The sequence below is a fragment of the Winogradskyella sp. ECml5-4 genome, assembly GCF_036903175.1.
GTDB classification, from domain to species: Bacteria; Bacteroidota; Bacteroidia; order Flavobacteriales; family Flavobacteriaceae; genus Winogradskyella; species Winogradskyella damuponensis.
Genome location: NZ_JAYJLF010000002.1, coordinates 173,014 through 230,684, shown reverse-complemented (window position 1 = coordinate 230,684; position 57,671 = coordinate 173,014). Strand labels below are relative to the sequence as shown.

Below are 57,671 nucleotides of genomic sequence, written 5' to 3'. Positions count from 1 at the left end.
TAAAACTTTTTTTGAGGCTTTTACAAGTGCTAATTTATCGTAAGTTTCAATAATTTGTAAAGCGATTTTATCGGCTTCGGCTAGACCTACATAATGTAAAGAAGATTCTTTATGTTTACTAGCCTTAAGTGCATGGCTAGCTTCAAAACCACTGAATAATACCCAATCTAAGTCCACAGAGGATTTTAGGATATTCTTGTCCTGCAAGTTGGCGGCTTCCTGTAATGGAATATCTTCAGGAAAAGGCGAATTAAAAGGCAGACCTATAGCATCTTTAATAATAAGTTTTTGAGTTTCTATTAATAACGCTTTGGTGTCATCGTCAAAAGTAATGTCGTCATTTAAACGCGTATAGCTTCCGCTAAAGGTGATTCTAGGTAAGAAAACAGATTTTGCCATTTGTTGATCTACTTTGGCTTGTTCTGATTCAATACGATTACTTTTTATAGTGTGATTTTTTTGAAGTCCTTTGTGGATTAAATCATTTAAAATTGGGTCTAACTCTTGTGCCGAAATGACCGTTGGAGATATGCCAATAAGTGTAATGATGATACTATTTAGTATGACTTTTTTTAGGTTCATTTTGCATAGCTTTTAATTACTATACAAAGATATTAATGTATTCGGAATTTATTTTTGACTTATATCAAAAAGTGAGTGTATATGAGGTTTTAATGGCTAGCATCGTGGTTTCTAATACGACTTAAGGTTTCCTGTGCCATGCCTAAATAAGATGCTATATGACCTAGTGAAACTTGGTAGGCAATATCAGGAAATTCAGCCAGCATATAATCGTAGCGTTCTCTTGCAGTTTGAAACTGAATGGCATTGAGTTTATGAACAACATTGCTTAACATTTCGGTAATGACGAGTCGGCCCAATTTTTCCATTTTGGGATATTTTGAAAATAAGATTTCTAAGTTGTCTTTAGAGATGAAATATAAAACAGAATCTTCAAGGACTTCTAAGTAATATAAGCTAGGTTTTTTTTGAAAAAAACTATCAGCACTAGACATAAATTTACCATTTGAAAAAAACCATTGCGTAATGTCTTTTTGATTTTCGTTAAGGTAATAACTCCGGCACATACCTTGTTCTATAAAGTATAAGTATTTGCATACCTCACCTTCATGAACTAGAATTTCATTTTTAGAGACAGCTTTCGTTTTAAAATGATTTAGGATATCATTTAATTCATCTTCTGAAAATGGTACTAAAGCGGTAATAGCGTCGGTAAAACCCATAAATAGTATTTGCTTGTAATTTAAGAAAAGCTAAGCTAATTGAAATTTAGGCTACAAACAAATGAAATGAAACGGAGTGCTTTTAGCTTATATTCTTTTATTCGAATGAGATTTAATTGCCATAAAAGAGAAAGGTCATCCATAATGAGATGAGCTTCTTTATTCGATGATAATTGTATTTCTAAAACCGATGTCAGTCTGTTTGTTAAACAAAAACGTGTAATAACCAGCATCACCTTCTTGTCCTTGTATTGTCGTTTTTGCTCTACCGATTTCCAATTCAGATTTGTTATAAGCTTTAGCGATAACTTCCTTGTTAAAATCTGTATCAAACATGATATATAAGGTGAGTTTATTTTTATTGCTGCTAGATTGACTATCAATAACGTAAGCACCAGTTTTTATGCCGTTTTTTTGTAAGTCATTTGAAAGTATAATTTTACATTCCAATGTTTTGTCAACTCCTTCAGAAACACCTTCAAAAACTCCGTGGCACTTTCTCCAACAACTTCACCACCTCTGTTTATTCCTTCTTTTGTTTTGTTGGCTATTCTGTCACAAGAGAAAAAGCTTAATAGAAGGATTAGAGTTGTTAATTGGTGAATTTTCATTTTGCTAACCATTTTTATAATTATAAAAATAAATAAACTAAAGGAATCTAACGTGTATATTTCTTAATTTTATCAATAATTTTCTGCAAATTAGAATAGACAAATTCATTAGTCTTAGCGTAATAAAACGAGATAAAACAAACTACAGAAAGAAATAGTTCGGCACCAATAACAGCTTGCCAAGGTTCTAAAGTTTTGCCAATAAGTTGATGCAGTCCAAGACCTGTAAAACTACCATAAATGATGATAAAATGAATAACATAAATAGATAGCGTTTTTTGACCAATTTTTAGAATTAATGGTTGTTTGATGTAGTTTTCTGCTAAATAGAATAAAGAGAACAGAATTAGTACATTGCCTAGGCGAGTAAACAAATAATTATAATAAGCAACCTCTTTTAAAATTGAAATGTCTAAAGCGTAATATAGTCTCATTAATACTTCAGAAGACCCAAAAATGAGTGCAATTCCAAAGACGAAAAAACCAGAGACAATAGCTGTTTTAAATTTTGGGCGTTCGACGTAACGATAAAATAATGTGGCTATAAAAGCACCAAAGGCTACATAACCAAACCAAGGTATTATGGTAAAAATAGAACCGTTAGCCTTAGATAAATAGTTTGATATTAATATAGGAACTTCTGGTAATTCTAAATAACGATACAAAGGTTCTGTTATAAAAATGGCCAAACCTAAAAGTAACATTACGATTGAAAATAACAACGTTTTTTTTAAGGTGAGCTTATAGATGCATACAATGAGTATAAGTGATAGGCCAATGCATTGCAGTACGTCAATAACTAAAAAATAATTAGAGAATTTACCCATTAGCCATTCAAAAATAGGTGCACGCAACAAATAACCAATACTAATTAGCATTAAGCCTCGTATTATACCTTTGTGCATACGTTTTTTTATTGTTCCGTTTTGTTTAGCTCGTATCAATAAATATGAAAAAATAAGTCCCGAAATTGTAAAAAAGGTAGGTGCGGTAATTCCTCTAAAGTATTCCCAAACTTTAAACGCAGTATAATTATGGCTTCTGTATGAAGTTTCTAGCAGTGTATCTATAAAGTGCCCTTGTAGCATCATTAAGATAGCGAATGCCCTTACGGCATCTATAAAATATAAACGGTTTGCGCTCAAGTTAAAATTGGTTGGTATGCAAATGTACTATTTTAGAGTTGGAATAAAATACTGTGATACTTTTTTGGACTTGTGTTTAGCATTAAGATATTGTTTTATTTTAAAGGGCTATAGCCACTGATAAGTAAAGTTGGTGTTTTACTATTTTAAAATCAGTAACTTACATTTCTGTTGTTAAATTAATTGTAAACATTATACCATAAATTCAAACCGTTTACTACATTTATCATCTATGGAATTTTTAAATCAACTACTCAGTGACTTTTCATCATTAGCTTGGGGTTTGCCTTTGCTTATTTTATTAATTGGTGGAGGTTTATATTTATTAATACGGTCTCACTTTTTACCTTTTCGGTATTTAGGTCACGCTTTGAATGTGCTTCGCGGAAAATATGATGATCCAAATGACCCTGGTGAAATTTCACATTTTCAGGCTTTAACAACAGCATTGTCGGCAACTGTTGGTATGGGAAATATTGCAGGTGTTGCTGTAGCCATATCTGTAGGCGGACCTGGTGCTGTGTTTTGGATGTGGATTAGCGCAGTGGTTGGTATGTCTACCAAATTTTTTACATCAACCTTAGCGATTATGTATAGAGGTAAGGATAGTGCTGGAGAAATTCAAGGTGGTCCAATGTATTTTATTATGGAAGGTTTAGGTAAATCTTGGAAACCTTTAGCTATATTTTTTAGTTTTTGTGGTCTTATAGGTGCTTTGCCTGTTTTTAATGTGAACCAATTGACGCAAGCCTTAAATGATATTTTATTAATTCCAAATGGAGTAGAAGTAGGGTTGAAATCGAACCTAATTATAGGTGCTGTTTTAATAAGTATTACATCTTTAGTTATTTTAGGTGGTATTAAGCGTATTGGAAACGTAGCGTCGCGTTTAGTGCCTAGTATGGTGGCTTTGTATTTTGTGTTGGTTATTGTTATTCTTGTGGCACATAGCGATGTGCTATTGTATTATTTAAAACTGATATTTACAGATGCTTTTGCCGCTAATTATTATCCAAAAGATGATACTTTTTTAGGAGGTGTTTTAGGCGCTTTAATTCTTCATGGTATTAAACGTGGAGCGTTCTCTAATGAAGCCGGAATTGGTACTGCGCCAATGGCACATGGAGCAGCAAAAACGGACGAGCCTATACGTGAAGGTTTGGTGGCAATGCTAGGACCTGCCATAGATACAATAATTGTATGTACACTAACGGCTTTGGCTATTTTGGTGACTGGAGTTTGGGAAACTACTTCTGATAATGGTGTTAGTCTTACGGCTTCTGCTTTTGCAGATGTAATGCCAAACTACGGTAAATACTTATTACTAATTTGTATTGCCGTTTTTAGTATGAGTTCATTATTCTCATATTCTTATTATGGAACTAAATGTATGTCCTTTCTTTTTGGAGCCGATAAAAAACATTATTATAATTACTTTTATATTTTAAGTATTCTTATTGGAGCGACTACAAGTTTAAGTATGATGATTAATCTCATTGATGGTGTGTTTGCTTTAATGGCAATTCCAACAATGGTTGCAACAATTCTTTTAGCACCAAGAGTAATTAAAGAATTGAAACGTTATATCAGTCAACTAAAACAAGATAAAAATTGAGTTAAAAAAAACAACCTCTTATAATTGGAGATAAATTATAAGAGGTCGTTTAAATTGTTTCTAAAAAATTACTTTTTCTTCAGTAATATTTTTTCATTAGTAAACTGATTTGCTTCGTCTAAAAATGCTATCATTTTGCTCCAATTAGTGTTAGGTTCAAAATTGTGCTTGTATTGTTTAGAAGTGCTAATAATAAGTTGATTTCCTTCAACTTTAGCGCTACTTATAAAAGCTCCAGTTTCATTATCAATAGTTTTATTTAATTTATCTAAACCATTAACAGTATAGCCTTCTGGAATGTTTAATGTAATGTTATAATTAAAACTTCTTGCATTAGTCGTATATATGTTTGAAGTACGTTGGCGTTCTTTTTCTTCAAGATCTATTTGACCTCCGATAAGTTTTCCTATTTCAAGAATATAGTTTGGACCTGCTTTTTTGATTAATGCATTTTTGATTTTAAAACTTTCGGTAAACTTTAGGTATGAATCTAAAGCGTAACGTCCTGTCTCATTAATCTCGTATGTGTAATCTTCAATGTCTTCAACTTGAAACTCTGCCTTGGCACTTTTTTCAAAGCGTTCCACTTGTTTTGCCTTAATTTTTTCGGCTACAGCATCTAACTCTTTTTTATATCTAATTTTATCTTTTTTACGTTTAATAAGCTCTATAAATGATGCGGTTTCGTATTTCGCGTAATCTTCGGTAACGTAATCCGTAAACATTAAACGCTCATATTGTTCGTCTTTTTTAGAATGCCCTTTGTAACTGTTTACAGATGTAAGGTTCATTCCTGAGAAATCATCATTTAAACTAACGGTGATATCTTTTTTTGTTTCATTATCTAAATGTCTTGATACAGGAAGCTTTCCTTTTTCAATGACATCAATTCTATTTCTAGTTGGAGAAAGTAGGTAAACATCAGTACCTTCTATTAAAGGTGAAAACTCATTAATATTAGTGTGTATACTAAATAGCTCAGCATAAAGAGGAGTAGCGGTTTTTACTTTAATAAGTACGTTGACATTTTTTTCAATTAATAAATCGTCAATACTACCATCATAGCGTTTTTTAGCAACGACAATTTCATATTTAATTTTTTCACGTTTTAAGAATTCTGTGAAATGGCGTACAAATTGTTTCTGATTTTGAATAAACACAGGATTACCATAGTTCATAAACGGATAGCTCATGATTTCTGCATCCTTTACAATCATAGCTTCCACAAAACGTGTTAAGTAATAATGACGCATAAAATAATAAGCTTCAGTTACTTTTTCGGCATCATTTGCAAAGGTTTTCTTTTTAAAGAAGCGCTTAACATCTCCAACATCTCCGTCTGGTTTAAAGCGGTTGTCATAAAGTTCTAAAACTTCGTCTTTTGAAACAGATGTTTTAATAATATCTTCTTTTTCTGGTAAAAAGGCTAAGGCTCTATCTTCAAACTTCCCAGATCTTGCAAAATAGACCTGAAATTTATAAGATGGTAATTCTAAAAGTGGATAAGACCAACGAGTAGATTGAATTTTTTCAATATCTGAGGCGACAAGTTCATAACGTCTTATACTGCGTTTTTCTGTTGGAATTTCAGTTAACTTTGGCGCTCCATTAAAAGAGTTGAAATTGATAAAAAAATCATTTTCAGTTTCAAAAAACAGCTTAAAATCTACGACAGGATATTCCTCACCTAAATAAGTTTCAACGGGATTAAATCCAAAAGCATAAGTTGTTTTAAAGGGTTCTAATCGGTAAAAATAGTAATCAATAATATCTCCTATTTCTAAATTAGCAATAGCAACTTTGGTTTCACCATCAACTTCAACAGATTCTTCTTCAACATCAATCTCTATTTCAGTACCATTTGGTTTTACAATTTTTACACCAATATAATTGTTCCCTTTTTCTTTCCATGAAAAACGACCTTTATCTGATCTAAAACGTTTTTTAAATGCAAATTCTGAAAACTCTTCTACGGCAGCTTTGTCTAATAATTTTATACGTTGTCTTATGGAGCTTGTGTAGGTTACGTTTTTTCCAAATTTATGGAAATCGTAATTTTCGTTTTTGTATAGTATTACAGCAGATTCGTTAGTCCATTTTTTTGGTACTTCTGTAACATTTTTATATGTGTCGTTTGTTCCCCAAAAAAAGTCTTTTGCTGCTAATTCTTCTTTAGTTTGTGAAAAAATAGAAATAGAAAAAAATAATAGGAAAGCGGTTAGTCCTTTAATTTTCATGTGTTTTAATTTATTTAATTTTTAATATTACATGCCGTTGGTGTAAACATGTGCTTTTGGTGTCCTTAATTTTTAGTAAGGATTATTTGTTCTTGGTAAAGGGTGTTGAGATCTTTTATAAATGTATTCCACTCTTCAAAATCCTTAGTTTCGATTTTTGCATTCTTAATTTGGAATAGCTTTTTGTATGTCAACGTATTGTTTTCATTTTTAAAGCTTACGGATAAGTCGTAATTATTACTTGACACCTCAATGTCATTTGGAAGGTGAGTAACGCTATAGCCATTTGGAATTTTTAATTCTGTTGTAGATTCCAAATATTTTTTTGAACTGAATATAAAGTCCACATCACGTTCCTTTAATTCGTAATTACTAAATTCCTTATCCAAATCGAGATCTATGTATATAGAGTTGTCAAAGGTTGAAACGGCATTTTTTACCGTAAGATCATGGGAAATAGTAACGTTAAGTTCTCTGTTAGTTAAATCTGATGTGGTAATGTTGCTCACTTTTCTGTTGCTGTCAGCGCTACTTAAATAAGCTTCTAAGAATTCATCTTTTTTATCTGTTTTTAACTGATCAAAGTAGTATAAGAGACTAGATCTGCTTTCTCCATTAAATTCCTTTTTTACTTTACCAGTTAGTGTTTCGTTATCTAAAGTGAGTTGATAATTGTAGAATTCTTTATTAAAAGCAACATCGCTTGTTGGTACGTGTTTCAAAATAAAGGCATCGTTGTCTTCAATTAAAACTTGCTTGCCTTGTATACGGTCGGCGTATTCGCCAAGAGCATTAAATTTTTCTGTTCCATCTAAAAATAGGATGTCATCATCTTTAAACAAAGTACAAATCATGTGATTATCTACTGATAAATTTGGGGTAGAATAATCATAAGCAATATGTTTGGTGCCAATCCAAGTTAGTCGAGCATCAAAGCCTGCTTCAATTAGCATTTGCTTGGTTAAATTTGCCATGCCTTTACAGTCACCATATCTTTTGTTGAACACATTAGCTGCTTCGTCTGGTTTAAATCCAGCGATACCATCTTCAAAGGCGATATACCTAATGTTGTCTTGTACCCAATAATAAATATTTTTTATTTTTTCTTCGTCGGTTTTAGCATCTTTGGTTAGTTCTGTAACTTTAGATTTTAGATCTGTATTGTCGTTTTCTAAACTGTTTACCAGAGATTTATACCAATTATAAAGGTCTTGAGTAGAGTTAAATATTGGTTGAGTTTCACCTTTTTTAGTGTACGATTTTGCTAAGATTAATAAATGAGGATATACATAAGTTGGTCCTGGAGCATTTGAAACTTTATGCATTGCAGGTACATCTTTAAAAGTGTAAGTGTAAATTTTAGATTTGTTTTTTGAGTTGGGTGTTATGGTTTTTTCAATAGTATAACCTTCAAAGTTTAATTCTTTTAATTCAAGGTTTAACCAATCGGGAATTTCAACAGAAATCACCTTTTTTTCAATCGGATAAGAATCATTAAAATAGAGTTTGGTAAAATATTTAATGTCTTTGTAAGTCTTTAAAATATGAGTGCCGTAACGGTATCCTTGCAACGGAAAATCTACATTTGTAAATTTTACTCTAGAATCTACATGAAATAAATCGCTACTTATAGAGGCTTCATCTTTAATATAAAAACCAGCACTTTTGTTATTTTTATATAAGATTTCGAATTCTTCTATTGTAGATTGGTCATTATAAAAAGAATACTTCTGAATATCAGCACGAGAAATCATGTTTATCATTTTTTCTTTTAAATCATGATTAACCGTTACTTTTTTGTTTCTGCTATCAAAATCAAAGGTGACATAATCAGTACTTTCTTCGAGTGCTATCTCGTCGTCTTTGTGGTCAAATTTTTCTTTAAGAGCTTTGGCTTTAGCAATATCGGAAGCGTCTGGTTCTATTTTTCGTTGGCTATGGGATATGGAAATAAACAAGAGGATAGAAGCGCAGGCAAGTAGTTTTTTGATCATGTAAAAGGGGTGTCTAGAATGCTAATATAATTAACCATGCTAGAAATAAAAAGATAATTGCCTTAATATGTGATAATGTTTGCTAAAATTAAAATAGATGATCTATTTACTTATAGATGCTTTAAACTGATGAGGTGTCATCATTTCCATTTTTTTAAATTGTCGGTTAAAGTAACTGGTGTTGTTAAATCCCGATTTAAATGCAATTTCAGACATTCTTAAATTCTGAGATGTTTTGATGAGTTTTTTAGAAAATTTAATTTTTTCTGAATTGATATAATCAATGGGAGAGATGCCTAAAGTATTTTTAAACTGTTTGTGAAAATGAGAGGTGCTCATATAAGCTTTCTCTGCTAATTGGTCTACTGAGATATCCTTATTGGTTAAATTTTCTTTAATGAATTTAATGACAGTCCCGATTCTAGTATCTGTAAAAATATGAGTGTCATTAGTAATTAGAGATTTGGCTTTGGTTTGAAGTAATCTTATAATTAATTCTTGAATCATTAAATCTAATAAGACATCTTTGGATTTATTAGTGTTTGTAAATGTGTAAGTTAGTCGTTCTATTAAATGGTTGACATCAACATTATTTATAAGGTGTGATGCAGATTCGTCTAAATCCCAATTATTGTTTTCATTTTCAATAGCCACATTGTGATTAAATTTTCCTACAACTTCTTCTATTTTAAAGGCATCAATTCCTAGAGCTAAGCATTGGGTTGGTTTGTTTTTAGTTGCGATAGGGAAATCAATGATCATTTCCTTATTAGTTGGCATTACAACAGATTCTCCAGGGAAAAAATCAAAAGCATCAAAACCTTCTAGGTGCATTACTTTTTTTCCGGTGAGCATACTTGCAATAATAGGGAAGTCAAATTTTAATGATACTTTTTCTGCTATAGCATGTGTTTCATAAATATTAAGCTCTGCATATTCAGCATTATAAGTCGTTCTATTCTCTACTAAAGTAGTTAGTTTTCTATGGCTTTTATGTTGAGATAATAAGTTGCTCATATTCAATATTACAAAAAAATAGTCTTAAAAATTGTTAATAATAGATATGTTCAAAAATATAATAAATATGTTCAAGTTATTTGGAATATGATAAAATAACTTTATCAAAATTATTAAATAGTCAGTTTTTTGGCTATTAAAATTATAAACTAATAAATAAACACGTTAAGGTATGAGTTATTCTAAACCACAATTTAAAGAAAAGTATTTCAATTTTATTAATGGAAAATTTGTGCCACCCGTAGGTGGAGAATATTTTGAAAACACCTCTCCTGTAGATGGCACATTAATTGCAAAATATCCTAGATCGCAAAAAGAAGATATAGAAAATGCTGTTGATGCAGCAAATGCAGCTAAAGAGGCTTGGGGAAATACCTCAGCAACAGAACGTGCTACGCTTTTAAATAAAGTAGCAGATATTATTGAAGCTAATTTAGAAGAATTCGCTGTTGTTGAAACTTGTGATAATGGTAAGCCAATTCGTGAAACCTTAAATGCCGATATCCCTTTGTCTGTAGATCATTGGCGTTATTTTGCAGCATGTATTAGGTCAGAAGAAGGCAGTGCTACAGAATTAGATCAGAACACCTTGTCTATGAATATTAAAGAGCCCTTAGGTGTGGTTGGTCAAATTATTCCATGGAACTTTCCTTTATTAATGTTATCGTGGAAATTACCTCCTGCTTTAGCAACTGGTAACTGTGTGGTTTTAAAACCTGCAGAACAAACTCCATCATCTGCAACATTGTTAATGGAGAAAATTGCAGATGTGTTTCCTCCAGGTGTATTAAATATTGTTCATGGTTTTGGACCAGAAGCCGGAAAGCCTTTAGCGTCGAGTTCTAAAGTGGATAAAGTGGCTTTTACAGGAGAAACTACAACTGGACAGTTAATTATGCAATATGCTTCTAAAAACTTAAATCCAGTGACCATGGAATTAGGTGGAAAGTCCCCAAATGTATTCTTTAATAGTGTAATGGATGAAGATGATGCCTTTTTAGATAAAGCTATTGAAGGAGCTGTTTTGTTTGCCTTTAATCAGGGTGAAGTTTGTACGTGTCCTTCTAGAATTTTAGTGCAAGAAGATATTTATGATGCGTTTATGGAGCGTGTTGTAGCAAGAACAGAGGCTATTGTGCAAACAAGTCCTTATGATGTGAATTCTATGGTTGGAGCACAAGCGTCTAATGATCAATATGAAAAAATACAATCTTATTTTGAAATTGGAAGAGAAGAAGGGGCTAAAGTTTTAACAGGTGGAGAAGCTAATAAATTAGAAGGTGATTTGGCTAACGGTTATTATATTAAGCCTACAATTTTAGAAGGTCACAATAAAATGCGTGTATTTCAAGAAGAAATTTTTGGTCCAGTGGTGTGTGTGACAAAGTTTAAAGATGAAGCTGAAGCTATAGAAATTGCAAATGATACGCTTTATGGCTTAGGAGCTGGAGTTTGGACACGTGATGCTCACCAATTATACCAAATACCAAGAGCGATTAAAGCAGGTCGTGTTTGGGTAAACTGTTATCATGCTTATCCTGCTCATGCACCATTTGGAGGCTATAAGAAATCTGGGTTTGGTAGAGAGAATCATTTAATGATGATGAGTCATTACAGACAAACCAAGAACATGTTAATTTCTTACGATAAGAACAAATTAGGCTTCTTTTAGAAGTTAATTAATAGCTGATTAAGGCTGGATTAATAGATGTAATTCAGCCTTTTTTTTATACCATAAATTATGAAACGAGTAGAAATAACAGATAAAGCTGCAGAGGTTGTAAGACAATTAAAAGCGAAACATGGTGAATTAATCTTTCATCAAAGTGGAGGTTGTTGTGATGGCTCTGCGCCAATGATTTTTGAAAAAGGAGACATGTATCTAGATGAAAGTGATATACGTTTAGGTGAAGTTGAAGGGGTTAGTTTTTATATGAATCAAGATCAGTTTGAATATTGGAAACATACCCACTTAACTGTAGACGTTACGGAAGGTAGAGGAGCGAGTTTTTCGTTAGAGATTCCTTTGGGACTCAGGTTTTTAATTCATTCGCGATTACTAACCGAAGAAGAGAACGCTTACTTTAATATGAAAGACGAATAACTTCAAGAATATATATCTAAAGAGTCCATATACTATGTATGTGGGCTTTTTGTGTTTTCATAATTTTATTTCAAATTACAGCTAATATGATAAGTTTTAGGGTTTATTTTTAATAAAAATGAAATATTTTAACTATTCCTAATTATTTTTATTGCTAATTTGATATATTTATGCTAAATAAATATATATGACTATAGATTTATGTCCAAATTGTAGTAGCGATCAGTACGTTAAAAGCGGGATTGTCAATAAAAGACAGCGGTATAGATGTAAAAAATGCAACTATTATTTTACGGTTAATAAAATAGGTAAGAAGATAGACGACTATTACGTTAATAAGTCATTGCAGCTTTACTTAGAAGGTCTTACTTATAGAGAAATTGAAAGGATTCTTGGGGTTTCGCATGTAAGTGTGATGAATTGGGTGAAAAAATACAATATTAAGCGCCCATATAATACAAACTATCATCCAACATATAAGATTTTAAATGCTAATGAACTTGGTAAGTATTTTTTAGAAACTGAAAATATAAAAGGTGCAGGTGTTGTTGTGACTGAGTTGGGAGATAAATTTATGCTCATTAAATGGGAGCGTTTTAAGGATTAATATATCAAATTAGCAAATAAGTATATAAATTATTAATTAAACAGATGTTTTTAAGAGCTTAGTAGGGCACACAGAATTAATTTAAGTACTAACTAATCTTTTTTAAACCATGAAGAAATCAACTTTTTTGTTGATAGGACTGTTTATAATGTTCTTTCAATTTATGATTGCCCAAGGTTCACCTGATTATTCGGGTGGCCTTAAATTTAAATTCAACGAAGATGGCTCAAAATATCTCCGATTAATTTCTTGGGCGCAAGTTCAAGCCAATTACAATACCGATAAAACTTTTGATGGTAATGGTAATGAAAACAGTAAGTTAAACTTCAATTTACGTCGCGCTAGGGTTTTAATGTTTGCTCAAATCAACAAAGACTTTTTAATTCTTACACATTTTGGATTAAACAGTTTAACGAGCACTACCTTAAGTCCAACCGGTGAAGGTGACGGATCTCAGCTTTTCTTTCACGATGTTTGGGCACAATACAGTTTAGGTGAAAATCATACTGTAGGTGGTGGTTTACATTATTTTAATGGAATTTCAAGACTAAACAATCAGAGTACGCTAAATATCATGACGCTAGATAACAATCGTCAGTCATGGGCAACTCTTGGTTTATCAGACCAATTTGCGAGACATTTAGGAGTCTTTATGAAAGGAAGTTTCAATAAGCTGCAATATCGAGTAGCTATTAATGATGCTTCTGTGGCTTCATTAGATACTCAAACAGCTGTTGTTGATGGTGCTGCGGTTTACAATGGACGTTCTAGTCTTGGATCTAAAGCAGCAGGAAAAACTTATGCTGGTTATTTTGATTACCATTTTTTAGATCAAGAGTCTAACTTTTTACCTTACAAAGTTGGAACTTATTTAGGTGAGAAAAAAGTATTCAATATTGGTGCTGGTTTCTTTCTACATCCTAAAGGTGCTGTGATAAATACAGGTACAGTTATTGTTGGAGAAGATGTATCCATATTTGCAGTAGATGCTTTTTACGATGCACCAATTGGTGAAAACGGAAGTGCTATTACAGCTTATGCGGTTTATCAGAATAACAACTACGGAAAAAATTATTTATACAAAGTTTACGGAACAGGAAGTATGCTCTATGGTCATGTTGGTTATGTTTTAAATGGAGACAAACTAAAGACAAGATTTCAACCTTACCTCAGTTACGGAACTCATAGTTATAATGCTATTGATGATGACAGGTCTACCTTAGGTGTAGGAATCAATGCGTATATGAGTGGGCACAATTCAAAATTAACATTAGAATACATGAATCAGAGTTTTGGTGAAATGGATGCAAATACGATTTCACTTCAAGCTATGATTTATCTATAAAACGAAAAAAACTATGAGTGATAAGCAGAAACACGCAACAGCGTACTGGAAAGAAAATGTGAAGTATTTATTTATACTTCTAACCATATGGTTTGTGGTGTCCTTTGGATGTGGCATTCTTTTAAGAGAAGAGTTAAACCAGTTTAAACTTGGAGGTTTCAAACTCGGGTTTTGGTTTGCTCAACAAGGCTCTATATATGTATTCGTGGTATTAATATTCGTATACGTAAGACTAATGAACAAACTAGATAAAAAATACGGTTTCGACGAGTAAGCCATAACAAACAACATTAAATAAAAATATTATGAGTGTACAAACATGGACATGGTTATTGGTCGGCATTACTTTTGCGCTGTATTTCGGAATCGCAATATGGGCAAGAGCAGGCTCAACAAAAGAATTTTATGTTGCAGGTGGAGGAGTATCTCCATTGGCAAATGGTATGGCAACTGCTGCAGATTGGATGAGTGCGGCCTCTTTTATAAGTATGGCGGGTATTATTTCATTCGCAGGTTATGATGGATCTGTTTATCTTATGGGATGGACAGGAGGTTATGTGTTGTTAGCATTGCTTTTGGCGCCTTACCTTCGAAAATTTGGAAAGTTTACTGTGCCTGATTTCATTGGAGATAGGTATTATTCTAACACGGCAAGGACTGTTGCCGTAATTTGTGCTTTAATTGTATCATTTACTTATGTAGCAGGTCAAATGCGTGGAGTTGGAATTGTATTTTCTCAATTTTTACAAGTAGATATTACCTTAGGTGTTCTTATTGGGATGACAGTCGTTTTGATATTCGCTTTATTGGGAGGTATGAAAGGTATTACATATACACAAGTAGCTCAATATTGCGTATTGATTTTTGCTTTTATGGTACCAGCATTCTTCATTTCATTTCAAATGACAGGAAATATTATTCCTCAAATAGGAATGGGAGGTAAAGTAGAAGGTGGCGCCTTTCTATTAGATAAACTAGATACATTACATACCGAATTAGGGTTTCATGAATATACAAGTGGCACTAAAAGTACATGGGATGTTTTTGCAATTACCTTAGCATTAATGGCTGGTACTGCAGGTTTACCACACGTTATTGTTCGCTTTTTCACAGTGCCTAAAGTAAAAGATGCTCGTAAATCTGCTGGATATGCTTTATTCTTAATTGCAATTCTTTATACCACAGCTCCTGCTGTAGCAGTTTTTTCAAGAACCAATTTAATTGAAACGGTGAGTAATAAGCGTTATGCAGATATTCCTGTATGGTTTAAAAACTGGGAAAATACAGGTTTAATTGCTTGGTCTGATAAAAACGGAGATGGTAAAATTCAATATGTTGCCGGAAATTCATTGTCGAGTAGTAAACCAGAATATGCAGAGGCAAGAGGTGAGCATGGTGAGCGTCTCGTTACCAATAATAGTGATGAAGTAAATGAGTTATATGTTGATAGAGATATTATGGTATTGGCAAATCCTGAAATAGCTAACTTACCAAACTGGGTTATTGGCTTGGTGGCAGCAGGTGGATTAGCGGCAGCATTATCAACTGCTGCAGGATTGTTATTAGTTATATCAACATCAGTTTCACACGATTTAATTAAAAAGCAATTACGACCAGATATTTCTGATAAAGGCGAATTAATGGCAGCAAGAATTTCAATTTTTGTAGCGATTTTAATTGCGGGTTACTTTGGGATTAATCCGCCAGGGTTTGTCGCCGCCGTCGTCGCGCTCGCCTTTGGGCTCGCAGCCGCTTCCTTTTTTCCCGCCATTATTTTAGGCATTTTTGATAAACGAATGAATAAAGAAGGAGCTATTGCAGGTATGGTTGTTGGTATTACATTGATGATGTATTACATGATGCGCTTTAAGCTCGATATGTTTGGTGGTGGAACCAGTGAAGATTGGTGGTTTGGTACATCGCCAGAAGGTTTCGGAACTATTGCCATGTGCGTTAATTTTGTAGTTTCTGTTGTGATTTCCAGAGTATCAGTAGCACCACCTCAAGAGGTTCAAGATATGGTTGAAAGTATTAGAATACCTTCTGGAGCTGGTGAAGCTCAAGACCATTAAAACAATAGTGTTTGTAAAATTTTTATAGATCATTATTTTAATTTTATTTAGTTAGAGAATCAGTATTGCAATTTTTGTAATACTGATTTCTTATATTAGTAGATATTTAGTTGTTTCTGCTTATAATTACGAATTCATGAAAAAACGTCACGAACAAAAATTAGTAGTTTTATCTATCGCTTTGTTTTTTGTGTTTAATATTCCTTTTGTCCTCATTTTTAATATTGAAGGCGCCATATTTGGGATTCCAATATTATACTTTTCCTTATTTACGTTTTGGGTAATATCTATTGTGGTTTCGTACATCGTTTTAAAACGTCACTATGAATAGTTACTCCTTAGTTTTTATTATTATCATTTATTTAGCGGTGTTGTTTTACATTGCTTTTCTTGCTGAAAAAAAACGACAAAGTAAGTGGGTAAATAACCCATACGTTTATACATTGTCTTTGGCTGTTTACTGCTCTGCTTGGACATACTACGGAAGTGTTGGTATTGCTGCAAATTCGGGAATTCATTTTTTGCCCATTTATATAGGTCCTGTAATTGCAGCACCTTTGTGGATTGTGTTGCTTCGGAAAATTATAAGAATTTCAAAACATCATAAAATTTCATCAATTGCTGATTTTATTTCTTTACGCTACGGAAATAATAGGTTTTTGGGTGCTTTGGTTACAGTAATTTGCTTGTTTGGAACCTTGCCGTATATATCTTTACAGTTAAAGGCTGTTTCAGAAACCTTTGAAATTATATCTGGAGATAATAGTTATATCTCAACGGTTGTTATTGATGACTCTACATTTTATGTGGCGTTATTACTGGCGATATTTGCAGCATTTTTTGGGACTCAAAATACAGATGCCTCTGAAAAACATAAAGGGATTGTCGCTACTGTGGCATTAGAATCTATATTGAAATTGATTTTCTTTCTAATCATCGGGACTTATATTACATTTTATTTGTTTGATGGCACTTCTGATATTTATGAAAAAATTTCTGTATCAGATAACTTTAAAGACTTAACGACACTCGGTAAGGTGGAAGATGGCTTTAATTGGTTTTTTATGATTGCCTTGTCGTTTATGGTTGTGTTTTTATTGCCAAGACAATTTCAGGTTGCTGTTTTGGAAAATAACAGGGAGAAGCATCTTAAGAAAGCGATTTGGTTGTTTCCATTGTATTTATTGTTGTTTAATAGCTTTGTCATCTTTATTGCTTGGGCAGGAAAGCTCTCTTTTGGTTCTACAGAAAATGCCGAATATTATACCTTGTTATTGCCTTTAGAACACGGCAATACCTTTTTGGCAACACTTGTGTTTTTAGGTGGCTTTTCAGCGGTGATTTCTATGGTAGTGGTGTCAACATTAGCCTTGTCTACCATGGTGAGTAATAATTTGGTGATTCCATATGGTTTTCTGGATAAATTTATTAAAAATCAACCTGAGCGTAATTCCAAATACATTAAGACCATTCGTCGTATTTCTATTTTTACCATCATTATTACAGCGTATTTCTTTTATGTCTTGTTTTCAAAAGCCTTATCGTTATATTCTATTGGTTTAATCTCATTTGTGATTATTTCTCAATTGGCACCATCGTTTTTTATTGGTTTATACTGGAATCGTGGATCTTCAAAAGGAGCAATTATTGGTATGATTGTCGGGTTTTGTATTGCTATATATACCTTGGTGTTACCGTTTACATTAGAAGTGTATTCTGGTACGGATGATTTTCGCCAATACGGATTGTTGGGAATTGAAGCATTAAAGCCTTATGCTTTATTTGGAATCGATTTTTTAAGTCCGCCATCACATGCTTTCTTCTGGAGTATGACTCTAAATTTATTTTGTTATTTAACGTTTTCGTTAATGTCTAAAGGAAATTATAGAGAGCGTAATTACGCGGAAATGTTTGTGGATAGTAAGAATTTTACAAATCTTCAAGATAGTGCCTTGGTATGGAAAGGTGAAGCTTATGTAACAGATATTAAAAATGTTTTAGCCCGATTTTTAGGAGAGCAAAGAGCGGCACGTGCGCTGAGAATCTTTTTTACAAAGTATGAATTATCACAAGATACACAGTTGGCAGATGCGCGTTTAATTAACTTTTCTGAAAAACTCTTAACAGGAAGCATTGGTTCGGCTTCAGCAAAAATATTAATTGCAAGTGTGGTAAAGGAGGAGCAGATTAGTTTGGTTGAGGTTTTAAAGATTTTGGAAGAATCCAAAGAAAATATTGTGAGTAATAAAGTACTTCTAGAAAAATCAAACGAGTTATCTCAGTTAACATCCCGATTAAAAGAAGCTAACGAGGAGTTAATTAGTAAAGACAGACAGAAAGATGAGTTTTTAGACACTGTGGCACATGAGCTAAAGACTCCAATAACAGGTATACGAGCAGCAACTGAAGTTATTATGGATGATGAAGATATGCCCAAAGAGATAAAAGCGCAGTTTTTAAAGAATATTTTGCAGGATTCTGACCGTTTAGGACGCTTAATTAATAATATTTTAGATTTTGAAAAGTTAGAAACAGGAGGCTTATTGCTAGACTTACAAGAACAAGATATTCAGAGAACAATTGCAAAAGCAATTTCTAGTATTTCTCAAATTGCAGCAAAAAAAGAAGTTCAAATTGTAAATAATAATGTGCATTCTTTTATGCTTAGTTATGATGAAGATCGTATTCTTCAAGTGTTAACTAATTTATTGTCTAATGCCATCAAGTTTTGTGAGGCTAAAACGGGCAAAATTATAGTCGATTATAAATTAGGAAATCAACTTATAGAAATTTCAGTTTCAGATAATGGTAAAGGAATTTTAGAAGAAGATTTTCTTTATATTTTCGATAAATTTTATCAATCACAAGACCAAAACACAAGAAAACCAGAAGGAAGTGGTTTGGGTTTGGCGATAACAAAGCAAATTGTAGAAAAGCACAACGGAAAAATTTGGGCAAAAAAAGATATAAAAAACGGCGCAACACTTGTTTTTACAATCCCTTTTAAGTAAATTGAAACCCTAAAGTATGACGAAGAAAATTTTAATTGTAGACGATGAGCCAAATATTGTCATGTCGTTAGAATACACTTTTAAAAAACAAGGATTTGAAGTGTTTATTGCAAGAGACGGAAGTGAGGCTTTAGAAATATTAAAACATCATATTCCTGATGTCATTTTGTTAGATATTATGATGCCTAATGTAGATGGTTATCAGACATTATCGTATATAAAAGAATCTGAAAGTTTAAAGCACATTAAAGTGGTGTTTTTAACAGCAAAAAATAAAGCTTCAGATATTGAAAAGGGTTTAAAACTTGGAGCAGATAAATATTTAACCAAACCTTTTTCAGTAAAAAAAATAGTTTCAGAAATATTGGAACTTGTGACTTAAGAAACAGTCTTTTAGGTCTTTTTTAAATTAGTTCTGTGTGCAAACAAACTAAGTTTAATTAAAATTTAAAGACATGAAATTTCACATTAATCCACTGGCGTCAGATATAATTATAAGTATCTATGTTGTAGCTACGCTTTTTATTAGGTTTAAATACGAAAATATTACGAATGTAACTCCTGTGCTTTCTATAGTTGTGGGCATTTGCTTTGTGGTTATTATTTGGGCCCTTATCAAGCTGAAGGTGCTTAATCCTAATTGGTTTGGCTTGCTTAATTCTAAAAAAGTAAAGTCATGAAATACCAAAATTTTTACAACGAAAGCATTAATAATCCGGAACAATTTTGGAAGAATCAAGCCAATGAAATTGATTGGTTTACATCTCCTCAGACGATTTTGTCTAAAGATGAATACGACTATAATCAATGGTTTGAAGATGGCGAACTTAATTTAAGTTATTTGTGTATTGATAAGCATATCAACGATGGTTTTGGAGAGCAAAACGCACTAATTTATGATTCTCCAGTTACCAATACAAAACAGCACATTACCTTTAATCAGTTGCACCACGAAGTTTCTAAGTTAGCAGGAGGCTTACAGAATTTAGGCCTTAAAAAAGGAGATACTTGTATTATTTATATGCCTATGATTCCGCAAGCTGCTTATGCAATGTTAGCTTGTGCAAGACTTGGTGTTATTCACTCTGTGGTATTTGGTGGTTTTGCACCGCATGAGTTAGCTATTCGTATTGATGATTGTAAACCTAAAGCAATTATTACAGCATCAAATGGAGTAGAAATTAAACGTATTATTCCTTATAAGCCATTTGTAGACGAAGCTATAGACAAATCTAAAAATAAGCCAGAACATGTTATTGTTTTTGATAGACAATTGGGTGTCGAAATACCTAAGAAAGCTTATGATGTAGATTATAAAACTTTAGTAGAAGATTCGCCATCTGTTGAAGCTGTTTCAGTAGCGTCCATACACCCTTCTTATGTATTGTATACTTCAGGAACAACAGGTACACCAAAAGGAATTATTAGAGATACGGGAGGTTATGCTACGGCGTTAAAATTTTCAATGAAATATATTTATGGAGTAGATGAAGGAGAAACGTTTTGGGCTGCTAGTGATGTCGGTTGGGTTGTTGGTCACAGTTTTATTGTTTATGGACCTTTATTAAATCGAAATACAAGTATCATTTTTGAGGGGAAGCCCATAAAAACACCTGACGCTTCAACGTTTTGGCGTGTTATTAGTGAACATAATGTAAAAGCTATGTTTACAGCACCAACAGCAATTAGAGCCATTAAAAAAGAAGATCCTGAGGGAGATATGCTTAGACAATATGACTTATCATGCTTAAAATACCAATTTTTGGCAGGTGAGCGATGTGATGTATCGACGTTAACTTGGGCAGAAAAACAATTAAATATTCCTGTAATAGATCATTGGTGGCAAACCGAAAGTGGCTGGCCAATGTTAGCGAATATGGTAGGCGTAGGTTTGCAGCCTATAAAACCAGGATCGGCAGGCCTACCTGTTTGTGGTTATGATATTAAAATTTTAAACGAAGATGGAGAGGAAGTTGAACCTACTGTCGAAGGTTATGTAGCAGTGAAATTGCCATTACCTCCAGGTACTTTAAGTAATCTTTGGGGAAATCCAGAGCGTTTCAAGTTTGGTTATTTACATCGTTTTCCTGGGTATTATTTTTCAGGAGATGGTGGTTATATAGATGAAGACGGTTACGTATTTATCACAGGTCGTGTAGATGATATTATTAATGTAGCTGGTCATCGTCTATCAACAGCAGAAATGGAAGAAATAGTAGCTTCTCACCAATCGGTTGCAGAATGTGCTGTGTTTGGTGTACATTGTGAAATTAAGGGGCAAAAACCTTTAGGTTTGGTCGTTTTAAAGTCTGATAAGGCTTATGTTGAAGATTTAGTTCAAAAAGAAATTATACAAGACGTAAGGCGCGAAATAGGTGCTGTGGCATCCTTTAGAGATGTGCTTGTTGTAGAGCGTTTGCCAAAAACAAGAAGTGGTAAGACGCTTCGGAAATTATTGCGAAATATTGCAGATGAACAACAATTCAATATACCATCAACAATTGATGATGTTGCTATAGTAGAAGAGATAAAATCAGTATATCAAAAACATAATATTGGAATTCATAATAAATAACATAAACTAATAAAAATTAGATTTTCATGCTAGTCTATTAGGTGTTTGAAATCTAATCAATACTATTAAATTAATAAAACATGAGTAATTATCACATCAAACAATTTGAAGAATATTTTCAGGTTTATAGAAAATCAGTAAGAAATCCAGAACAATTTTGGGAAGAAATAGCTGAAGAGCATTTTATATGGAAAAAGAAATGGTCTAACGTTTTAAGCTATGATTTTAGTAAAGCTGAATTTAAGTGGTTTGAAGATGCAAAACTTAACATTACAGAAAACTGTTTAGATAGACATTTACATACCAAAGGAGATAAAACAGCGCTTTTATTTGAACCTAATAATCCAGAAGAAGAAGCAGAGCATATTACATATAGGCAATTACATGAGCGGGTTTGTAAGTTTGCCAACGTATTAAAAGATAAAGGAATTAAAAAAGGAGATGTTGTTTGTATTTATTTACCAATGATTCCGGAATTAGCAATTTCAGTTTTAGCCTGTGCAAGAATAGGTGCTATACATTCTGTTATTTTTGCAGGTTTCTCATCTACAGCTGTTTCGTCACGAATTAATGATTGTAATGCTAAAATGGTTATAACTTCAGATGGATCTTATCGTGGTTCTAAAACTATTGACTTAAAAGGTATTGTAGATGAAGCATTAAAGGATACTCCAGGTATAGAGTCTGTTTTAGTTGCTAAACGTATTCATTCAGAAATTAATATGGAAGAAGGTCGTGATTTTTGGTTGGAACCACTTTTAGAAGAAGCTTATGCTGATTGTGCGGCAGAAGTCATGGATGCTGAAGACCCTTTATTTATTCTATATACATCTGGTTCAACAGGAAAACCAAAAGGTATGGTTCATACTATTGGTGGTTATATGGTTTATACAGCTTACACCTTTAAAAATGTGTTCCAATATAGAGATAACGATGTGTATTGGTGTACTGCAGATATTGGTTGGATTACAGGACATAGCTATATTGTTTATGGACCATTAGCAAATGGAGCCACTTCTGTAATGTTTGAAGGAGTGCCAAGTTACCCAGATTACGGACGCTTTTGGGATATTGTTGAAAAGCATAAGATAACACAGTTTTATACCGCTCCAACGGCAATTAGAGCCTTAGCAAAACAAGGGGCTGAATTTGTAGAAAAATACGATTTATCGTCATTAAAAGTATTAGGTTCTGTTGGAGAGCCTATAAATGAAGAGGCTTGGCACTGGTATGATGAAAATGTTGGAAAAAAGAAAAGTCCAATTGTAGATACATGGTGGCAAACTGAAACAGGAGGTATTATGATTACACCAATTCCGTTTTCTACACCAACAAAACCAACTTATGCAACCTTACCATTTATAGGTATTCAACCAGCGTTAATGGACGAAAATGGTGAAGAAATAAAAGGCAACCAAGTCGAAGGTCGTTTGTGTATTAAATTTCCATGGCCTGCAATGGCAAGAACGATATGGGGAAATCATCAACGCTATAAGGATACGTATTTTTCTGCCTACGATAATAAATATTTTACAGGTGATGGTGCGCTAAGAGATGAGGTTGGTTATTACAGAATTACTGGTCGTGTAGATGATGTAATTATCGTTTCTGGACATAATTTAGGAACTGCTCCAATAGAAGATGCCATTAATGAGCACCCAGCAGTTTCCGAATCTGCAATTGTAGGATTCCCACATGATATTAAAGGTAATGCTTTATATGGTTATGTTACGTTGAAAGATGTTGGAGAAAGCAGAAACCATGATAACTTAAGAATGGAAATTAATCAACTGATTACAGATCGAATTGGACCAATTGCTAAACTCGATAAAGTTCAGTTTACAGAAGGCTTACCTAAAACAAGGTCTGGTAAAATTATGCGTAGAATTTTAAGAAAAATTGCAGCAAATGAAATTGATCAGTTGGGAGATACAAGTACACTTTTAAATCCTGAGGTTGTTCAACATATTATTGATAATGTGAAATAAGTATAGTTAAATTTCAAAATCAAATCTAATATGTGGAATGGTTGAGCTAAAGCTATTTAGCGTGTTGAAGTTTTTTTTTTTTTTTAGAATATAAAAAAGATCACTCGGTACTCTTAGTTGTTTTTGCAAGTGCAACTATCGCTTTTAAACGCGCTTTTCGTTCCTCTGATTTAGATTTGATTTTGTTCTTTTTTTGAGCAATAAGTTTGCTGTGCTTGGCTTTGTTATTGGTGTTTTTTTCTTTTCCTTTTTTCGCCATAATTGAAATACTATAAGATTGTAAAACTAAGCATTTTTTAAATTGAAATAATCAAACAGTAATTTTAGTTCATTATAAAGCTTTGGGTTTTGTCGGTTTTATTTAAAAAAATGGTGTTGCTTATTGGGGTTTAAGAGTTGGTTTTAAAAAATACTTTTCTAATTTAGCGGAAAACAAGAAAACCTATGCTTAAAGCTGTTTTATTTGATATGGATGGTGTTATTGTAGACACAGAGCCTTTACATCGCAAAGCTTACTATCAAATGTTTAAAGATGTAAATGTTGAAGTCGATGATACGCTTTACGAGTCTTTTACAGGACAATCTACCATTAATATATGTAACCGTTTAGTCGATCATTTTAATTTAGATAAACAGCCAGAACATTTAGTAAATATCAAACGAAAACATTTTAAGTATTTATTCGAAAATGATTCAGATTTAACCTTAATAGAAGGGGTTTTAGAATGTATAAAAGATTATCATGCCAATGGTGTAAAGCTAGTTGTTGCATCGTCTGCTTCTATGCCAAATATAGAACGTATTTTTAATCGTTTTAATTTGAATCCGTTTTTTATAGGGAAATTCAGTGGAGCCGATTTAGAAAAATCAAAACCACATCCCGAAATTTTTATAAAAGCAGCAGCGCATACAGGTTTTGATAAGTCAGAATGTATGGTTATTGAAGATTCAACAAATGGCATAAAAGCGGCTTATGCTGCAGGTATTTTTTGTGCAGGCTTTAAAAGTAAACACTCTTCTGGTCAAGACTATACTTTAGCAAATGTTGTTGTTTCTAGTTTTGATGCATTAGCATTTTCAAAACAACACTCCTTTTTTTCTGAGCTAACATAATCTGGAACTTATATTTTAGTTTACGCTCTAATCTTTGTGTAGTTAAAGCATGTATTTTTTGTTTTATTAGCTATAAAAACGAAGTAAATCCTCTGTAAATTAGAGTTCTGAGGTTTTTAAAACTATTAGAAAGATATTCCTTATCTTGTGTGTCATCAAATTTATACTAATAAATAATTAATCATTATGAATATCAAAAAACGAAATGTTTTAAGACTCTTGTCTCTAGCATTTGTTGTGTTTGCTTTTATGGCACCTCAAAATCTAGAAGCCCAGCGTAAAAAGAAAAACAAAAAAAGTAAAACCGAAGTTCCTGCTGCAAAGCCTAAATCAAAAGAAAAGTCAATAAAAGACCTTACTAAGTCAAGTAAAAAAATAGAAGGCCTTTTTACAATGTATAGGGATACTATTACGGGTGCTTTGCAAATGGTAATTAGTGACGAACATCTGGATAAAGATTATATTCATTTTAATCAAGTTTCCAATGGTGTTGTTGATGCAGGAAGGTTTAGAGGAGCTTATGGAGGTTCAAAAGTTTTTAAAGTAAAAAAGTTTTATGATAAAATTGAATTTGTATCTCAAAATACGTCCTTCTATTTCGATCCAGAAAATGCTATTTCTAAATCTAAAGATGCTAACACAAGTGAAGGCATTATGGCAACTGTAAAGATAGAAGCCTATGATAAAAAAGAAGGGTTATACTTAATAAAAGCAGATGGTTTGTTTTTAAGAGAAACTTTTGCTCAAATAAAGCCGCCTCGTTTCCCAGGTTCAAGTCCTATGGCTTTTACACTTGGTAATCTTGATAAGACAAAAACAAAAATTAATAGTATTAAAAACTATGATGATAATACAAATCTTGAAGTAGAATATGTTTATTCAAACCCTTCAGTATTAAATGGAGGATCTCAAGCGGTTACTGATGGTAGAAATGTAAGCATTAAGGTATTTCATAGTTTAATTGCTATGCCAGATAATGATTATACTCCTCGTTTTGATGATCCTAGAGTTGGTTATTTTACCACTGAGGTTAATGACCAAACAGCGACTAACTCTGCTCCATATAAAGATTTGGTACACCGATGGAATTTAGTTAAAAAAGATCCAAATGCTGCGATTTCAGAACCGGTAAAACCAATTACTTGGTGGATGGAAAACTCTACACCTATAGAGTGGAGAGAGACAATTAAACAAGGTGTTTTAGAATGGAATAAAGCGTTTGAAAAAGCGGGATTTAAAAATGCTATGGTTGTGAAATTACAGCCAGATGATGCAGATTGGGATGCTGGAGATATTAATTATAATGTATTGCGTTGGACATCTTCACCAAATCCACCATTTGGAGGTTATGGACCAAGTTTTGTAAACCCAAAAACTGGAGAAATAATTGGTGCAGATATTATGTTAGAATATGTGCATTTTACAAATAGAGTATTTTATGATCAGTTATTTGATTTGGCAAAAGCTGACGCAGAATTTAATGCATCAGATTATTTAAAAAAGAATAAAGTATTATGTTCTTTTGGTCATGTAATGCACGAAAACACCATGTTTGGACAAGCTGTAGTTGAAGCTTCAGGAGGTTCAGATTTAGAAATGGCTCGTATGAAAAAGGAAGCTATGTTAGCTTTAATTATGCATGAGGTTGGGCATACCTTAGGGCTTAACCACAACATGAAAGCCAGTCAGTTGTTTTCACCAGAAGAATTAGCTGATAAGGAATTTATTGAAGGTAAATGTTTAACAGGTTCTGTGATGGATTATGCAGGTATTAATCTTACAAATAATAGAGCTAAACAAGGTCAATATTACGATACATCTGTTGGTCCTTATGATGTTTGGGCAATTCAATTTGGATACACACCTTTTCAGTCTGAAGCAGAAAAAATAGCTTTACTTAATAGATCTACAGAGCCAGAATTAATATTTGGTAATGATGCTGATGATATGCGCGCACCAGGAAAAGCAATCGATCCTAGAGTAATGATTGGAGATTTGTCTAACGATCAAATTGGGTATTCTATAGATAGAATTAAGTTGGTGGATAGTATGATGAATCATGTTAAAACTAAATTTTCTAAAACGGGTGAGTCTTATCAAGAATTAAGACGTGCTTATTATTTATTAAGTGGTCAACGTGGAGTAGCGGCAAATGTAATTTCTAGGTTTATTGGTGGTGTATATGTCGATAGAGCAATGGTGGGACAAAAAGGAGCTGCGCAACCTTATACACCAGTTAGTTTAGAAGATCAAAAAAGAGCAATGACAGCTTTATCTAAATATGCGTTTGCACCAGATGCCTTTAGTGCGCCAAATGATTTGTATAGTTATTTAGCAATGCAGCGTCGAGGTTATAATTTTTTTAGAGGACCAGAAGATCCAAAAATTCACCAGCAAGTATTAACATACCAACAGAATGTATTAAGTCATATTTTACATCCTAATACCTTGCAGAGAATTACAGATAGTGAATTGTATGGTAATAAGTACACCTTGTCTAAATATATGTCAGATCTAAATAGTGCTATTTTTAAAGCAGATATTTACGGTAACGTAAATTCGTTTAGACAAAATTTACAAATATCTTATACTAATAGGCTTATAGATATGCTTACAGGTAAGCAAAGTAGTCGTTTTACAAATAATGCTAAGTCAATGGCATTATACAACTTAAAGCAAATTAGAACTATGGCTGCACCAAGTGGTAATGTATCTAGTAAAGCTCATAAGCAGCATTTACGTACATTAATTGATAATGCACTTAAAGAGATAAAATAGTTAACGAGTCTTTGACTTGTGGGGAAAAGCACAAATTGCAATTAATCATGCAGTTTGTGCTTTTTTGTTTAATAAGCTTCTATAATGTGCTAAACTTTTCTTGTAATTCATTTACAACATGTGCAATTTTCTCATCTTTCAGTTTTGATAAAACAACTATTGGTTCTACTTGTCTTACTTCACAGTTACTTATAGTACAACGTTCGCAAGTAACACCAACTTCTGCTGAAGGTATAGATTTGCTTTTGGAAAAAGCAATTCTTTTTTTGTACTGATTGTTAATTTGAATGCCAATTGTAACACTTCTGTAGCTGTCTGAAATAAAAGGGTCTGCTGTAGCAGAAGATAGGACTAAATAACTTTTTCCTTCATTCGGATAATTAGAAATTTGGATGTCAAATTCGTGAGTGTTATTGGTTTTGCTTATGTCTTTTAATACTTTTAGAGAAACCCATCGTCTGCAATAATGTTCGTTGGTCTCATTGGCATGAGGAGATTGCTGTTTAGAGAGGTGTAGCTCTTTATTTAATATGTAATTATCGCTATTTTTTTTGTAAGAAAATCTTAAAAAGAACAAGCTTTTAAGGTTAAAATCTTTAGGTAAAATATTGGTTAATCTTTGGTATATTGATTCTGGAGAGGCATTGTAGTTGTTTAAAATGCGCTCAAAATCTCTGTTCTTAAAGGATTTTTTAGAAAATAATAATTTTAAATCGGCAACTAATCGTGTTCTTGGAATAATTAAAGCACCAGCAAAATATGAGGCGTAGAAATTATTAAGCACCTGGTCAAAATTTTCAAATTTAATCCAAGAAAACGTATAAAGTCGCTCGCTAATTTTTAAATAGTTATAGGCGATTTCTTTAGCGTAAATAAATGTTTTTTGAGCATCATCTATGTGTTTAGCTAATAATAATGTTTTGGTTTTAGGAATAAATATAGAACGTAAATTGTCTAGTGCTGTATGCGACTCTAATTCAGATTTGTTAATTGTATAACCGTATTCTTCGATTAAAATTTCTTCGAGTTCTTTAGAATTGAGAGGTTGTGTTAAATCAACTTGATAGGTTTTTGAGAATGAAATAACGGCCTGCTCTAAATGGTCAAAATAGTTATTGTTGGCTTCCTGAAAAGACCTAACAGAAGCTAAATAGAAACTTTCTTTACTAAAGCTGTAATTTTTAGCAATTTCAATGATAGTACTTATAAATGCTGTAACCTTTGAAGGTGCATTAGAAATAATATCAATCATAGTACTTTCTTGAATTCCGAATAGCTCTAAGGGAATTTCTTTTAGTAATTTAGATTGTAAAATCTCACCAATAGGAGCTAAGTTTTTATCAAGCTTTAAAGATACCATTTCATCATATGGTACATCTAAATGTTCTGATAAAGCGGCAATTTTATCTGGCTTAGGATATTTTTTTCCTTTTTCAATCTCGTTTAAATACGATTTTGAAAGTCCCGATAATTTAGATAATCCAAATAGCGATAGCTCTTTGTCTGTACGGATTTGCTTCAGTTTTAAGCCAAAAATTAATTTAATGTACTCTTGTTCCATAGTGACAAATATACTACTATTTGCGAATATAATTTTTTAGCGAATAAAAATATTTAGCGAACGTTCGCTTGTTTTTTAGAAAAATAGATTGTAACATTGTTTCATCAAAATATATCAGTATGGAAATAACAACACAACAAACAATGAAATTTGTACCAGAGGTAACTCATTTCTATCCAGAACTTTTAACTGAAGAAGCTTTGAGTTTTCTTTCAGCATTACAAGAAAAATTTAACACACCGCGTTTAGAATTGTTAAAGCGGAGAGAAAAAGAGCAAACTCTGTTTGATAAAGGTGGGTTTCCTTCTTTTCCTGTAGAAACAAAAGCGATTAGAGAAGGCGATTGGTTAGCGTCAGACATTCCGAAAGATTTATTAGATCGTAGAGTAGAGATAACAGGACCTGTGGATCGAAAAATGGTTATTAATGCATTAAATTCCGGTGCAAAAACCTTTATGGCAGATTTTGAAGATAGCAATGCTCCAAGTTGGAAAAATACTTTAGAGGGACAGCAAAATTTAAAAGATGCTAACAATCGAACTATTGAGTTAATTGACGAAGCGCGAGGAAAACACTATAAGCTTAATGATAAAACGGCGGTGCTAATAGTAAGACCTAGAGGATTACATTTAAACGAACGCCATCTATTAGTTAATGGCCAAGAAATGTCTGGGAGTTTATTTGATTTTGGATTGTATGTATTTCACAATACCAAAGTATTGATGGCTAATAATTCTGCTCCATATTTCTATTTACCAAAATTAGAACACTATTTGGAAGCCCGTTGGTGGAATGCTGTTTTTGAGTTCGCTCAAGATTATTTAGATGTTCCAAACGGAACATTTAAAGCTACTTTACTTGTAGAAACGATAACAGCAAGTTTTCAATTAGATGAATTTATTTTTGAGTTGAAAGAACACATTGTAGGTTTAAACTGCGGACGATGGGATTATATCTTTTCATACATTAAGAAATTCAGAAATCACGATGGATTTATAGTGCCAAACCGTGATCAGGTTACAATGGCAACACCGTTTATGGCAGCTTATTCTAACTTAGTGATTCAACGTTGTCATAAGCGAGGTATTCATGCTATGGGAGGTATGGCGGCTCAAATTCCAATTAAAAATAATCCAGAAGCCAATAAAGCTGCGCTCGAAAAAGTAAGAATAGATAAAGAACGTGAAGCAAAAAATGGACACGATGGTACTTGGGTGGCACACCCTGCATTAGTAGAAGTTGCTATGAAAGAATTTGATAGATATATGCCAACACCAAATCAAATTTTTAATAAACGCGAAGATGTTGTGGTTACTGAGGCGGATTTAGTAGAACTACCACAAGGTACGATTACGGAAACTGGTATTAGAAAAAACATTAATGTCGGTATTCTATATCTCGAAGCTTGGTTAAGAGGTTATGGTGCCGTGGCGCTTTATAATTTAATGGAAGATGCTGCAACAGCAGAAATATCTAGAACTCAAGTTTGGCAATGGTTGAAAAACGAAGTGTTCTTAGAAGATGGAAGAACTTTTAATAAAGAATTGTTTGACACTTTGTTTGATGATGAAGTTGAAAAATTAATCACAGAAGTAGGCGAGGACCATATTAAAAGTACCAAGTTTTCAGAAGCTATTGCACTTTTTAAACGTTTAGTGACTCAAGAAGAATTTGAAGAGTTTTTAACACTTTCAGCATATCAATATATTTAAAAAAAATGTCTCGCAACTACTGGAATAGTTAACGAGACCTAATTATCAAAATTTGGAATAAACATTAATAATCAAAACAAAATTATGAAAAATTTAGCACAAACTAACTATCGTTCAGCATTACAAACGGTAAGAGATCTTAAAGAAAAGTACGGGCAAACTTGGGATGCCATTAATCCGGAAAGTGCAGCTAGAATGGTTGCTCAAAATCAATTTAGAACAGGGTTAGATATTGCAAAATACACAGCAGCGATTATGCGAAAAGATATGGCTGAGTACGATGCAGATACATCAAAATACACACAATCTTTAGGGTGCTGGCATGGATTTGTGGCGCAGCAAAAAATGATTGCAGTAAAAAAGCATCACAAAACAACACAAAAGCGCTATTTGTACCTTTCAGGTTGGATGGTTGCTGCATTGCGTTCAGAATTTGGACCTTTACCAGATCAGTCTATGCATGAGAAAACTGCTGTTTCAGGACTTATTGAAGAGATTTATGATTTCTTACGCCAAGCAGATGCTATTGAATTAAATGATTTGTTTAGAAGGAAAGAGAGCGGAGAAGATGTGCAAGATCAAATAGATAATTTTGAAACACATATTGTTCCAATTATTGCAGACATTGATGCAGGTTTTGGAAATGAAGAAGCGACGTATTTGCTAGCAAAAAAGATGATTCAGGCTGGAGCTTGTGCTATTCAAATTGAAAACCAAGTATCTGATGCGAAGCAATGTGGGCATCAAGATGGGAAAGTTACTGTGCCTCATGAAGATTTTATTGCCAAATTAAATGCGGTGAGATATGCTTTTTTAGAGTTAGGTGTAGAAGATGGTATTATAGTGGCAAGAACAGATTCTGAAGGAGCAGGATTAACTCAAAAACTACCAGTAAGCCAAGAACCAGGAGATTTAGCTTCGCAATATTTAGCGTTTGTTGATGCAGAAGAAGTGGAGATAGAAAACGCTAAAGAAGACGATGTTTTATTGAAGCGTGATGGTAAATTAGTACGTCCAATTAGACTAGCAAATGGTTTGTATAAGTTTAAAGAGGGCTCTAATATTGATCGTGTTGTTTTAGATTGTGTAACAAGTCTTCAAAATGGTGCAGATTTATTGTGGATTGAAACTCCAACACCAAATGTAAAGCAGATTGCACACATGGTAAACCGAATTAAAGAAGTGGTGCCAAATGCTAAATTGGTTTATAATAATTCACCATCGTTTAACTGGACTTTAAACTTCCGTAATCAGGTCTTTGATGAAATGCTTGCAGAAGGTGAAAATATGACGGTTTACGATAGAAATAATTTAATGGATGCAGAATACGATCATTCAGAATTATGTCATAGAGCGGATGAGAAAATTAAAACGTTTCAAATAGATGGAGCTAGAGAAGCTGGTATTTTTCATCACTTAATTACCTTACCAACGTATCATACTACAGCACTTCATATGAATGATTTAACTGAAGGATATTTTGGAGAAGAAGGTATGTTAGCTTATGTTAAAGGTGTACAGCGACAAGAGATTCGTAAAAGCGTGTCTTGTGTAAAACATCAAAGAATGGCAGGTTCTGATCTTGGTGATGATCATAAAACATTTTTTGCAGGTGAAAAAGCTTTAAAAGCGAGTGGAGTAAATAATACCTCAAACCAATTTGAAGTAAAATCTAAGAATGATAAAACCAATCAAAAATTAAGCGAGGTAGCATAAGTAGGTAATACTATCATATAACTATTTTGATTTTAATTAAAAAAGGCACATTTAGTTTTTTGAATGTGCCTTTTGTTATTTGTAAATGTATTTATGATATCAGTTTAATGACTAAGTTTTAGCCTTCAAACTCCATATCATCTCCGCCATTTCCTCGTTGTCCAGAACGGTCTTTATTGTTTAATCTTTGGTTAAATCTGTAAATGAAAGATACATTAATTTGACGTTGTCTCCATTGAAATTCGCTGTAACGATCATAGAAATCAGTGGTAGTTAAAGATTCGTATTTTCTAGAGTTGAGTAAATCTCTAACGTTAACAGATATTGTTGCCTTTTTGTTTAATATTTCTTTACTAAAAGCAAGGTCTAAAGAGAAAATACCTTCGGTGTCAGATTGAGCATCTTGTCTTGCACCTCTGTAAAATGCACTTGTTTGCCAATCTATAGCTAAAGGTAAAGTGACTTTAGAACTAAAGCGAGCGAACCAACTTGTGTTTTTTGCTCCGTAATCTACACCGTTAAATTCTCCATCGGTTTCAAACTGAAAGAAATTAATGCTAGAGTTTAATCGTAACCATTTTTCAGGATTGTACATTAAACCAAGTTCGGCACCTGTACGTTTGTTTGTTGAAAGATTAATTGGTATGGTTCTAATAATATCAATACCATCTGTAGTTTGCTGTCCTGTATTTTCTTGTACACGTTCAAATGAATCAGTTTCGTGTTGGTAATAAATAGAAGATGTTAGTGTAAACTTTTCCCAACGTTTTAAATAGCCTAAATCAAATGTGCTAGAGAATGCAGGATCTAAATTTGGATTTCCTTGAAAGATATTAGTTCTACTAGATCGTGATGGGAATGGGTTTATGTACCAACCACGTGGACGGTTAATTCTTCTGTTGTATCCTAGTGTTATGCTTTCTTCAACATCAGAATCTGCAGATGAAAGATTATAGATAAGGTTTACCGTAGGGAATAAACCTAAATAATTATTGTCAAAATCTGTGTCAATAGGGAAGCCAAAAGCTACGTTTAATTCTTCATCTGTTAAGCGTGAATCAATTTTTCCTTTTAATTGAGTGTTTTCTAATCTTAATCCTAATAAGAAAGAGAATTTTCCAAGTTTAGAACCGTATTGCGTGTAAAATGCATTTACATTTTCTGTATAATCAAAAATGTTTGAAACTTCTTCATTGATTGCAATAATTCCAGTATCTGTGTCTTCTTGATCGAGTTGGTAATCTGTATTGCTATTTTTAAAATTTCCTCGGTATCCAGCTTCAAAACGAGAATCTTCACCTAAAGGTAGCACATAATCAGCTTGAAATAAGTATTCTTTTTGTTTTTCGTAAGTGAATTCTTGTTCTATTTGGAAAGGGTCTGGCTCAGTTTGATTAGTGAAAATATAATCTTCATTTAAATAGGTAAGTCCATCTTCACTGTCCTTTTCAAATTGAAAGTCGGCAGTTAATTTATGGTCGCGATCGTCACCAAAGCGTTTTTCATAATTAAGTGCAATTTGATATCTGTGATCTTTTTCTGTTTCTTTTTCTCTTCTAAGTGTTTCTTCAACAATACTACCAGCATTAAAACGCTCACTATAATTTATAGATGTATCTGCATCATTTCCAAAATTATAAAATAAACTACCTGTTAGAGAAGAGGATTCATTTAAAAAATACTCCATGCCTATGTTGGCATTATAGTTTCTGTTTAAGCGTTCAACTTTTTTTGTTTCAATAATTCTTCTGTATGTAGGTTCTAAAAGTTGACCATTTTCATCTGTGGTATCAAAGTAGTTAACATCGGTGTATGTATTACGTGGTGCATCATTGTAACGCCATCCAAAATTAGAAAATAGGTTGTATTTTTCTTTACGGTAATTTAATGCAGCTGAAACTCCAAGGTTATCTGGATTACCAGCGGTTAAGGTTACAGAGCCATTAAACCCAAGGGTTTCTTTTTGTCTTAAAATAATGTTTAATATTCCTGCTGTACCTTCGGCATCGTATCTAGCAGAAGGTGAGGTAATCACTTCTACACGTTCAATAGCTTCTGCAGGTAATTGACTTAATACATTGCTATCTCCAAAACCAGCCATTGCAGATGGCTTACCATTAATTAAAATACGTACATTTTCATTTCCTCGAAGACTAATGGCGCCTTCTACATCTACTGTTACAGAAGGGACGTTGTTAAGAGCGTCACTGACAGTTCCACCAGCTGTGGTTAAATCTTTACCAATGTTATAAACTTTTTTATCTAGTTTAATCTCTACGGTAGTTCGTTCTGCTACAACCATAACTTCATTTAGAGTAGCAACATCTAAGGCAAGATTAATCGTACCTAAATTAGTGTTTTCTAAAATGGTCTGTTCTGGAAAAGTCTTTGTTTTATATGAAATGTATTCTACAGATATAATGTATGTGCCAGCAGGAACTTCAACTTTAAATTTCCCTTTAGTGTCTGTAATACCTCCTGTTATAATTTTATTATCTGCTTTTGTTTTAACAACAACTGTTGCGTATTCTAAAGGAATATTAGTGTCTTCTTCAAGAACAGTACCTTCTATTTTAACATCTTTTTGAGCGAAAGAAAAAGAGAGGGAGAATATTAATAAAAGAGTCGTAAAAAGATGTGATTTCATTACAAAAGTTTAAAAGGTTAGTGCTTATTAGACGTGCAAAAATACCTTTAGTTTAACCGAAATTGGTTAATCTTTTGTTAAAGACATCTGTTAAAAATGTGTGAATTTTTTCCTAAAAAAGAATTAGTCTTTGTTCTTTTTTCGCTTCTTTTTTTTGCGTTTTTCTTTCTTCTTTTTTACAACTTCCTTTTCATTAAATTCGCCCTTAATCATTTCTGTGATCTTGGTCATGTCACTTTCTGATATAAGTTCTTTTAGTTCAGTGAAATGTGTTTTTTCTAAGTGCTCTATTGCTGCTTTACGATCAAGATAATGCTCATATTTTATTTTAAGTATAGCAAGTTTAGCATCAAAAAAACTAACTATTGTTTGTTTGGTAATGTGTTTTTGAAATTCGTCTCCTTCTAAAGTAGATATGAAGTTATTAATATATTCTTCTTTACGTTCCTCCATTTCACGCTCTCGTTTTTCGATCTCTGAGTCGGTAGGTTCTCTATTTGTTTGTGGAATGTTATTCGTTCTACCGCGTTGACTTTGTGCATGGATGTTTAAGCCAAGTAAAAGAGCAAAAAGTACTAATGTTATTTTTTTCATTGTCTTATTTATTTAGATAATGTTTAATATGTTCTCAGGTGGTCTGCCAATAGTTGCTTTGTCTTCGTTAATTACAATTGGCCGCTCTATTAATTTAGGATGTTTAAGCATAGCCTCAATAATTTCCTGATCAGACAGTGTTTTACCTTTGTATTCAGATTTCCAAATGGCTTCATTTTTTCTGATTAAGTCCATTGGTTTTATACCCAATTTAGAAATAATTGACAGGAGTTCTTTAGATGTTAATTCCTTTTCAAGATATTTTATAATTTCAAATTCTTTTCCGGATGCTTCTAATATAGAAAGACCTTGTCTAGATTTTGAACATCGTGGATTGTGGTATATTTTAATCATTTCTTTTAGTTTATTGCAATTATAATGCCGAATCTTCTTTTTGTCCCATCATCATTAAATACGCTTTTAAGAAGGGTTCTATATCTCCATCCATAACAGCATCAACATTTCCTGTTTCGTAAGCAGAACGGACGTCTTTTACTAACTTATAAGGATGCATTACGTAGTTTCTAATTTGACTTCCCCATTCAATTTTCATTTTTCCAGCCTCAATATCGTCACGCTGTGCCATTTGTTTTTGTAGCTCAATTTCATATAATTGCGACTTTAACATTTGCATGGCTCTTGTTCTGTTATCGTGTTGAGAACGTGTTTCTGAACATTGAATTTGTATGCCTGATGGTTTATGTAATAATTGAACTTTTGTTTCTACTTTGTTTACATTTTGTCCGCCAGCACCACTCGAACGTGCTGTTGTAATTTCAATATCTGCCGGATTAATGTCAATCTCAATTGTATCATCAACTAAGGGGTAGACGTAAACGGAAGCAAAACTCGTATGGCGTTTTGCGTTGCTGTCAAATGGAGAAATACGTACTAAACGATGCACGCCGTTTTCTCCTTTAAGCCAACCAAAAGCAAAATCACCTTCAATTTCTAAGGTTACCGTTTTTATACCTGCAACATCACCATCTTGAAGGTTAAGTTCTTTTACTTTATAACCATTTTTTTCGGCATACATTAAATACATACGCATTAGCATACTTGCCCAATCACAAGATTCAGTTCCTCCTGCGCCAGCTGTAATTTGTAAAACAGCACTTAAACTGTCACCTTCTTCCGAAAGCATATTTTTAAACTCTAGCTTTTCAATGGCATTGATTGCAGTAGCATAACGCGCTTCCACATTTTCCATAGGCGCTTCATCTTCTTTATAGAATTCGTATATGACTTCTAAATCTTCAAAAAGCGATTTGGCGTTGTTATAATCGTTAACCCAACTTTTTTTCTCTCGAATAGATTTCATAACCAATTCGGCGGCTTTAGAATCATTCCAGAAATTTGGATCAAAAGTTTGTTCTTCTTCGTTAGCGATTTCTATGAGCTTAGCATCTAAGTCAAAGATATTGTCTAAGTACGTCTAGACGGGAATTAAGATCTTTTATTTGATCTGATGTTATCATAGTGTAAGATAATTTTATACAAATATAAGCAGCGTTAATAAAGTGCCATAATTTTGAATCGGTTTTTTAGAAATTCCGTAGTTTTATAATTCAATAGTTGTGTTATGAAAAAATTAGCTTTCTTATTTTGTTTTGTATGTATTACTTTTCAATTTCAAGCTCAAATACTTGATAAAAAAGATTTGAAAACGCATGAAGGCTATTTTGACTTTTATTATGAAGAAAGTACTGATAAAATCTATCTTCAAGTTGAAAAACTGAATGAAGCATTTTTATATGTAAATTCTTTAGCGACAGGTATAGGAAGTAACGACATAGGTTTAGATAGAGGGCAGCTAGGAAATGAACGGCTGGTTTATTTTAAAAAAGCAGGAAACAAACTATTGCTTGTTCAACCTAATTTAAAATATAGAGCAAATACCGATAATAAATTAGAGCAAAAAAGTATTGAACAAGCTTTTGCAAAATCAGTATTATTTGGTTTTAAGATATTGTCTGAAAAAGAAGGGGTGTATATCATTGATTTTACTCCGTTTTTAATGGAAGATACTTATGGTGTTGCTAATAACTTAAAAAGAAATAAAGAAGGATCTTATAAATTAGATGCTTCAAAAAGTGCTTTAGCTTTAGAACGTACAAAAGCGTTTTCTGAGAATGTTGAATTTGAAGCCTTACTAACCTTTAAAGGAGAACCAACAGGAAGGAATTTACGGAGTGTTACTCCAACGCCTTCTTTGGTAAGTGTGGTTCAGCATCACTCGTTTATCAAATTACCTGATAATAATTATAAGCCTAGAGTCTTTGATACACGTAGTGGCGCAATTTCGATGTCGTATATGGATTATGCAACTCCAATTCAAGACGCTATTACAAAGCGGTTTATTATTCGCCATCGCTTAGAAAAGAAAAATCCAAATGCAGAGTTAAGTGAAGCAAAAGATCCAATTATCTATTATTTAGATCCAGGGACTCCAGAACCTGTTCGTTCTGCTTTGCTAGATGGTGCACGATGGTGGAATGAAGCTTACGAAGCAATTGGGTTTAAAGATGCTTTTCAGGTAAAGCTAATGCCAGAAGATGCAGATCCTATGGATTGTAGATATAATGTGATTCAGTGGGTACACAGAAGTACAAGAGGTTGGAGTTATGGTGCAAGTGTGGTTGACCCACGAACTGGAGAGATTATCAAAGGGCATGTGAGTTTAGGTAGTTTACGTATTCGTCAAGATTTTATGATTGCGCAAGCTTTAATGAATAAGCCATTTGAGGAGCGCGACAATAACTATCAGCCTATGTTAGATATGGCATTAGCTAGAATTAGACAATTAAGTGCGCACGAAATAGGTCATACGATTGGTTTTGCTCATAATTTTGCAGCAAGTACTAATAATAGAGCATCGGTAATGGATTATCCACATCCTCAGGTTACTTTAAAAGATGGGGATATTGATTTTAGTAATGCTTATGCAACAGGAATAGGAGAGTGGAATAAAGTTACTGTTGCCTATAGTTATTCTGAATTTGAAAAAAACATAAACGAAAAAGACGCTTTAAATGAAATTTTGAAAAAAGCTCAAGATAAAGGCTTGCGTTTTATTACTGATGCCGATGCTAGAGCTGCAGGCGGAGCGCATGCTTTAGCGCATTTATGGGATAATGGAAAAACACCTGCAGAAGAATTAGAGGCTGTTTTAGAATTACGTCAGCATGCTATTTCGAACTTTTCTGTAGATAACATCAAAGCTTACGAACCTTATTCTACTTTAGAAGATGTATTTGTGCCTTTGTATTTTTATCATCGTTATCAGGTAGAGGCTGCTACTAAAGTTATTGGTGGTTTAGATTATAATTACGCTGTAAAAGGTGATGGGCAATTAACTTCAAAACCCGTTAACGTTGCTATGCAGGAAAAAGCTTTAGATGCGATTCTTACAACATTAAATGTAGAAACTTTAGCAATACCTAAAGACAAATTAAGTCTGTTTCCGCCAAGAGCTTATGGGTATAATCGTACTCGTGAGTCCTTTAAAGGTAAAACGGGAGTTGCTTTTGATCCTTTTAGTGCTGCAAATACGGCGAGTGATATGACTTTGAAGTATTTGTTGCATCCACAACGTACCAATCGTTTAGTCTTGCAGAAAAGTTTAGATAAAAATCAATTGGGTTTAGAAGATCTAATGGGACAGCTCTTAAAAGATTCATTCGGGAAGAATTATAAAGATGCATATCTAAATGAAATACAACAACAAATTAATGTGAACGTTCTAAAATATCTCATGAATTTAGGAGTTAGTAATCAATCCTATTTTCAAGTTAAAGCTGAGGCTAATAAAGCTATAAATGATATTGAAAAGATGTATTTAGCAAAGAGAAAGATTTCAGAGGCTTATGTTGATCAGTTTCAATATATGCTTTTTGAATATAGATTACATCCTGAAAAATTTAAATTAGAAAGTTCACCCAAAATACCAGACGGTTCGCCAATAGGAAGTACTGTTTGTAATTACAATTCAAATTAAAATATGATTATAGATTTAAGAAGCGATACAGTTACCAAACCAACTAAAGAAATGCTTAATACTATGCTAACTGCAGAGGTTGGTGACGATGTCTATAAAGAAGATCCTTCTGTAAATGCTTTAGAAAGACGTTTAGCTGATATGTTTGGCATGGATGAAGCCTTATATTTTCCAACAGGAAGTATGGCAAATCAAGCCGCTTTAAAATTACATACCAATCCTGGCGAACAAGTAATTTGCGATAAATATGCGCATATTTATAATTATGAAGGAGGAGGGGCATCGTTTAATAGTGGAATTTCATGTAAATTAATTGATGGCAATCGAGGTATGTTTACGGCTGCACAAGTAGAAGATTCTATAAATCCGCCAGATTTTTATCACAGTCCATTAACGGCTTTGATCGCTGTAGAAAATACGACAAATAAAGGAGGTGGAGCTTGTTGGGATTTTGAAGAGCTTAAAAAAATTAGAAATGTTGCTAATAACCATAAGTTAGGTTATCACTTAGATGGAGCGCGTCTTTGGAACGCACTAATCTATAAAAATGAAGAACCAAAACAATACGGTGAATTGTTTGATACAATTTCTGTTTGTTTAAGTAAAGGCTTAGGGTGTCCAATGGGTTCGGTTCTTATTGGAAATAGTGACTTAATGAAAGGCGCCTTAAGAGTGCGTAAAATTTTTGGAGGTGGCATGCGACAAGTTGGTTTTGCCGCTGCTGCTGGGTTATTCGCATTAGATAATAATATTGAACGATTAGCAGAAGATCATAAAAAAGCTAAAGAAATAGGTGAAGAGTTATCTAAACTATCAATAATTAAAAAAGTAGAACCTATTGAAACCAATATTGTCATTTTTGAATTAAATGACGGTGTGGATGAAGCACAATTCTTAAATAACTTAAAAGAAAAGCATATTCATATTATAGGAATGGGAAGCAATAAATTACGCATGGTCACGCATTTGGATTATACAGACCAAATGCATGACAAGCTTTTAACAGAATTAAATTCTATTTAAACATATCCATGCCAGGAATACTTGGCATGCCTTCTTTAGCAACAGCAGCAACTTCTGTTTCATGTACGTTGGTTGCTTTTTCTATTGCTTTGTTTAATGTTAAGATTAAATAATCTTCTAACATGTCTTTGTCTTCAAGCAACTCATCAGCAATGTCAATAGACTTTATTGTTCTGTTAGCTGTGATGGTTACTTTAAGTTTGTTGTCGTTACTTGTTTCATCAATTAAAACGGTATGTAGACGTTCTTTAGTTGCTTCAACTTTTTTTTGAGCTTCTTTTAATTTGCCCATCATACCCATCATATCTCCAAACATAATCTTGTGTTTTAAATTTTTACGATGCAAAATTACTAAATTGCGCCTTTTTTTAGACTAAATATTCATAACAAATGATAAAAAATCCAGATATAAAACCTCCAATAGCCAAGAAGATTCCACATCAGTTAGAAAAACATGGTGATATTCGTATTGATAATTATTTTTGGATGAAAGACAGAGAACATCCTGAAGTTATAGATTATCTCAATGCCGAAAACGAATATTGTAATTCTGAAATGGCTCATACAAAAGATTTTCAGACCGATTTGTTTGAAGAAATGAAAGCTAGAATTAAGGAAGATGATTCTTCTGTACCTTATAAATATAATGGCTATTGGTATATCACGAAATTTGAAAAAGGAAAAGATTATCCTATATATACACGTAAAAAAGAGCGTTTAGATAATCCTGAAGAGCTATTGTTCGACTGTAATAAAATGGCAGAAGGGGAAAGCTATTTTAAATTAGCAGGTATTAGTATTAGTCCAGATAATAAATTAGTTTCCTATGGTATTGATACCACAGGAAGACGAAATTATACGATTCATATTAAGAATTTAGAAACGCATGAAGTAGCTTCAGATAGAGTCAAAAACACAACAGGATCTTCAAGTTGGGCCAATGATAATGAAACTCTATTTTACACTAAAAAAGACGAGGTTACGCTTAGAGCGTTTCAAATATATAAACATCGTTTAGGGGATAATTCTGAAGATGAACTTGTTTTTGAAGAAGGAGATGATACGTTTGGAGTTGCTGTTTATAAGTCAAAATCTAGAAAATATATCATTATTGCATGTTATAGTACATTGACAAATGAATATCATATTCTTGATGCTAATAATCCAGAAGGGAAATTTAAGGTTTTTCAACCACGAATAAGAGGATTGGAGTATAGCATATCACATTATGATAACCATTTTTATATGCTGACGAATAAGGATAAGGCGACCAACTTTAAGCTAATGAAAACGTTAGAAACTGATACTAAAGTTGAAAACTGGACAGAAGTCATAGCTCATAGAGAAGATGTGTTACTAGAAGGTATCGATATTTTTAAAGACTATTTAGTTATTAGTGAGCGCAAAAATGGCTTAAATGAAATACGAATAAAGCGTTGGGATGGAAGTGAAGATTATTACCTGCCATTTGATAATGAAACGTATACAGCTTATACAGGTACCAATGTAGATTTTGATACCGAAGTGTTACGCTATGGTTATAATGCCATGACGACTCCATCTTCGGTTATTGAGTTTAATATGCGTACTAAAACTAAAACGGTATTAAAGGAGCAAGAGGTTTTAGATAAGAATTTTAACAAGGACAATTATATTTCTGAACGTATTTGGGCCACAGCAGAAGATGGTACTAAAATTCCAATGTCTGTTGTTTATAAAAAAGGGATTAAAAAAGATGGCTCAAACCCATTGTTACAATACGCATACGGAAGTTATGGCTCTACAGTAGATCCTTATTTTTCAACAGTACGATTGAGTTTGTTAGACCGTGGATTTATCTATGTAATTACACACATTAGAGGTGGTGAATATTTAGGACGTGATTGGTACGAAGATGGAAAGTTACTGAATAAGAAAAATACATTTTCAGATTTTATTGCCTGCTCTATTCATTTAATAAAAGAACGTTATACATCTTCTGAACACTTATATGCTATGGGAGGTAGTGCCGGCGGTTTGCTAATGGGAGCTATAATTAATGAAGCACCAGAATTGTACAACGGTATTATTGCAGCAGTCCCTTTTGTAGATGTTATTACTACAATGTTAGACGATTCTATACCATTAACGACAGGTGAGTATGATGAATGGGGAAATCCAAACGATAAACTTTATTATGATTATATAAAATCGTATTCGCCATATGACAATGTTGAGGCAAAAGCTTACCCAAATATGTTAATTACAACAGGACTTCACGATTCACAAGTGCAATATTGGGAACCTGCAAAATGGGTAGCTAAACTTAGAGAGATGAAAACAGATTCTAATAAATTATATTTAAAAACAAACATGGATGCTGGTCATGGTGGTGCTTCTGGGCGTTTTGAAAGTTTAAAAGAGGATGCTGAAGAGTTTGCATTTCTACTTGATTTAGAAGGAATTTCAAGTTAATTCAAAAAAAAACGTTACTTTTGTGAGGTTTTAGGTGTCTAATAAATAATGACTACTGAAAATTTTCATTTATGAACAATAATAAAAATGTATTTGATAACGTGTTACAATTGATAGGTAACACGCCCTTAATCAAATTAAATAGAATGACAGCTGACTTTGATGGTGACTTTTACGCGAAAGTCGAAGCATTTAATCCAGGTCATTCTTCAAAAGATAGAATTGCATTACATATTATAGAAGAAGCAGAGCGCCAAGGTATCTTGACTCCTGGTGATACTATTATAGAAACGACATCTGGTAACACAGGTTTTAGTATTGCTATGGTAAGTATTATTAAGGGATACGAGTGTATTTTGGCTGTAAGTTCTAAATCTTCTGCAGATAAAATAGACATGTTAAAGTCTATGGGAGCAAAGGTTTATGTTTGCCCTGCACATGTAAAAGCAGATGATCCTCGTTCTTATTACCAAGTCGCAAAACGCTTACACGAAGAGAATAAAGGTTCTATTTATATCAATCAATATTTTAATCAATTAAATATTGATGCACATTACAACTCTACTGGTCCAGAAATTTGGGATCAGACTGGAGGTGAAATTACTCACTTAATTGCTTGTAGTGGAACAGGAGGAACAATTTCTGGAATCTCTAAGTATTTAAAAGAGCAAAACCCTAATGTAAAAGTTATAGGAGTTGATGCTTATGGTTCTGTACTACAAAAATATCATGAAACACGTGAGTTTGATGATAAAGAAATTTATCCATACAGAATTGAAGGTTTAGGTAAAAATTTAATTCCTTCTGCAACAGATTTTGATGCGATTGATAGATTTGTAAAAGTTACAGATGAAGAAAGTGCTCATACTGCAAGAGAAATTTCAAATACCGAAGGTCTTTTTGTAGGTTATACAAGTGGTGCTGCAATGCAAGCGATTAAACAATTACAAGAAGAAGGTGAGTTTAAACCTACAGATAAAATTGTAGTTGTTTTTCCAGATCATGGATCACGTTATATGAGTAAAGTCTATAATGATAAATGGATGGAAGATCAAGGCTTTTTTGATACTAAAAGTGCTGTTCAAGCAACTATAGAATACGTAAAATAAATTATACTTAGCATCTAAATAATAGGACCTATCATATTAAATTATGATAGGTTTTTTTTTGCTGTTTCTAAAAGAGACCATTGAAAAGGACAAAGCAAAATGGAATTACTATAATTAAAAACAGTGGGAGTATAGTCATGGTTTTGTTGTGTTCTAAGGCTAGTATTAATTCTATTTTTTAACTTCTTTTGTTATAGAAATACAAGGTATTAAGCAAATATGTAGTCATATTAAGTGTTTCGTAGGAGCTTAACAATCATTTTTTAAGTAACAGGTTTATTCTGACTTGGTAAAACGATGAACATGAGTATTATAAGTAGATTCTTCATTTTGGTTGTGGTTTTTATTTTTTCAAATAGGTATTAGTTCATTAAATAACATCTATTACCTTTTCCAATATGTAATGTGTTGCTGTGACAAAAATGGCTATAACTATAATTATTAGTAAACGAATACCTGTAGCTTTTGTATTGCTTTTTAGTTTGGTATTGAAATAAAACAGATCGCTTAAAATGTATAGTAATGCGATAATACTGCCTAAGGTGAGACTCGCATAAACAAATGCTAAATCATAAATTGTATTAAATAATTTTGCCATCCAATCTGTGTTTTTTGATTTAGAACCGAGTATAATTCGCATATAAGCAAATGCACACAAAAAGGATATTAGTGTTGTTATAGTATAATTTAAAATCCGTTTTAAAACCTTCATAGGTAAATTTTGAATGGTGTCGCTTTTCTTAAATTTATCATTTTAAATCGTTGAGGTACTTCAGTAAAAAACAAACTTCTATATGTTGCATACTATAAGATTGATTTTATAAGTGCGTCTTTAATGTTTATGTGGATATAAATTATGTGCTGCTTGATCGTTTATCATCCTTATTACAATTTAGACAATCTTATTTAGGTACATAATTTAGTAATTAAAAACCAGATTGAATCAGGAATGCGTTCTAACATTCAAATGGGATTAATGCTAAGATGTATAGCTTGTTTGTTGTGTTTTTATGTGTTAGATACTCTATTACTGAATAGGATAAGCCTCTAATTGTTTTTTATAAACGACAAAAAAATTAAAGAAATTGCATTTTAACGATAGAATATAGCCAATCTAGATTAGTAGTGTTTAACCCCTTAAGTGATGTGTTTGAGACCATAAGCGCTTAGTGGTGAATTTTATATAGCTGTTTTTATTTTCTTCTAATGTTGTCTATACTTTTTTTGTTTAAAACTTAGTTAATACTTAAATTAAATAAATTATGCAGTCATAATATTATTAATTAATTTTGCGAGCACTAACAAGATTAAATTAACTAAATAATTATTGATTGATTATGCAGTGTGTATTGCGTAAAACAATTGATTAACAGCAAACTTAGCGCATGAAGGATTTATTTGAAAAGATTTATAGAGACAAAGGACCGCTTGGTAAATGGGCCGCGCAAGCAGAAGGATATTTTGTATTTCCAAAGCTTGAAGGTGAGATTTCTAATAGAATGAAGTTTCAAGGTAAAGATGTTATTACTTGGAGTATCAATGATTACTTAGGTTTAGCAAATCACCCAGAAGTTAGAAAAGTAGATGGTGAAGCAGGTGTTAAATACGGTTCTGCCTATCCGATGGGAGCACGTATGATGTCAGGTCATACAGAGTTACACGAGCAATTACAAAACGAATTAGCTGCGTTTGTTAATAAGCAAGCAGCATACCTATTAAATTTTGGATATCAAGGTATGGTTTCAACCATTGATGCTTTGGTGGCCAAAGATGATATTATTGTTTATGATGTAGATTCTCATGCTTGTATTATTGATGGTGTGCGTTTACATATGGGTAAACGTTTTACTTATAAGCATAATGATATGGACAGCCTTGAAAAAAACCTTGAGCGTGCTACTAAAATGGCAGAGCAAACAGGTGGAGGGATCCTAGTTATTTCTGAAGGAGTCTTTGGAATGCGAGGAGAGCAAGGACGTTTAAAAGAAATTGTTGCCCTTAAGAAAAAATTTAATTTTAGGTTTTTTGTAGATGATGCACACGGATTTGGAACACTAGGAGCAACTGGTGCTGGAACAGGTGAGGAGCAAGGTGTACAAGATGAAATTGATGTTTATTTTGCAACATTTGCCAAATCTATGGCAAGTACAGGTGCTTTTATTGCAGCCGATCAAGAAATTATAGATTATTTAAAATATAACTTGCGTTCGCAAATGTTCGCTAAATCTTTACAAATGCAGCTCGTAGTTGGAGCATTAAAGCGTTTGAATATGTTGCGCACAATGCCAGAATTAAAACAAAATCTTTGGACTATTGTTAACGCATTACAGTCAGGTTTAAAAGATAGAGGTTTCGATATTGGAACAACTCAAAGTTGTGTGACTCCTGTATATTTAAAAGGAAGTATTCCTGAAGCTATGGCTTTAGTAAGAGATTTACGTGAGAACTACGGAATATTCTGTTCTATAGTTGTTTATCCAGTTATACCTAAAGGATTAATTTTGCTTAGAATGATTCCTACAGCAACACATACCTTAGAAGATGTAAGAGAAACTTTAGATGCTTTTGACGCTATTAGAAGTCGTTTAGAAAACGGAACTTACAAAAGAATGTCTGCAGCTTTAATTGCAGCAATGGGAGAATAATTAGAAACTATTAAGTATATAAAAAACGGTTATCGCTAGAAATAGTGATAACCGTTTTTTTTGTTTGTGTAGCTCATTTATTCTAAAAATGAAGCATTTTATATTGGTTCTAATTTAAGTCCTTTTTAAATGTTTTACGCCTTGCATAAACTTTTGGATCAAAATGTTTCCATATTTGTTTTATGGCGTAATTATCTTCAAGTTCTGGAGTTCTATAACAGGTTTTTATGTTTTTTTCCTTAAAAGTCTCATAGTATTCATTAAAGATAACAGCATGTACACCTTTATTTTGATACTCAGGAAGAATTCCTATTAAATAGAAAATAACTTCTTTGCTATTTCGTTTTGCTTTGAGAATATGCGTAAAACCAAAAGGAAACAACTTACCATTTGCTTTTTGTAGGGCTGTTGCAAACCTAGGCATAACTATGGCAAACCCTATAAGTCTATCATTTTCATCTACTACAAATTTGATATATTCAGGGTTGATAAAACTGATAAATTTCTTTTTAAAATACTCTTTTTGAATGTCTGTGATTTCTACAAAAGAAGAAAGGGAGGCATAACTTTCGTTAAACAAATCGAACATACGATCTACATAAGGCATGACTTCTTCTGTCTTAGTAAATTTTAATGCTCTTAGTTTATAACGACGCTTAATGAGTTCTTGAGCTTTCTTAAAAAATATAGGCTTTACATTTTCAAAAGGGAAGCTACTTTCTGCATATTCTTTTTCAATAGTATAACCATGAGCCTTATAATGATTAACGTAATAAGGGTGGTTATACCAAGTAATCATCGTTGCTAAATGATCAAAACCTTCAGTCATCACGCCAACTTTGTCTAAATTAGAAAATCCAACAGGACCTTCGCTATAACTCAGTTGGTGCGTTCTACCAATGTGTTCAACAGTTTCAATTAATGCTTTACTAACTTCTAAATCATCAATAAAGTCAAACCAACCAAAACGCATTTTTTTAATGTTTTGTTTATCAACTTCTAGCCAATTTACAATAGCGGCAATCCTACCAACAACTTCACCTGATTTATAAGCTAAGAAAAAACGTGCTTCAGCATCATTAAAAATAGGATTTTTGTCCTTATTAAAAGTTTCTAGTTCTTGTTTTATAATTGGTGGTACCCAATATTTTGAGTCTTTATAAAGTTTAAAAGGAAACTTTACAAATGTTTTCAAATCCTTTTTGGATGTGGCTTCTTTTATTGTAATCATGTAGTAGGGAAAGCTATATTAAGAGTCAAAGTCATCTTCTTTTTTCTTCTTGTTCTTCTTTTTTCGTTTTTTACGCTTGCCTTCATCTTTTGCAGAAGTACCATTATCTATCTTTTTATCTTCATGAAAATCTAATCGGTAAGAAGCTCCAAATGCAATATTAAAAACCGAAGGTGTATCTTTAGTATTAAATGCAATATTGGCATCTAATTGAAAATCTTTAGTCCAAAGATAAGCTCCTCCAAATCTAAAAATGTTATCAGCATAAAAATCACTTTGAATACCTTGTGTTTCTCCAAATACAACCCATTGCGGAGTAAAAGAGTGTGTTAAAGTAAGTATATATTGAAAATCGGATTGATCAGTGCCAATTCTGTCCATTATTAAATTCATTACAAAAACCCATCCATTATTGAAATTGTTTTGAGTTGCGACCATCACCTTTGGACTAAAACCTTCAATGCCTTCTGCGGTGTACGGATTCTCTTTAGTGTCTAAATTAGCACCAGCATAAACTGAAACGGCAGGTATTAATGATTTCCAATTAAATTTTCTATTGGCGTGGTAACTGTAAATATTAGGTTTAGCTTCTTCTGCATTTTTATAAGGGTCATAAACCAAATATTTAGCACCTAATGTAAAGTTTTTGAAATTAGAACGGTTGTTTTCTGCAGGAATAGCACCATTTAAATTAAGCGTTTGCGTATCGTTTTGATAAACACCATCTAGCGATAATTCTAGCTCTTCAAATAATAAGCCATATCTCAAAGCAAAATCAAGGCCAAACCCCGAAACTTTGTAATTGGCAAGAGCATGTTCTTCTTTAACGGTAAAGGCGCCAGTTTCGAGTTGAACGACGCCAGTGCCAACAGAGAAAGCACTCTTAGATACGCCAGGACGATTAGAGTTAATTACTTCTGTATATTGAGCATAGGCAGAATTAAAACTGATAATAAGAATTAATATAAGTATTGATTTGAGTATTCGCATTATTTAAGGATTTAAAACCATTCGGTCTATTGAAGATTTAAGTCAAATATAGATATTTTATAGTTTTTTTAAGGAATTATATCGGATTATAAATGAGTATAATTGTATTTTTGATAATTATATTATGTTTATCATGGGATTACTGAGAACTATTTTAATTATTTTACTGGTTTACTTCGGCTTTAAGATTTTAGCTAGACTTTTTGCTCCTTTATTGGTGAAATTTGTAGCAAAAAAAGCAGAACAAAAATTTGGCGAACAATTTGGCGGATTCCAAAACCCGAATCAACAAAGACAGGCGCAAAAGCAAAAGGAAGGTGAAACAGTAATTGATAAAATGCCTAATAAAAATGGTTCTTCTAACCCAAAAGTAGGAGAGTATATCGATTACGAAGAAATTGATTAATCTATTTTTTTGCACATAGAGGAAACTCTAATGATGTTTCAAAAAAAATAACTACTTTTCAGAATCATTCAATTTAAAGCATTCTCATGTCATTTTCTATAAAACGTTTCTTGCCACATATCTTAATTTTAGTAGGATTTGTAGCGTTGTCATTAGCTTATTTTAGTCCTGTCTTACAAGGCAAAAAAATCAATCAAAGTGATATTATGCACTACATTGGTATGGCAGAACAACAAAAAGAGTTTGCCAAAACCACAGGAGAAGAAACGTATTGGACCAATAGTGCCTTTGGTGGAATGCCAACCTATCAATTAGGGGCAAAATATCCGCACAATTATATTAAAAAACTCGATTTAACCTTACGATTTTTACCAAGGCCAGCAGATTATCTCTTCCTATATTTTATAGGGTTTTATATTCTACTCTTGTCTTTAAAAGTTGATTTTAAACTTGCCGCTTTAGGAGCAATAGCCTTTGGGTTTTCAACGTATCTCATTATTATACTTGGTGTTGGTCATAATTCTAAAGCTCATGCTATTGCTTATATGCCTTTAGTATTGGCAGGTATTGTACTCACGTTTAGAAAGAAATATATACTCGGATTTATATTAACAGCTATAGCTTTAGGTTTAGAGCTTGTTGCTAATCATTTCCAAATGACTTATTACCTTTTATTATTGGTATTAGTTCTGGGCTTAGCTTATTTGATTGATTCTTATCGGAAAAAGGTATTACCGCACTTCTTTAAATCTGTGGGGTTACTATCTATTGCTGCCATTTTAGCTATTGGTTTAAATGCGACCAATATAATGGCAACGCAAGAATACGTTAAAGAAAGTGCGCGTGGTCAAAGTGATTTAACCATAAACCCAGATGGTTCACCAAAGGAAGTGACAACGGGTTTAGACAAAGATTATATTACAGAATACAGTTATGGCATTTTAGAAACGTTTAACCTTTATATCCCTAAATTTATGGGAGGTGGTAATTACGAAGATGTTGGTAAAGATTCAGAAACTTACGAAGCCTATATTAATTTAGGAGCTTCTCCAATGGAAGCATTAGATGCTGCTAGAAATGCACCAATGTATTGGGGCGATCAACCTATTGTAGAAGCGCCGGCTTATGTTGGAGCGGTAATTATCTTTTTGTTTGTTTTAGGTTTATTTTTAGTGAAAGGACGATTAAAATGGTGGCTCGTTGGAGGAACCTTGTTATCACTTTTATTGTCTTATGGAAAAAACCTTGGATTTTTAACTGATTTCTTTATCGATTATGTGCCTTTTTATAACAAATTTAGAGCGGTAAGTTCAATTCAAGTAATTTTAGAATTGTGTATTCCTGTTTTAGGCATTTTTGCTTTATCACGTTTGTTTGATAGCTTTCAGAAAGATGAAGAAAAACTAAAAGCTTTGCTCTATTCCGTTGGCATCACAGCAGGTTTAGCTATCATCTTTTTACTATTTAAATCCACATTATTTGACTTTGAAGGTTTACGAGACGATCAATATATAGGTGCTTATGGGCAAGCATTTATGGATGCTGTTATTGAAGACCGAAAATCCTTAATGACCACAGACACCTTAAGAACCTTAATCTTGGTTTTACTTTCGGCAGGAACGATTTACTTATTCTTAAAGAAGAAATTATCAGAAAATTTAGTGGTTGTTGTATTTGCTGTTTTAATCCTTTTTGATTTGGTTACTGTTGATAAACAATATGTAAACAACGATGATTTTATCTCAGCTATTAAAGTAGATAAACCCTATCAACCTAATCAAGCTGATAAAGAAATCTTAAAAGACAAAGGACATTTTAGAGTAATGGATATGTCTTCTGAAGGCCAGCGTATGCCAGCAAAAGCGGCTTATTATCACAATTCATTAATGGGCTATAGTGCTGCCAAATTAGGGCGTGTAGAAGAGTTATTAGAGTTTCATGTGTATAAAAACAATATGAATGTCCTAAACATGCTTAATACAAAATATATTATTGCAGAAGATCAAGGGCAAATTTTCCCATATACAAACACAGAAGCTAATGGCAATGCTTGGTTTGTTTCAGAACTTAAGTTTGTTGCAAATGCTAATGAAGAAATCGTAGCTTTAGATAGTTTAAATACAAAAACAACAGCTGTCTTAGACCATGAGTTTCAAGCAGCACATAATTTAAAAACCACGTATCAAGTTGATTCTACAGCTTCAATTCAATTAAAAGAGTTTAAGCCCAATTATTTAAAATACGAATCTAATAACTCTAACGAAGGTTTAGCTGTATTCTCTGAAATCTATTACGCTCAAGGTTGGAATGCTTATATAAATGGTGCTTTAACACCACACTTTAGAGTAAACTACGTATTAAGAGCATTAGAATTACCTAAAGGTAAACACACCATAGAATTTAAGTTTGAGCCACAAGTTGTAGCAACAGGAAGTAAAGTGGCTTTAGCGAGTTCAGTTATTTTAGGACTTTTGCTTTTGGTTGGTGTGTTTTTTAAAATTAAAGGACGAAAGGATAAAGCTTAGTTATGAGCTGTAAGACACTGATTATAACCTATTATTGGCCACCAGCAGGAGGGCCAGGTGTACAACGTTGGTTAAAATTTGTGAAGTATTTACCAGAATTTGGTATTGAGCCTATTGTGTATTGTCCTGAAAATCCAAATTATCCCATATTGGATCAGAGTTTGGTAAATGAGATTCCAAAGAATATTACTATTTTAAAACAACCTATCAATGAACCTTATGGGTTGGCAAGTGTGTTTTCAAAAGGAAAATCTAAAAAAATTAGTTCAGGTGTTATTCCTAAAGCCAAAAAGCAGTCGTTAACAGAAAAAGCCATGCTTTATGTGAGAGGGAATTTCTTTATTCCTGATGCTCGGAAAAATTGGATAAAACCTTCGGTTGAGTTTCTTTCAAACTATATAAAAGAGCATCAAATTGAAACGGTAATTACGACAGGACCACCTCATAGTTTACACTTAATAGGCTTGCAATTAAAAGCAAGAATAGGAGTAAAGTGGTTAGCCGATTTTAGAGACCCATGGACCACGATTGGTTATCATAAAGATTTAAAACTAACAGCGGCTTCAAAAGCAAAACATATTGATTTAGAACAAAAGGTTTTAAATGCTGCCGATGAAATTATAGTGACTAGTAATCATACCAAAAACGAATTTCAAACCAAAACCAAACAACCAATTTCGGTAATTACAAATGGTTACGATGCACATTCAGTTAGGATAGAAGCTAAGGATGAAAAATTTACTTTATCTCATATTGGTTCGTTGTTGTCTGAACGTAACCCTTTGGTTTTATGGGAAACCCTTTCGGAATTAATTAAAGAAAATAGTGCTTTTTCTGAAGCATTTAGCTTGCAATTAATAGGTGTGGTTAGTGATGATGTTATTGAGTCTATTCATCAAAAGGGATTAAAGAATCATGTTAATATTGTGGGGTATGTGAGCCATGATGAAGCCTTAAGGTTTCAAATGAAATCTCAATTATTACTACTCATAGAAATCGATTCAGAAGATACCAAAGCTATTATAGCAGGTAAAGTTTTTGAATATTTAATTTCGGAAACACCAATATTAGCTATAGGACCAAAAGATGCCGATGTAGCACAAATAATAACATCTACAAATACAGGATCGTATTTTAATTACCAACAGAAAGCCGAATTAAAAGTTCAGCTTTTAAACTATTTTGATGCTTATCAGAATAATACTTTAAAAGTAAATGCTATAGGTTTGCAGCCTTACAGTCGCAAAGCCCTAACTCAAAAATTAAGTGCAATAATTTTGAAGGGGTAATTTCTAAAATTTGTTTTAGAATTTAAAACCTTATAATTGTAATTTGCTAGACTATGGGAATTGTATTAAATCAATCGTTTAAAAACACAATCACTACGTATTTGGGTTTTGGCATTGGTGCTATTAACACACTATTTCTTTATACTAACTTTTTATCGGACGAGTACTATGGTTTGGTTGCGTTTTTGCTTTCTGCAGCCAATATTATGATGCCATTTATGGCGTTTGGTGTACACAATGCGATTGTGAAATTTTATTCGACATTCAAATCAAAAAACAGTATCAATAGTTTTTTAACATTGATGTTATTTTTGCCTTTATTGTTTATAATTCCAACAGCGTTTATAGGTTATTTTGCTTATGATACTTTAGTATATTGGCTTTCTAGAGAAAACCCCATTGTAGAAAATTATGTCTGGCATATTTTTATTTTGGCTGTTGCTATGGCTTATTTCGAAATCTTTTTTGCGTGGACTAAAGTGCAGATGCAAACCGTTTTTGGGAATTTAATGAAAGAAATTTTTCACCGCGTTTGTATTATGCTATTACTTATTGCAGTTTTCTTCGATTGGTTAACGGTAGATAATTTTATAGTTGCGTTGGTTGGCGTTTATGTTTTACGAATGGTTATAATGAAACTGTATGCTTACTCGGTAAGATTTCCGAAGTTGAAATTTCAGAAAGTTGAAAATAGATTTTCAATACTAAAATATTCAGGACTTATGATTATTGCAGGTTCTGTTGCGATGCTTATTCTAGATATTGACAAGTTTATGATTGGTGTAATGCTACCAGATATTGAGCAAGTGGCTTATTACAGTGTAGCTATTTTTATAGCTACTGTTATTGCCGTTCCGCAACGTGCAATGCATCAAATTATGTTGCCATTAACCGCTAAATATCTTAATGAAAGAGATAAAATCGCTTTAGAAGATTTGTACAAACGGAGCTCTATAACATTGTTGGTGGTAAGTGGTTTTATTTTTCTGCTTATAATTTTAAACATTAATCAATTGTATCAAATTCTTCCAGAAAAATTTACGGGAGGTCTTTTTGTGGTGCTCATTGTGAGTCTTGCTAAATTATATGATAACAGTTTAGGAAATAATAATGCCATATTATTTAATAGTGATTATTATAGAATGGTTTTGTTTTTTGGAGTGTTACTCGCGTTGATGGCAATTGTATTAAATGCCGTATTTATTCCTGTATATGGTATTGAAGGTTCTGCTTTTGCAACATTCTTGGCTGTTTTTATTTATAATACAATCAAAATTATATTTGTAAAACGAAAATTTAATATGTTGCCTTTTACTATAGGTTCTGCTAAGGTTATATTGGCATTAATAGTATTATCATTAGCATTTTATTTTTGGGATTTTCCATTTCACCCTGTAATGAATATTATTTTGAAATCTGGATTAATAGGTCTCATTTACTTTGTGTTAATTTATAAATTGAATGTGTCTGAGGATATTTCAGAACAAATAAAAAAGTATTTAAAATTTTAAAAACGTTTAAAAAAAAGAAATTCCCGTAAGTTGCTTTGAGGCACACTTCATACGGGAATTCCTAACCAACCAAAAAAAACGTTTATCCTCTTGTTCGTCTTGAGCTAGATCTTGTAGAACTTTGGTTGCTTGTTCTTGCTGTAGATCTACTGTTTACAGACGATGATTTACTTTTATTCTGAACGGTACTTCGTTGTCTTGTATTTTGCGAGCTCGTCTTGTTGTATGTACGAGAAGAAGTCGCAATTGGTTTTCTTGCCGAAGTTGTTCTTGTGCGATTATTAGACACACTTGAATTACTTCTGGTCACATTATTATTGGTGTTTCTTGTAGATACTGTATTACTACGAGTGGTTCTTGTTGGAGTTGTAGCTCTTGTATTAGAACGTGTCGTTGTTATTCCATTAGAAACCCGATTTGCACTCGTTCTGGTAGCTGTATTTGCATTACGTGTTGTTCTTGTTGTAGCTGTATTAGCTGCTCTTAAACGTGCTGTTCTTGTACTTGTAATTGTAGCATTGTTTCGTGTTGCATTAGTTCTAATAGCTCTTTCTCTACTATTTCTTGGTGTTTGAGCATAACTAACTCTATTTCTTGTTGTAGTAGATCTTCTTACGGCATGTCCATTATCACGTCTTCCAATATTATAATATCTGACATTGTTTATATATGGTCTATAATAAATATGTCTTACAGGTGTATAAAACTGTCTGTATGGATTAATATGAACAATAGAGAAGTTAACATGTGGTGTCGCATAAAATCGGTGCCAAGGTCTGTAAACATAAGATCTGTTGTATATATTAATAAAGCCATCATATCTGTAAAATACATTGTTTCTGTAGTACACATTTAGACCGCCAATACGACTAATTCTACCAAAATTGTTATAGTTAATAAAGATGTTTCCAATTTGGTTTACACGTCCGTAATAGTCGTAATAAATAGGTGTGTTTTCAATTTGAATAATAGCACCAAAGCTATCATACTGTACATAAGGATTATAGTCATAACCTGTATTAAAGCTCAAACTAAAACCAGGAGTATTAATTCCAACGCTTACGTCTGGTCCGTAATTTGGTAAATAAAAATCAAACTGACCATCGGCGAAAACGGAAAACTCAATTCCAGCTTCATTAAATATGAAAGAATTACCATAACCTCTCACATAGTTATTAATTGAAGCCTCTGCTTCTGATGTGGTTGTGTTGGTCGCGAATGCAGTAGTGCTTATAGCGACTAAAGCTGCAAATAAATATACAATTCGTTTCATAATAATTGGGTTTTAAATTAAACTCGTTTAGTACAAAACAAACAACGTGCCAAAAAAATATAACGCTATAATTCAGTATGTTATGTTTATTTGATAATTAAAATAAGAAATAGTATTAGATGCAATCATCTTAAAGATATTGAAGGTGTCATATATTTTATTACTTTTAAACCAGACTAATTGCTACATCATGAGTGCCAACCAAGTGAATTGTAAGAATTGCGAACAACCTTATGATGAGGGTTTTCAGTTTTGCCCACATTGCGGACAAAAAACAAATGACGAACTTACGATAGGTGTATTATTTTATAATACTATTAGTAATTACTTTTCATTTGATGCACGTTTTTTTGTGAGTTTTATCCCTTTACTATTTAAACCTGGTTATTTAGCTAAAGAATTTATAAAAGGAAAGCGTTTACTGTATTTGCATCCTGCACAGATGTATTTGTTTATTTCTGTAGTATTCTTTTTTATTTTTTCGTTTACGGCAAGAGATCAGGTTAATACTCTAAACAATGATTTTCAAGAAATTTTTGACAAAGACAGTACAGTCGTTTTAGATTCAATTCAAACTAGAAAAAGAGACTCTATAAAACAAGTTAAAGATTCTGAGGCTCGAAAAGAAATTGAAACGGCACTTAGGAAGAATAAGTTCATTACAGGAATGAGCGATAAAGAAATTGATTCTATAATTAAATTAGATACCTTACCTAAGAAGAATGGCATATCATTTGGTTTTGATGAGTCAGAAATAGATTCTTTACTTAGTGTTAACGCATCTGATGAGGTTATATACAAATCCATGGGATTAGAGGAAGATGATGGTTGGTTTATGCGAAAACTATATGCTCAGGTACTTAAGTTTTACAAATCAAAGGATGCAGGTAATATTGTAGGTACATTTTATGATACGGTGCCTATTGCCTTGTTTTTTGTTCTACCAATTTTTGCTTTAATTCTTAAACTGTTCTATTTTAAAAGAGGAACTTATGCGCATCACTTGGTATTTAGTTTTTACTATTTTTCATTTATTTTTACTGTTTTGAGTATCATTTTTGGTTTTAATTTAATTTATGAAATACCAGATTGGATAGATTTCTTAATTGCGTTATCTTGTTTTATTTATCTTTTCATAGCCATAAAACGCTTTTATAATCAAGGATGGTTTTTAAGTTTTGTTAAGACATCTCTATCTACTATGGTGTTCTTTCCTTTTGTATTAATAGCAGTAATATTTATAGGACTTTTTGCTTTTATGTACTATTAGCCGTTAATAGAGCCAGCATGCCAAATAGGTATGCTTAAAAAAGCACTCAACATCTCAGCATCTTTAATAATAGATTTTAAATTACCATGATCAACGACGTTTCTTCTAGAAGCATCATCTAAAACTAAGTTGAGTTCAAAACTTTTGTAGGAACCGTCATCACTTTGAACGTACTCTCCAATAATTTGAATGGCCACAATTGATTTCAAAGATAAATAGTCTTTAGATTGTTGCCTTCTCGATTTATGTAGTTTGAATTGGT

46 protein-coding genes (2 of these 46 only partly in view) are annotated in these 57,671 nt (G+C 32.7%); 26 read left to right on the top strand and 20 right to left on the bottom strand.

The features are described from left to right. The 5 genes from VDP25_RS02595 to VDP25_RS02575 all read right to left on the bottom strand — a co-directional run. Positions 1-582: the 5' portion of a TolC family protein gene (locus VDP25_RS02595; protein WP_334466495.1), read on the bottom strand. 792 nt of this gene lie to the left of the window's left edge; only the first 582 of its 1,374 coding nucleotides appear in the window; it begins with the start codon at positions 580-582; its stop codon lies beyond the left edge, outside the window. Positions 583-671: 89 nt separating this feature from the next. Further along, positions 672-1,244, bottom strand: coding sequence for a Crp/Fnr family transcriptional regulator (locus VDP25_RS02590; protein WP_334466493.1), 573 nt, complete (start codon positions 1,242-1,244; stop codon positions 672-674). A gap of 159 nt (positions 1,245-1,403) precedes the next feature. Then, on the bottom strand, positions 1,404-1,694 hold the full coding sequence (locus VDP25_RS02585) for a hypothetical protein (RefSeq protein WP_334466490.1): 291 nt from the start codon (positions 1,692-1,694) through the stop codon (positions 1,404-1,406). After that, positions 1,646-1,855, bottom strand: a complete 210-nt coding sequence (locus VDP25_RS02580) for a hypothetical protein (RefSeq protein WP_334466487.1) — start codon at positions 1,853-1,855, stop codon at positions 1,646-1,648. The genes VDP25_RS02585 and VDP25_RS02580 overlap by 49 nt, the downstream gene beginning before the upstream one ends. Positions 1,856-1,902: 47 nt before the next feature. Beyond that, on the bottom strand, positions 1,903-3,000 hold the full coding sequence (locus VDP25_RS02575; protein WP_334466483.1) for a heparan-alpha-glucosaminide N-acetyltransferase domain-containing protein: 1,098 nt from the start codon (positions 2,998-3,000) through the stop codon (positions 1,903-1,905). A gap of 232 nt (positions 3,001-3,232) precedes the next feature. Here VDP25_RS02575 and VDP25_RS02570 point away from each other — a divergent pair, with 232 nt between their 5' ends. Next, positions 3,233-4,615: an alanine/glycine:cation symporter family protein gene (locus VDP25_RS02570; RefSeq protein WP_334466479.1), complete on the top strand. Its 1,383-nt coding sequence runs from the start codon at positions 3,233-3,235 to the stop codon at positions 4,613-4,615. Positions 4,616-4,683: 68 nt separating this feature from the next. On the opposite strand, the gene VDP25_RS02565 is transcribed toward VDP25_RS02570, so the two are convergent. From VDP25_RS02565 to VDP25_RS02555, 3 genes are all read right to left on the bottom strand, one after another. Then, a complete protein-coding gene (locus tag VDP25_RS02565; RefSeq protein ID WP_334466477.1) occupies positions 4,684-6,852 on the bottom strand; it encodes a hypothetical protein in 2,169 nt (722 codons plus the stop codon). A 65-nt stretch (positions 6,853-6,917) separates the two neighbouring features. Further along, entirely contained in the window at positions 6,918-8,846 is a 1,929-nt protein-coding gene (locus VDP25_RS02560; protein ID WP_334466475.1) for a transglutaminase-like domain-containing protein, read from the bottom strand. A 102-nt stretch (positions 8,847-8,948) separates the two neighbouring features. After that, positions 8,949-9,863 (bottom strand): AraC family transcriptional regulator, encoded by a 915-nt coding sequence (locus tag VDP25_RS02555; RefSeq protein ID WP_215925937.1) that lies wholly within the window; start codon positions 9,861-9,863, stop codon positions 8,949-8,951. A 172-nt stretch (positions 9,864-10,035) separates the two neighbouring features. Here VDP25_RS02555 and VDP25_RS02550 point away from each other — a divergent pair, with 172 nt between their 5' ends. The 11 genes from VDP25_RS02550 (at position 10,036) to acs (ending at position 23,565) form a co-directional block, all read left to right on the top strand. Next, positions 10,036-11,535 (top strand): aldehyde dehydrogenase family protein, encoded by a 1,500-nt coding sequence (locus VDP25_RS02550; protein ID WP_334466472.1) that lies wholly within the window; start codon positions 10,036-10,038, stop codon positions 11,533-11,535. A 69-nt stretch (positions 11,536-11,604) separates the two neighbouring features. Further along, positions 11,605-11,967: a DUF779 domain-containing protein gene (locus tag VDP25_RS02545; RefSeq protein WP_334466470.1), complete on the top strand. Its 363-nt coding sequence runs from the start codon at positions 11,605-11,607 to the stop codon at positions 11,965-11,967. Between the two features lie 187 nt (positions 11,968-12,154). Next, on the top strand, positions 12,155-12,574 hold the full coding sequence (locus VDP25_RS02540; RefSeq protein ID WP_334466468.1) for an IS1/IS1595 family N-terminal zinc-binding domain-containing protein: 420 nt from the start codon (positions 12,155-12,157) through the stop codon (positions 12,572-12,574). Positions 12,575-12,683: 109 nt separating this feature from the next. Next, positions 12,684-13,919, top strand: a complete 1,236-nt coding sequence (locus VDP25_RS02535) for a hypothetical protein (protein ID WP_334466466.1) — start codon at positions 12,684-12,686, stop codon at positions 13,917-13,919. Between the two features lie 13 nt (positions 13,920-13,932). Next, positions 13,933-14,193: a DUF4212 domain-containing protein gene (locus VDP25_RS02530; protein WP_215925927.1), complete on the top strand. Its 261-nt coding sequence runs from the start codon at positions 13,933-13,935 to the stop codon at positions 14,191-14,193. A gap of 31 nt (positions 14,194-14,224) precedes the next feature. After that, the gene (locus tag VDP25_RS02525) at positions 14,225-15,991 is read left to right on the top strand and encodes a sodium:solute symporter family protein (RefSeq protein WP_334466462.1); all 1,767 of its coding nucleotides are present in this window, start codon (positions 14,225-14,227) and stop codon (positions 15,989-15,991) included. A gap of 136 nt (positions 15,992-16,127) precedes the next feature. Next, positions 16,128-16,322 (top strand): hypothetical protein, encoded by a 195-nt coding sequence (locus tag VDP25_RS02520; protein WP_215925923.1) that lies wholly within the window; start codon positions 16,128-16,130, stop codon positions 16,320-16,322. Next, positions 16,315-19,002 (top strand): sensor histidine kinase, encoded by a 2,688-nt coding sequence (locus VDP25_RS02515; RefSeq protein WP_334466458.1) that lies wholly within the window; start codon positions 16,315-16,317, stop codon positions 19,000-19,002. The genes VDP25_RS02520 and VDP25_RS02515 overlap by 8 nt, the downstream gene beginning before the upstream one ends. Before the next feature lie 16 nt (positions 19,003-19,018). Further along, positions 19,019-19,384, top strand: coding sequence for a response regulator transcription factor (locus tag VDP25_RS02510; protein WP_215925920.1), 366 nt, complete (start codon positions 19,019-19,021; stop codon positions 19,382-19,384). A gap of 294 nt (positions 19,385-19,678) precedes the next feature. Continuing rightward, on the top strand, positions 19,679-21,577 hold the full coding sequence (locus VDP25_RS02505) for an acetate--CoA ligase (protein WP_334466453.1): 1,899 nt from the start codon (positions 19,679-19,681) through the stop codon (positions 21,575-21,577). 80 nt (positions 21,578-21,657) lie between these two features. Beyond that, the gene (acs, locus tag VDP25_RS02500) at positions 21,658-23,565 is read left to right on the top strand and encodes an acetate--CoA ligase (protein ID WP_334466451.1); all 1,908 of its coding nucleotides are present in this window, start codon (positions 21,658-21,660) and stop codon (positions 23,563-23,565) included. 100 nt (positions 23,566-23,665) lie between these two features. Here acs and VDP25_RS02495 read toward each other — a convergent pair whose 3' ends face one another. Then, the gene (locus VDP25_RS02495) at positions 23,666-23,824 is read right to left on the bottom strand and encodes a hypothetical protein (RefSeq protein WP_215925914.1); all 159 of its coding nucleotides are present in this window, start codon (positions 23,822-23,824) and stop codon (positions 23,666-23,668) included. 185 nt (positions 23,825-24,009) lie between these two features. On the opposite strand from VDP25_RS02495, the gene VDP25_RS02490 reads away from it, so the two are divergent. Then, the gene (locus VDP25_RS02490; protein ID WP_334466447.1) at positions 24,010-24,678 is read left to right on the top strand and encodes an HAD family hydrolase; all 669 of its coding nucleotides are present in this window, start codon (positions 24,010-24,012) and stop codon (positions 24,676-24,678) included. A gap of 186 nt (positions 24,679-24,864) precedes the next feature. Continuing rightward, complete coding sequence (locus VDP25_RS02485) at positions 24,865-27,456, top strand: zinc-dependent metalloprotease (RefSeq protein ID WP_334466444.1); 2,592 nt, start codon at positions 24,865-24,867, stop codon at positions 27,454-27,456. Positions 27,457-27,535: 79 nt separating this feature from the next. Here VDP25_RS02485 and VDP25_RS02480 read toward each other — a convergent pair whose 3' ends face one another. Further along, entirely contained in the window at positions 27,536-29,017 is a 1,482-nt protein-coding gene (locus tag VDP25_RS02480) for a helix-turn-helix domain-containing protein (RefSeq protein ID WP_334466441.1), read from the bottom strand. A 119-nt stretch (positions 29,018-29,136) separates the two neighbouring features. On the opposite strand from VDP25_RS02480, the gene aceB reads away from it, so the two are divergent. Then, positions 29,137-30,729, top strand: coding sequence for a malate synthase A (gene aceB, locus VDP25_RS02475; RefSeq protein ID WP_334466438.1), 1,593 nt, complete (start codon positions 29,137-29,139; stop codon positions 30,727-30,729). Positions 30,730-30,813: 84 nt separating this feature from the next. Further along, positions 30,814-32,445, top strand: coding sequence for an isocitrate lyase (locus VDP25_RS02470; RefSeq protein WP_334466435.1), 1,632 nt, complete (start codon positions 30,814-30,816; stop codon positions 32,443-32,445). A gap of 118 nt (positions 32,446-32,563) precedes the next feature. Here the strand turns inward: VDP25_RS02470 and VDP25_RS02465 are convergent, their stop codons facing one another. The 4 genes from VDP25_RS02465 to prfB all read right to left on the bottom strand — a co-directional run bounded on the left by VDP25_RS02465 (position 32,564) and on the right by prfB (position 37,164). Beyond that, on the bottom strand, positions 32,564-35,092 hold the full coding sequence (locus VDP25_RS02465; RefSeq protein WP_334466433.1) for a TonB-dependent receptor domain-containing protein: 2,529 nt from the start codon (positions 35,090-35,092) through the stop codon (positions 32,564-32,566). A 123-nt stretch (positions 35,093-35,215) separates the two neighbouring features. Next, a complete protein-coding gene (locus VDP25_RS02460; protein WP_334466430.1) occupies positions 35,216-35,686 on the bottom strand; it encodes a hypothetical protein in 471 nt (156 codons plus the stop codon). A 12-nt stretch (positions 35,687-35,698) separates the two neighbouring features. Beyond that, positions 35,699-36,040 (bottom strand): arsenate reductase (glutaredoxin), encoded by a 342-nt coding sequence (gene arsC / locus VDP25_RS02455; protein ID WP_334466427.1) that lies wholly within the window; start codon positions 36,038-36,040, stop codon positions 35,699-35,701. Between the two features lie 19 nt (positions 36,041-36,059). Beyond that, positions 36,060-37,164 (bottom strand): peptide chain release factor 2 gene (gene prfB, locus VDP25_RS02450; protein ID WP_215925896.1). Its coding sequence is split into 2 segments (ribosomal slippage): positions 36,060-37,100 and positions 37,102-37,164, totalling 1,104 coding nucleotides; the frame shifts between segments, so codons are not numbered across the junction. A 104-nt stretch (positions 37,165-37,268) separates the two neighbouring features. Between prfB and VDP25_RS02445 the strand changes: the two genes are divergently transcribed. Then, a complete protein-coding gene (locus VDP25_RS02445) occupies positions 37,269-39,683 on the top strand; it encodes a zinc-dependent metalloprotease (RefSeq protein WP_334466421.1) in 2,415 nt (804 codons plus the stop codon). 3 nt (positions 39,684-39,686) lie between these two features. Further along, positions 39,687-40,706 carry a threonine aldolase family protein gene (locus tag VDP25_RS02440; RefSeq protein ID WP_334466418.1) on the top strand — a complete coding sequence of 340 codons (1,020 nt, stop codon included), beginning with the start codon at positions 39,687-39,689 and terminating at the stop codon, positions 40,704-40,706. On the opposite strand, the gene VDP25_RS02435 is transcribed toward VDP25_RS02440, so the two are convergent. Next, a complete protein-coding gene (locus VDP25_RS02435; protein WP_215925894.1) occupies positions 40,699-41,022 on the bottom strand; it encodes a YbaB/EbfC family nucleoid-associated protein in 324 nt (107 codons plus the stop codon). The genes VDP25_RS02440 and VDP25_RS02435 overlap by 8 nt on opposite strands. A gap of 74 nt (positions 41,023-41,096) precedes the next feature. On the opposite strand from VDP25_RS02435, the gene VDP25_RS02430 reads away from it, so the two are divergent. Then, on the top strand, positions 41,097-43,160 hold the full coding sequence (locus tag VDP25_RS02430) for a S9 family peptidase (protein WP_334466414.1): 2,064 nt from the start codon (positions 41,097-41,099) through the stop codon (positions 43,158-43,160). Positions 43,161-43,231: 71 nt separating this feature from the next. Next, positions 43,232-44,269: a PLP-dependent cysteine synthase family protein gene (locus VDP25_RS02425; protein WP_334466412.1), complete on the top strand. Its 1,038-nt coding sequence runs from the start codon at positions 43,232-43,234 to the stop codon at positions 44,267-44,269. A 370-nt stretch (positions 44,270-44,639) separates the two neighbouring features. Here VDP25_RS02425 and VDP25_RS02420 read toward each other — a convergent pair whose 3' ends face one another. Further along, a complete protein-coding gene (locus VDP25_RS02420) occupies positions 44,640-44,909 on the bottom strand; it encodes a hypothetical protein (RefSeq protein ID WP_334466409.1) in 270 nt (89 codons plus the stop codon). A 745-nt stretch (positions 44,910-45,654) separates the two neighbouring features. Between VDP25_RS02420 and VDP25_RS02415 the strand changes: the two genes are divergently transcribed. Continuing rightward, positions 45,655-46,914, top strand: a complete 1,260-nt coding sequence (locus VDP25_RS02415) for an aminotransferase class I/II-fold pyridoxal phosphate-dependent enzyme (protein WP_215925890.1) — start codon at positions 45,655-45,657, stop codon at positions 46,912-46,914. 109 nt (positions 46,915-47,023) lie between these two features. On the opposite strand, the gene VDP25_RS02410 is transcribed toward VDP25_RS02415, so the two are convergent. Next, complete coding sequence (locus VDP25_RS02410; RefSeq protein WP_334466404.1) at positions 47,024-48,145, bottom strand: GTP cyclohydrolase; 1,122 nt, start codon at positions 48,143-48,145, stop codon at positions 47,024-47,026. Between the two features lie 18 nt (positions 48,146-48,163). Further along, a complete protein-coding gene (locus VDP25_RS02405; RefSeq protein WP_334466401.1) occupies positions 48,164-49,135 on the bottom strand; it encodes a transporter in 972 nt (323 codons plus the stop codon). Between the two features lie 133 nt (positions 49,136-49,268). Between VDP25_RS02405 and VDP25_RS02400 the strand changes: the two genes are divergently transcribed. The 4 genes from VDP25_RS02400 (at position 49,269) to VDP25_RS02385 (ending at position 54,866) form a co-directional block, all read left to right on the top strand. After that, entirely contained in the window at positions 49,269-49,541 is a 273-nt protein-coding gene (locus tag VDP25_RS02400) for a DUF4834 family protein (RefSeq protein ID WP_334466399.1), read from the top strand. 86 nt (positions 49,542-49,627) lie between these two features. Then, complete coding sequence (locus VDP25_RS02395; RefSeq protein ID WP_334466396.1) at positions 49,628-52,066, top strand: YfhO family protein; 2,439 nt, start codon at positions 49,628-49,630, stop codon at positions 52,064-52,066. A 2-nt stretch (positions 52,067-52,068) separates the two neighbouring features. Next, positions 52,069-53,355, top strand: a complete 1,287-nt coding sequence (locus VDP25_RS02390; RefSeq protein ID WP_334466393.1) for a glycosyltransferase — start codon at positions 52,069-52,071, stop codon at positions 53,353-53,355. Positions 53,356-53,408: 53 nt separating this feature from the next. Continuing rightward, on the top strand, positions 53,409-54,866 hold the full coding sequence (locus VDP25_RS02385) for an oligosaccharide flippase family protein (RefSeq protein WP_334466390.1): 1,458 nt from the start codon (positions 53,409-53,411) through the stop codon (positions 54,864-54,866). An 82-nt stretch (positions 54,867-54,948) separates the two neighbouring features. On the opposite strand, the gene VDP25_RS02380 is transcribed toward VDP25_RS02385, so the two are convergent. Next, on the bottom strand, positions 54,949-56,139 hold the full coding sequence (locus VDP25_RS02380; protein WP_334466387.1) for a hypothetical protein: 1,191 nt from the start codon (positions 56,137-56,139) through the stop codon (positions 54,949-54,951). Positions 56,140-56,329: 190 nt separating this feature from the next. On the opposite strand from VDP25_RS02380, the gene VDP25_RS02375 reads away from it, so the two are divergent. Continuing rightward, positions 56,330-57,409, top strand: a complete 1,080-nt coding sequence (locus VDP25_RS02375; RefSeq protein WP_334466385.1) for a DUF3667 domain-containing protein — start codon at positions 56,330-56,332, stop codon at positions 57,407-57,409. Here VDP25_RS02375 and VDP25_RS02370 read toward each other — a convergent pair. After that, positions 57,406-57,671, bottom strand: partial view of a hypothetical protein gene (locus VDP25_RS02370; RefSeq protein WP_334466383.1) — the final stretch only. 397 nt of this gene lie beyond the right edge of the window; 266 of the gene's 663 nt are visible here — the last part of the coding sequence; its start codon lies off the right edge, out of view — the gene reads right to left on this strand; the stop codon is at positions 57,406-57,408. The genes VDP25_RS02375 and VDP25_RS02370 overlap by 4 nt on opposite strands.

Coding starts and splice junctions, on each gene's coding strand:
- VDP25_RS02590 (WP_334466493.1), bottom strand. CDS start 1,244: ATGGGTTTTACCGACGCTATTACCGCTTTAGTACCATTTTCAGAAGAT.
- VDP25_RS02580 (WP_334466487.1), bottom strand. CDS start 1,855: ATGAAAATTCACCAATTAACAACTCTAATCCTTCTATTAAGCTTTTTC.
- VDP25_RS02570 (WP_334466479.1), top strand. CDS start 3,233: ATGGAATTTTTAAATCAACTACTCAGTGACTTTTCATCATTAGCTTGG.
- VDP25_RS02565 (WP_334466477.1), bottom strand. CDS start 6,852: ATGAAAATTAAAGGACTAACCGCTTTCCTATTATTTTTTTCTATTTCT.
- VDP25_RS02560 (WP_334466475.1), bottom strand. CDS start 8,846: ATGATCAAAAAACTACTTGCCTGCGCTTCTATCCTCTTGTTTATTTCC.
- VDP25_RS02555 (WP_215925937.1), bottom strand. CDS start 9,863: ATGAGCAACTTATTATCTCAACATAAAAGCCATAGAAAACTAACTACT.
- VDP25_RS02550 (WP_334466472.1), top strand. CDS start 10,036: ATGAGTTATTCTAAACCACAATTTAAAGAAAAGTATTTCAATTTTATT.
- VDP25_RS02545 (WP_334466470.1), top strand. CDS start 11,605: ATGAAACGAGTAGAAATAACAGATAAAGCTGCAGAGGTTGTAAGACAA.
- VDP25_RS02540 (WP_334466468.1), top strand. CDS start 12,155: ATGACTATAGATTTATGTCCAAATTGTAGTAGCGATCAGTACGTTAAA.
- VDP25_RS02535 (WP_334466466.1), top strand. CDS start 12,684: ATGAAGAAATCAACTTTTTTGTTGATAGGACTGTTTATAATGTTCTTT.
- VDP25_RS02530 (WP_215925927.1), top strand. CDS start 13,933: ATGAGTGATAAGCAGAAACACGCAACAGCGTACTGGAAAGAAAATGTG.
- VDP25_RS02525 (WP_334466462.1), top strand. CDS start 14,225: ATGAGTGTACAAACATGGACATGGTTATTGGTCGGCATTACTTTTGCG.
- VDP25_RS02520 (WP_215925923.1), top strand. CDS start 16,128: ATGAAAAAACGTCACGAACAAAAATTAGTAGTTTTATCTATCGCTTTG.
- VDP25_RS02515 (WP_334466458.1), top strand. CDS start 16,315: ATGAATAGTTACTCCTTAGTTTTTATTATTATCATTTATTTAGCGGTG.
- VDP25_RS02510 (WP_215925920.1), top strand. CDS start 19,019: ATGACGAAGAAAATTTTAATTGTAGACGATGAGCCAAATATTGTCATG.
- VDP25_RS02505 (WP_334466453.1), top strand. CDS start 19,679: ATGAAATACCAAAATTTTTACAACGAAAGCATTAATAATCCGGAACAA.
- acs (WP_334466451.1), top strand. CDS start 21,658: ATGAGTAATTATCACATCAAACAATTTGAAGAATATTTTCAGGTTTAT.
- VDP25_RS02495 (WP_215925914.1), bottom strand. CDS start 23,824: ATGGCGAAAAAAGGAAAAGAAAAAAACACCAATAACAAAGCCAAGCAC.
- VDP25_RS02490 (WP_334466447.1), top strand. CDS start 24,010: ATGCTTAAAGCTGTTTTATTTGATATGGATGGTGTTATTGTAGACACA.
- VDP25_RS02485 (WP_334466444.1), top strand. CDS start 24,865: ATGAATATCAAAAAACGAAATGTTTTAAGACTCTTGTCTCTAGCATTT.
- VDP25_RS02480 (WP_334466441.1), bottom strand. CDS start 29,017: ATGGAACAAGAGTACATTAAATTAATTTTTGGCTTAAAACTGAAGCAA.
- aceB (WP_334466438.1), top strand. CDS start 29,137: ATGGAAATAACAACACAACAAACAATGAAATTTGTACCAGAGGTAACT.
- VDP25_RS02470 (WP_334466435.1), top strand. CDS start 30,814: ATGAAAAATTTAGCACAAACTAACTATCGTTCAGCATTACAAACGGTA.
- VDP25_RS02465 (WP_334466433.1), bottom strand. CDS start 35,092: ATGAAATCACATCTTTTTACGACTCTTTTATTAATATTCTCCCTCTCT.
- VDP25_RS02460 (WP_334466430.1), bottom strand. CDS start 35,686: ATGAAAAAAATAACATTAGTACTTTTTGCTCTTTTACTTGGCTTAAAC.
- arsC (WP_334466427.1), bottom strand. CDS start 36,040: ATGATTAAAATATACCACAATCCACGATGTTCAAAATCTAGACAAGGT.
- VDP25_RS02445 (WP_334466421.1), top strand. CDS start 37,269: ATGAAAAAATTAGCTTTCTTATTTTGTTTTGTATGTATTACTTTTCAA.
- VDP25_RS02440 (WP_334466418.1), top strand. CDS start 39,687: ATGATTATAGATTTAAGAAGCGATACAGTTACCAAACCAACTAAAGAA.
- VDP25_RS02435 (WP_215925894.1), bottom strand. CDS start 41,022: ATGTTTGGAGATATGATGGGTATGATGGGCAAATTAAAAGAAGCTCAA.
- VDP25_RS02430 (WP_334466414.1), top strand. CDS start 41,097: ATGATAAAAAATCCAGATATAAAACCTCCAATAGCCAAGAAGATTCCA.
- VDP25_RS02425 (WP_334466412.1), top strand. CDS start 43,232: ATGAACAATAATAAAAATGTATTTGATAACGTGTTACAATTGATAGGT.
- VDP25_RS02420 (WP_334466409.1), bottom strand. CDS start 44,909: ATGCGAATTATACTCGGTTCTAAATCAAAAAACACAGATTGGATGGCA.
- VDP25_RS02415 (WP_215925890.1), top strand. CDS start 45,655: ATGAAGGATTTATTTGAAAAGATTTATAGAGACAAAGGACCGCTTGGT.
- VDP25_RS02410 (WP_334466404.1), bottom strand. CDS start 48,145: ATGATTACAATAAAAGAAGCCACATCCAAAAAGGATTTGAAAACATTT.
- VDP25_RS02405 (WP_334466401.1), bottom strand. CDS start 49,135: ATGCGAATACTCAAATCAATACTTATATTAATTCTTATTATCAGTTTT.
- VDP25_RS02400 (WP_334466399.1), top strand. CDS start 49,269: ATGGGATTACTGAGAACTATTTTAATTATTTTACTGGTTTACTTCGGC.
- VDP25_RS02395 (WP_334466396.1), top strand. CDS start 49,628: ATGTCATTTTCTATAAAACGTTTCTTGCCACATATCTTAATTTTAGTA.
- VDP25_RS02390 (WP_334466393.1), top strand. CDS start 52,069: ATGAGCTGTAAGACACTGATTATAACCTATTATTGGCCACCAGCAGGA.
- VDP25_RS02385 (WP_334466390.1), top strand. CDS start 53,409: ATGGGAATTGTATTAAATCAATCGTTTAAAAACACAATCACTACGTAT.
- VDP25_RS02380 (WP_334466387.1), bottom strand. CDS start 56,139: ATGAAACGAATTGTATATTTATTTGCAGCTTTAGTCGCTATAAGCACT.
- VDP25_RS02375 (WP_334466385.1), top strand. CDS start 56,330: ATGAGTGCCAACCAAGTGAATTGTAAGAATTGCGAACAACCTTATGAT.